The sequence below is a fragment of the Streptomyces sp. CoH27 genome, from assembly GCF_020181035.1.
GTDB lineage: Bacteria > Actinomycetota > Actinomycetes > Streptomycetales > Streptomycetaceae > Streptomyces > Streptomyces camelliae.
In genome coordinates this window covers 5,335-48,669 of record NZ_JAIQYY010000028.1, presented here as the reverse complement: position 1 = coordinate 48,669, position 43,335 = coordinate 5,335, and the positions used below count along the sequence as shown (strand labels likewise).

The following is a 43,335-nucleotide window of genomic DNA, read 5'->3' as shown; positions in this document are numbered from 1 at the left end:
TGGGAGCGGGCGGGAGCGGGCTTCCCACCGGACCTGCTGCACGCGCCGCGCGGCGCGCAGGCTCCGCCGGCCGGCCCCGCCACCGATCCCACACCCCTCCTCCCACCCTGCGTCCGCCTGACCGCCCTCACCCCCGACGAGGCCCAGCGGGTCCGTGCCCGGTACGGCATCCCGGAGTATGCCCTGGCCGAGCGTGACGCCCGGCATCCGCTCGCGCTCCGGCTGCTGTCCGAGGTCCGCGCCGCCACTCCGGACGCCCCGGCCGCCGCCGGGCCCGTCGACCGGCACGAGGTGTTCGCGGCCCACCTGGACCTGATGTGTCTGCGCATCGCGGTGCGCCTCGCCGCCGAGAGCGGACTGCGGGGTACGGCCGTACGCCGGCTCGCCGCGCGGGTCGCCGGGCAGGTGCACGAGGCCGCGCGGCGCAGCCTCGGGCCCGGACAGGGCGAGCTGGACCGGGAGTCGTTCGAGGCGGTGTTCCCGTGGGGGCCCGCCCCGGCGCGGCTCGGCGGGGGCACCGGCTGGGCGTCCGCCGTCCTCGCCGAGGGCCTGCTCGTCCCGGCCGGCACCGGCTACCGCTTCGCGCACGAGGAGCTCGCCGACTGGATCCAGGGCATGCACCTCGACCTGGACGAGGCCCTGCACGCCCTGGTCCACCGCCCCCACACGCCCCGGCAGCCGGCCCCCGTCCCCGTCCCGCACCATCGCGTCGGCCCCGTCGTCCAGGCCCTGCTGCTCCTCGCGAGGCAGCACGGCTCCCGCCAACTCGCCGCGCGGCTACGCGACCTGACCGACGCCCTGGATCAGGATCCCGGCTCCTGGTGGGCCGCCCGGCTGATCGCCCGCACGCTCCTGCAGGTCCCTGACGCGACGCCGTACACCGAGGTGCTGCGGCTGCTCGCCGACCGGATCGTGGCCTGGAGCCGGGCGCGGCGGCCCGTACCGGCCGAGTTCGCGCCCGTCTTCTGGACCGAGCTGCCCCTCCCGGACGCCGAACGGCTGGACCTGCTGCGCCGGCTCGTGCTGGCCGACCAGGCGGCCCCGGGGCCCGGCGGACGCCACCTGGACGCCGTGGCCGGGCTGCTCGCCGCCGCACCCGCCGTCGTACAGCCGGAGCTGATCCGCTGGTTCGACGACGAACGGCCCCTGCCCGCGACCCCGCACGCCACCGTCGCGACCGCCGCGCAGGCGCTGCTGCACACCCACCGGCACGGCGCGCCGGACACCCTCACCGACCTCCTGGTGGCGGCCGCCCACCGGCGCGCCGACGAACTGCTCGCCACGCTCGCCGAGGACGAGCCGGCGGCCGTGTGCCGGGCCGTCGACCGCTGGGCGCACGACGAGCGCCCAGCGCGCCGGGCGGCGGCCGTGGCGTTCGGACTGCGCGCGGCCCCGCACGCGCGCACGGAGGCCGACCGCGAGCACGTGCGCCACTGCGCCCTCGCCGTGCTCGCCCGCCCCGCCGACCGCACCCTGCACGGCGGCGCCCTCGCCCTGCTGGTCCACGACCCGCACACCCGGGAGCAGCACCTGGCAGCGGCCCTGCGGCACTTCACCGACGGCGACCCGCACCTCCCGCCCGGCGCCCTGGCCCCCGCCCTCGCCACCCACCCCGAATCGGTCCTGGAGGCGTTCGCCGCCCGCCTGCACGCCCCGGACCCGGCGGAGGCCCTGCACACCCTCGTCGACGCCACGCCCCCGGCCCTCGCCCGCAGGGTCGCCGCCCTCGCCCGGGAGGCCGTACGGCAGCGCCCGGAGACCGCGGGACTCCTCGCCGGCCGGCTCGCCGCCCACCTCGACCGCCGGCTGGAGCAGGGCCCCACCGCCCGCCCCGTCCTGCTGCCGCTCGTCACCGGCCTCCTCGACGACGGCCACGGCCCGGAACCGCTCCGCGCCGCCCTCGCCTCCGTCCTGGCCGCCCCGGGCACCCCCGCCTCCCGCCCGCTGCGCCGCGAGCTGCTGGAGATCCTGCTGGCCCGCGAACAGGAGCCGTCCGTCCTGGACGCCGTCCTGCACGCGGCGGCCGCGCACGGCGAGCGCCGGGAGGAGGAGATCCGCGGGCTCGTCCACCGCACCGGCCTGCTCCTGGTCCGCACCCCCGAGGGCGCCACCCGCTTCGACCGCGGCCTGGTCGACCTGGGCCGGCACGTGCCCGGCTTCGCCACGCTGATGGCCCGCTGGCTCACCGACACCCCGGACGACTGGGCCGCCGTGGTGGGCCCGAGCACCCGCCGCACCCTGGAGAACCTGGCTGGTGTGCGCGTACCGGCGTGACCGGTGCGTGCCAGAGATGCCGTGAACGTGCGCCCGGTCACAGCCCCGACACCGATGCGGGGCGGAGGCACCCGGCATGGCACCCTTAGACCTGCACAAGTCTTGAGAATCAATACGGACACGGGTTCGAGGAGCGGTCACAGTGCAGCGCTGGCGTGGCTTGGAGGACATCCCCCAGGACTGGGGGCGCAGCGTCGTCACCATCGGTTCCTACGACGGCGTCCACCGCGGCCACCAGCTGATCATCAAGCACGCCGTGGACCGCGCCCGCGAGCTGGGCGTGCCGGCCGTCGTCGTCACGTTCGACCCGCACCCCAGCGAGGTCGTCCGCCCCGGCAGCCACCCGCCGCTGCTCGCCCCGCACCACCGCCGGGCCGAACTGATGGCGGAGCTGGGCGTGGACGCGGTCCTCATCCTCCCCTTCACCACCGAGTTCTCGAAGCTGTCGCCCGCCGACTTCGTGGTGAAGGTCCTGGTGGACAAGCTGCACGCCAAGGCGGTCGTGGAGGGCCCGAACTTCCGCTTCGGCCACAAGGCCGCCGGCAACGTCGAGTTCCTCGCCGAGCAGGGCAAGACGTACGACTTCGAGGTCGAGGTCGTCGACCTGTACGTCACCGGTGAGGCGGGCGGCGGCAAGCCGTTCTCCTCGACCCTGACCCGCTGCCTGGTCGCCGAGGGCGACGTCGAGGGTGCCCGCGAGATCCTGGGCCGCCCGCACCGCGTCGAGGGCGTGGTCGTACGCGGCGCCCAGCGGGGGCGGGAGCTCGGCTTCCCCACCGCCAACGTGGAGACCCTGCCTCACACCGCCATCCCCGCCGACGGCGTCTACGCCGGCTTTCTGCACGCGCAGGGCGAGGTCATGCCGGCCGCGATCTCGGTCGGCACGAACCCGCAGTTCGACGGCACCGAGCGCACGGTGGAGGCGTACGCCATCGACCGCGTCGGCCTCGACCTGTACGGCCTGCACGTCGCCGTCGACTTCCTCGCGTACGTGCGCGGCCAGGCGAAGTTCGACTCGCTGGAGGCCCTGCTGGAGCAGATGGCCGCGGATGTGAAGCGGTGCCGGGAGATCGTGGCGGCGGAGGAGTAGCACTCCTCGTAGGACACGAAAGGGCGGCCGGTGCGACGAGCACCGGCCGCCCTTTGCGCTTGTGGCTACTGCTGCGGCTGCTGCTGCCCCTGCGGGGGCTGGGGGTAGCCGTACGGCTGCTGGCCGGGCTGCTGCGGGTACGGCTGCTGCTGTCCCGGAGCCGGGGCCGGAGCCTGCGGCGGGTACGGCTGACCGGGCTGTGCCTGCTGGGGCGGGTAGGGCTGTCCCGGGACCTGCGGCGGGTACGGCTGGCCCGGCATGGGCTGCCCGGGCATCGGCTGGCCGGGAGCCGGCCAGTCCGGCATCGGCTGGCCCGGCATCGGCGGGGCGGCCACCGGCGGCGGGTTCCCGTCGCTGGTCCACAGCCCGTGCGACTGCTGATGGCGTACGAAGTCCTCGGCGACCAGCGCGGCGAGGTTGAAGTACGCCTCGCGCGTCCGGGGCCGCATCATGTCGAGGTCGACCTCGGCGCCGGCGGCCAGATGCTCGTCGAACGGCACGACCACGACCGCGCGGGTCCGCGTCTCGAAGTGCGCCACGATGTCCTCGACCTTGATCATCTTTCCGGTCTCGCGGACTCCGGAGATGACCGTGAGGGACCGGGAGACCAGGTCGGCGTACCCGTGCGCGGACAGCCAGTCCAACGTCGTACTGGCGCTGCTCGCACCGTCCACGGACGGCGTCGAGATGATGATCAACTGGTCGGCGAGGTCGAGCACGCCACGCATGGCGCTGTAGAGCAGACCGGTGCCGGAGTCGGTCAGGATGATCGGGTACTGGCGGCCGAGCACGTCGATCGCGCGCCGGTAGTCCTCGTCGTTGAACGTGGTGGACACGGCCGGGTCGACGTCGTTGGCGATGATTTCGAGCCCGGACGGCGCCTGGGACGTGAACCGGCGGATGTCCATGTACGAGTTCAGATACGGGATCGCCTGGACGAGGTCACGGATGGTGGCCCCGGTCTCGCGCCGCACGCGCCGCCCGAGCGTACCGGCGTCCGGGTTGGCGTCGATCGCGAGGATCTTGTCCTGCCGCTCGGTGGCGAGCGTGGAGCCGAGCGCGGTGGTCGTCGTGGTCTTGCCCACGCCGCCCTTGAGGCTGATGACCGCGATCCGGTAGCAGGACAGCACCGGCGTACGGATCAGCTCCAGCTTGCGCAGCCGCTCGGCCTCCTCCTTCTTGCCGCCGAGCTTGAACCGACTCGACGCCGCCGTGGGTCGCCCGCTCTTCGCCTTCTGCTTCTTGTTGTTGAGCAGCCGGTCGGCGGACAGCTCCACCGCCGCGGTGTAACCGAGCGGCGCCGCACCGGGGTTGGTCGGCTGCCGCTGGTCGTGCTGGATCGGCTGCGGCCACGCGGCACCGGTCCGCGGATCGACCGGCGCCTGCGGGGGCTGAGGAGCCTGCGGTGCCTGCGGTGCCGACGGCACCTGGCCCTGCGGCGGCGGGAAGCCGTAACCACCCGGAACCGTCGGACCGTTGGGGTTCGGCTGCGGTGCGGGCGGCTGGGGGAATCCGTAACCGCCGGGCTGTGCTTGAGTGTTGGCGTTCGGCTGGGCGGTGGGCGGCTGGGGGAATCCGTAACCTCCCGGCTGCGCCTGAGCGTTGGGGTTCGGCTGCGGTGCGGGCGGTTGCGGGAATCCGTGACCTCCCGGCTGCGCCTGGGAGTCGGCGCCCGGCTGCGGTGCGGGCGGCGGGGGGAAGCCGTAACCGCCGCGTGCGGCGGAGCCCTGCGGCTGCGGCAGGGGCTGCGGTCCCGGTGCTGCCAGGGGTGCGGCCGGCTGTCCGGGCTGCGGTGCGTTGGGCTGGCCCGGCTGGCCGGGCTGATTCCAGGCGGCGGGCGCGGGCTGCGGGGCTTGCGGCTGGAACGGCGGCTGCTGACCCGGCAGGGGACCGGGCTGCTGCGGCACGGGCTGGCCGGGCTGCACGGGCCACTGGGCCGCCGGAGCCGGGGCAGCGGGCTGGTAGGAGGGCGGCAGCGGCGGCACGCCCTGCGGTGCGGGCGGCGGCGTCCAAGCGGGCTGCGCGTCCTGGGGGGCCGGGGGAGCAGGCGGCACGGCGTCCTGGGGGGCCGGAGCGGCCGGCGGTACGGCGTCCTGGGGGGCGTCGGCCGGGGCGGCGGTGCTCGACGCCTCGGCGCCCTGGGCGGCGGCGTCCGTGGGCTCCGAGGCGCTGGCGTCGGAGCCATCGGCAGAGCCTTCCGGCCGCGACACGGCGTCCGCTTCCCCGGCCTCGCCCGCGCTCTCGCTCGCGCCCTCGTCCTCGTCCTCGGATGCGGGGCCGGACACATCAGCGGCGTCCTCGGCCTGACGGAGGCTGCTGCCGTCCTCGTCCTCGTCCTGACCCTGCTCCGAATCGTCACCGACCGCGGAGCCGTCCGAAGCGGCGTCCCCGGCCACGGCGTCGTCCCGCGCGGCGGCACCGCTCCCGGCCTCCCCGGCCCCCGAACCCTCGGCGCTCTCCACGCCCTCGGCGGAAGCCTCCGCCTCCGCAGCCGCAGCCGAAGCCGCAGTCGGCTCAGCCTCCGCCGGGCCCTCGGCACCGGTGCTTTCGTCGGCATCCGTACCGCTGGTCTCGACGGCCTCGGCCTCCTTCTTGACGGCCGCGGCGCGCTCGGCGATCTCGGCCATCTCACGCTTCAGCGCCACGGCGGAGAACCGCATGGTGGCCCCGCTCTCCAGATCCCCGTTGCTGGTCTCCGGCTCAGGTACGACGACAGGCGCCGGCGCCGGGACCTCGGGCTGGACCGGCGGCACGGCCGGCTGCTGCTGCGGCTCGAACCCGTGCGGCAACTGCGGCATCGGCACCGGACTCCCCACCGGCGGCGCGGGCTGCACAGGCGGCACCGGCGGCGCGAAGGGCGCCCCCTGCACCGCCCCCTGCACCGGCGCGGGCGGAGGCGGCGGCGGGGCGTACGAGGTGCCCTGCGGCGGCGCGTACGGAGTGCCCTGCGGCGGGGCGTAAGGGGTGCCCTGCGGCGGGGTGCCGACGGGCTGCGGGTGCGGGACGGGAGGCGGCGGAGTCGGCCCGGCAACCGGTGTGTTCGCCGGGAACGGCGGAACCGCGGGCGGGGCCGCAGCACCCGCAGCCCCCGCGTCATCGGAGCCGGCCGGGCTGGTGAATCCGCCCGCGCCCCCCGCGCCGCCTGCCGTGCCGGTGGAGCCGGACGCGTTCTGGGTGTACCAGGCGGGCGGCGCGTAGTCGATGGTGAACTCGCCCGTCATCTCGATGGCGGACTCCGCGTCGGTCTGGTCGTCGTCGGGTGTGTCCCAGCCCCCGCGGATCCCGTCCCGATCGCTGTTCACAGTTCCTCCTGGTGTGGTCGAGCACCCTCATGCCGTGCCGGGGCGACCATGTCGTGTCGTTCCGAGTCGTCCGTAGTCGTTTTCGGGGCAGACCGATCCGCCGGCCCTCCCCCTGGACACCGACGCCCGTTGCACGGGTCCTGCCATCGCGCCCGCTCCCAGCCTAATCACCACGAGCCGTACCTCGGCAGGCCCGCTTGTCTCTCGGCCGGCGCGCACCGGGTGCCGGCGTGCCCCGAAGTACCCCGCCGGCCTTGCGGCTTGCCGGAGGAAACAGGGAACAAACGGCAGACATGTGACGAACAGGAAACGCGAGGATCGCGAACAAAAGGGACGGACAGGGGTAGTTCAGTCCATCCGGCGTGGTGTGCCCAACAATCCGATCTCGGCGTCGGTCGGTTGGGTCAGGACGTACTGCCGGTCACGGTCGGTGCACCACAGAGTGACGCCGTCGGGCAGCGCCGGCAGCGACTCCACCTCGGTGCGCGTGAGCCCCATGGTGCGCCCCAGTTCGGCGGCCTCGTCCGGCGAGACCCGCTGGATGCCGGCGAGCCGCGCCTGCCGCAGCAGCCGGGGCGCGACCGGGCTGAGGTAGGGCAGCAGCGTGAGCACCGACTGCCAGGGCCCGGCCACCACGCGCCCGCGCGGCGGCCGCATACCGCAGTCCCGCACCACCAGGACGGGCGTGCCGGCCGAGGCGCCCTGCGGCGGCACCCGCCCGACGTCGTACACGGACAGGCCGTTCTGCCCGCCGCCCATGGCGTGCACCATCTGCATCCACGCCTGCGGGCGGCCGGTCTCCACCGCGACCCGGGCACCGGTGGCCGCCGAGCGCAGCGCCAGCACCTGGGCCGTCCACAGGCCGCCGATCAGTACGACGTCGTACGGCGTGGGCCGGTTGATGCCCAGGACGGCGGGCTGGCCCTCGGCGTCGACCCCGGCCACCACGCCGTCGTCCCCGATCGGCAGGGCGAGCGCGTCCAGTTGCTGCACCGGCAGTCCGTGCCGGCCGTGCCGGGGGCCGATCAGACCCAGGCCGTGCCGCAGCAGCTCGACCGCCCGGCGCGGACCGGACGCCGCCGTCGCACCGGCGCTCGTGCCGCCCGGCCTCGCGGACATCGTCGGAATCGTCGTCACCGCGCACCTCCGAGGGGCAGCGTGGCCAGCATGCCGGGCAGTTGCTCACGGTCGAGGCGGGTGAGGCCGGCCCCGGACTGCCGGGCCGCGGCCTCCAGGGCGCGCCGCGCCGCCACGAGTTCGTCGTCGCTGCGCCCGGTCACCCGCAGATGCCCGGACAGGGACACCTCCTGCCGCTCCCCGTGCGCGAGGGTGAGACTGAAGGTGGTCGCCAGGGCCGGTATCGCCGTGACCCGGGCGACGAAGTGCGGCAGCGACTCGCTGCTGCCGCCGCCCAGTTGGGGCCAGCGCCGGACCCAGTACGTGGTGTGCCGCCGGTTGTCGCAGCGCCAGCTGCGCCCGGACTCCTCCGTGCGCCGCTCCCGGGTCTCGCTGCGCCCCGCCTCGGCGGTGACCAGCGGGTTGGCGCAGGCCGACGTGGCGAGCGCGGCGACCAGCTCCTCCTCGTCGAGCACCCGAGCCCGGAAACCGGCGCCGGTCAGGCGGCTCGCCAGATGGTCCGCGGCGCGCACGACGCACTTCTGCGCGCCGACAAGCCCGCCGCCCCGCGCCGCCACGGCCTCCGCGCACCTCTCGGGATCGAGCTTCAGCGCGATCCAGGTGATGCGGACGGCCGGGGCGCCCGTCTGCTCCTGCAACGGCAGGTAGTTGGCGACGGCGACGGACTGCTGGGGCAGATGCAGCGCCGGCGCGGGCTGGGTGTGCAGCACGATCTGGGCCGACTCCAGCCGGATCCCGTCCACCTCCAGCGCGTCCCGGACCAGCGCGACCGGCAGCGGCTGCCGGCTGCGCTCGGCCCGCAGCGCGGTCGCGTCGGCCTCCACCTGGAGCACGGCCGTGACGAACGTGCCGTCCCCGACGACGCCGACCGGCCGCCGGTCACGCGCGCCGTAGGAGTAGGTGCGCAGGGCCGGCTCGCACTCCACGGCGGGCACCAGTCCCGGCTCCGTGCCCGGCGGTATCGGGGTGCTCGCCGCCCGCTTCTGACGGGCCCGCAGCTCCCGTGCCGTGGCGAGCCACTCGGGCAGGGAGCGGCCCCGCCGCCGTACGAAGGCCAGCAGGACCAGCACCAGGGCCACGACGGCGGCCGGCACCAGCGCCACCATCCCGATGGCCAGGCCGACGACCAGAGCCGCCGCAGCCAGCTCCACCAGCACGAGCCGTTGCAAACGGAACGCACCGGCCTGGCCCGGCCGGGGCCTGAGGCTGAGCGTGACCGCCTGCCGGTCCGCCCCGCGCCGGTCGGACGCCCCGCGCGGCGGCGTCGCCGCCCCGGCCGCGCGACCTCGTGCCGCCGACCGGCCGCGCGCTCGCGTCCGCGTTCCGGAAGCCATCACTCCATCCCCCCGATTTGCTCACAACTCGCTGGAACCAGGCCGCTCAACAAGGGCCTTGAGGGCCCAGGTACCCTACCCGCTCCACCAGACCCGCTCCGTACCAGGCATAGTAGGGGCCGGGTCCGACTACGGAGGGCGGGGGAGCGTGGTCCCCGGGCGCGCTCCGCGTGAGACACGGGGAGAAACAGGCACAGATGGCATCTCGGCGGGACCAACTCAACGCCTACACCTTCGCGAAGCGCCGCATGCTCGCGTCGTTCGTGCAGTCGTCACCGGAGCCTTCCGACGAGGGGGCGCCGCGGCCGCTGCGCGCCATCCTGCCGGGTGCTGTCGTCGGTGCCGTCGTCCTCGCCGCCTTCGGCGCCTGGGGCATGTTCAAGCCGACGGCTCCGCAGGGCTGGGACACACCGGGACAGAAGGTGATCATCGCCAGCAAGTCCACGACCCGGTACGTCGTGCTGAAGACCGACGGCAAGGTCCAGCTCCACCCCGTCCTCAACATGGCCTCCGCCAAGCTCGTCCTCGACACCCAGGACAACGTGGACATCGTCACCGTCGACGAGTCGATCCTCGACAACGGCAAGATCCCGCACGGCGTCACCATCGGCATCCCCTACGCCCCCGACCGGCTGCCCTCCGACCAGGAGGCCGGCGCGGCGAAGGAATGGGCCGTCTGCGAACGCCCGAGCGGCAGCGGCAGCTCCATCCAGAAGGCCGCGTTCGTCCTCGCCAAGCGCGATCTGAAGCTGACCGAGGGGCCGGAGAAGCTGGGCGGCGGCGAACTCCTCTACGTCACCACCCCGACGGACAAGAAGCAGTACGTGGTCGACGCACAGGGCACGGCGTACCCGGTGGACGCCACCGACCCCCTCCTGGTGGAGACCCTCGTGGGGGCGGACCGTCAGCCGCAGCAGGTGACCAAGGAGTGGATCGCGACCCTGCACCAGGGCGACCCGATCAGCTTCCCGTCGGTTCCCAACGCGGGCGTCCCGGCGAACGCACCCGGCCAGCTGGGGCAGGCCAACAAGGTCGGCATGGTCCTCAGGGCGCCGGTCAACGGACAGGAGCAGTACTTCGTGGTGCTGCCCGGCCGGGTCGCGCCCGTCTCCGACTTCGTCGCCCAGCTCCTGCTGGCCAGCAAGGACCTCGTGAAGCTCGGCCAGGCCGGGCACCCCGAGGAGGTCAGCGCGGGCGCCATCACCCGGGACAAGCCGTTCGCCGCCGACCACAAGTGGCCCACCGAGCGGCCCACCGCGGTCAACGACGCCTCCACCACCGACGGCAGCCGCAACACGGTCTGCACGGTCCTGAACCACGTCGACCCCGACAACGGCGCCACCACCCTGAGCACCTGGGCGGGCAAGGACTTCCCGGCGGCCCTGCCCACCGGCTCCTCCAGCGCGTACGTCACCGCGGGCTCCGGCCAGCTCTACCGCCAGTTCCAGGGCAGCGAGACCGGCGCGGGCTCGGTCTTCCTGGTCACCGACACCGGCCTGCGGTACGCCCTGCAGTCCAATGACGACAGCGCCACCGACGACAAGGGCATCGGCATCACACCCAAGCAGCGCCAGCAGCTCCAGCAGGAGGCCAAGCTGGCGCAGACCCGCCTCGGCTACGCCGGTGTGAACCCGGCCCCCGTCCCCGCGGCCTGGTCGGAGTTCCTGCCCACGGGCCCGCGCCTGTCGACGGCGGCGGCACGCCAGCCGCAGGGATCGTGAGAGGCCGCCCGATGCCCAGCAGCGCCCTGCGCACCCGTACGCCCCTGGCGGCAGCACTCGCCCTCACCGCGACCCTCCTGGCGGCCCCGCCCGCTACGGCGGACGACTCGGGCTCCGACCAGTGCACCTTCTCCAGCACCAACCACAAGTACACCGGCACGCCCTGGGCCCTGCAGCGCGTCAACCTCGACGAACTGTGGAGCCAGTCCAAGGGCAAGGGCGTGAAGGTGGCCGTGATCGACACCGGCGTCGACACGAGCAATCCGCAGCTCACCCACGCGGTGGACGCGTCGCTGGGCGCGAACTACCTCCCCACGAAGGACGACAAGGGCAACAAGCTCGACGTCGGCAAGCCCGACGGCACGACCGACACGGTCGGCCACGGCACCCGCGTGGCCGGCATCATCGCCGCCCGCCCCATGAAGGGCACGGGCTTCGTCGGCCTCGCCCCCGAGGCCACGATCATCCCGATCAAGCAGAACGACGCCGAGGGCCACGGCACGGCGGGCACCCTGGCCACCGCCATTCGCCACGCGATCGGGGTCAAGGCCGACGTCATCAACATCTCGCAGGACACGACGAAGGCCATCTCGGAGGACAACGACCTGCACCGGGCGATCAACGAGGCGCTGACCGCCGGGATCGTCGTGGTCGCCTCGGCGGGCAACGACGGCCTGGGCGGCAACGTCAAGAAGACGTACCCCGCCTCCTACGACGGAGTCCTGGCCGTCGCGGCCTCCGACCGCAACAACGAACGGGCGGCCTTCTCCCAGTCGGGTGATTTCGTCGGAGTCGCCGCCCCCGGCGTCGACATGATCTCGACGGTCCCGAAGGGCGGCCACTGCTCGGACAACGGCACAAGTTTCTCCGCCCCGTACGTGGCCGGTGTGGCCGCCCTGATCAAGGCCAAGCACCGCAACTGGACACCGGGCGAGATCGTGGCCCAGATCGAGCAGACGGCAGAGCGCTCCATCGCCGGCCACGACCGCCTGGTCGGCTGGGGCGTGGTGGACCCGGTCCGCGCGCTGACGGAGGACGACCACCCGATCGAGTCCCCCCACCCCGACTCCGGCCTCACCCAAGTGCAGGCCCCTACCCCCGCCAAACTCACCCTCGGCGAAACCCCGCAGCAACGCACCGCCCGCTACGCCACGTACGTCGCCGTGGGCGCGGCCGTCCTCGTGGCGGGCCTGAGCGGAGGAGCAGTGGCCCTGCGCGACGCCCGCCGCAGGCGTCGTGCGCTGGAAGGCAGGGTGTGAGGACGCTGCCGGTCCTGCTCCTGCCCAGCCCGTCGGGGATGTGGACTTCGTCATCGCCCGAGCGGTGTTGCTCGGTATGGCGGCACTGGGCATCTACTACGGCTTCCAGAGCCTGTCCATGTCCGAGGACGCGCATCGAACACACCGGCAACCGTGCTCCCCGGCACTCCGCGACAAGTCCGGCGACCAGCGTGGAGGGGGAGTGCTGAGCAGTCACTTCCGAGGGGCCCCGCTCGGAAGTTGCCATACCGGCCGTCGTCACATCGCCTTGCACGGCCTCTTTTCTTTCAGTGAAGCCGTATATCCCTGGATCAACTCTTCCATGGCCGATTCATCTGGGCGCGCGGGTTTCAGAACCTTGATGAGGATGCTGATGTCTTCTTCTTCAACGTTGGCTCCCCGACACTTGATCAGTGACACGGCAGCATTATCGGCATACGCGATGGAGTTGCTGTCAGCGGACTTCTGGTCTTGAATCGAGAGTCGGCTGCGCAGGATGTTCCGTGCCGAGTCACCGGCGGTGATGCGTTCTCCGCTGACATCCAGCACGGTGTCTCCATCGACCGTGAGGGTGCACACCTCGGAGCCGTCATCCAGACTTCCGTTCCGTTCGAGAGCAAGACGCTTGCCAGAGGCAAGGAGGAGCCGGGAAAGAGCGTCGACCGGGACGGATACGCCGCACAGTGCCTTCGGGACCGTGAACTCCTGCTTCGGTTTCTCGGAGGAGCAACCGACTGCCGTCAGCACGACAACGCAGAGCGACATGCCGCGGAGGGCGTGAGACGCGTATCTCAATTCTTGCCACTCTCCGATTTCCACCGCTGCCTTGCACCCGTTGGCACACTCCTTGCCGACCTATGTCTCGAAGGCAGTAATGCCGAAGATGTGGGCCAACCTGGCGAGCAGAACCAGTGCGAGTACCACTCCGCCAACGAACGAAAGCCGGCTAGTTCTCAACCAGACCTGCCGACGGCGTTGTGCCTCGCTGCGCCTCTTCGGCCCGCTTGGCGAAAGCATCCGCGAACCGATCAAGGTACGAATCCGTCATGCCGACCTGCGGGCCGGCTTCAGCCATGGACAACATGATGACGCTGCCGACACGCACCTGGATCAATAGCCCCTTTGATCCTTCCACCATCGACCTGGTCGAACCGACCACCGCATCGCTCTGTTCGCCGACCTTGCCGTTCCACAGGGCTCGTGCCTCCGGAACCGTCTGCTTCCAGGACTTCCACACGGTCCCGTACGCCGATTTCGCCGAATCCTCGTCCTGATACGTCTGCACGAGGAAGTAGATGAGCGGCTGCCCTTGCCGAGAGAAGGCCGATGTCCCGGTGTTCTGCACGCCCATACAGGAATTCTGCGCCGCCTGCCCTTCACAGTGGGCAGCCCCCAGTGACCGAGCCTCCTTCAGGGTGTAGGCGACCGGCTCGATCGAGACTTTCCAGCCGGGGAGGGCCTGAGCATGAGGAAGCACCGTCCTGACCTGACTTGGGGTGAAGGGCGCGGGTTCTTTCGCTTGCCCGCCGCATCCGGTAACGAGGGCTGTGGCGGCACATATGGCCGCAGCCGTCCTATGAGCATTCATCGTAGGTTCCGAAACTAGACAGCTCAGCCAAGCTTGGGAGCGCTGTTCGGTAGGGCGTCCGCACCGTCACAGGCCCACAGCTTTCGGGCTTCGAGCCGAAGTGTATCTGCTGCGAGGTTTGCCATTCTCTGGATCGCCGTCCGGGCCGTCGTTTTCTGATACGTGACGTCGACTTCCAGCAGCGACTCGGTACCGCTCTGTTTTGGCGAGCAGTTGGTGAAAAGGTAGACGGTGTCTTCCTTGTGGTACCCCTGTGCCTCACCGAGAACGATCCGAGTAGCACCCGTGGCACTCGCGTTGTGAGCCACGTCCTTCATCGTGTAGCTCTCCCCGGCGTAGAGACTGTGCTTGATCGTCACTGACTCACCCCCGCCGTACACCTTGCACGTTCCGGGTTCTCCCTTGGTGTAAGGCTCCTCTGGATTGAAGACACCGGTATGCCACTGCGAGAATTGCTTGCCCTTCTCCGGCAGCAGAGCTTTCACATCCGTTCCTGGAAGAGCGTCGTCGCACACGCGCGACGGCACCGCGACGGCGGCCTCCTCAGACGGCCACATCTGCCAGGCCACCACTCCAGCTATGGCGAGAGCACTTACAACGGCCAGAGCGATCCACATGGTGAATCGCCTCCGCCTCTTCTCCATGACATTCACGATCGGCTACTTTCCTGCTCTCTGGCGACCCAGACCGTAGGAATTTTCGATCTCACGCTTTGCGGCTGTGGCCTGGCTCTGGGCATTCGCGTCGTCATAGCCGGCTTCCTCGGCGGCCGTGTACGTGGCGTCGTAGATCGCCTGCGCCGAGCTTGCCTGTTGCTGCTCCAGAAAGACGTCCCGGTCTTTCAAGGCTTCTGGGCTGGAATCTCTGGTGAAGTTTTCCACGACAGACGCCTGGATGTCCTCCACGACCCAGCCGGCCACCTCGCCACCCACGGGGATCTTTCCAATACCCATGCCGATGATGCGTCCGGCCCACTTGTCGGCTGTAGCGACGCCTTCGTTGAACTTCGCGTCCTCGGCGATCTTCTCATCAACAACTGCTTGGGTGCGGGACTCCGCCATGATGCCGGCGATCTCACCTCCCGCGTGGACCCGGTTGGCGATCTCCGGAGCCAGCTCCTTGTATTTATCTGCATCATGGAAACCATCATTGACGAGATCGGTGGTCACCGACTCTTGAGAAGTGATAATGGCCCCGTAAGCATCCGGATCCTTCCCGACCGCGCCCAGGAAATTCTTGAGCGTGCCCGGGGAAAGCCCCTCAGGATTGGTCTCCACGTCGAGGTTTCCAAGGTGAGCGCTGGGTCCATGGGTTCCCACCACCGTGCCCCCGTCGCCCATGAACGCGCCTTGCACATCCCGCATGTAGTCGGCGGTGATGTTTCCCAGGCTGTCACGCAAGGGTGAATCGTCCAGGTCCTCGGGCTTGCCGCCGTAACGTTCGACGAGCTTGTGGAAGATGTCGGCCGCCTCCTTGGAATGCGGAGGTGACACGGCGTCGCTCCCATAGGGCAGGCCGGTGGTTGCGGCCTCCAGAGCATGGCCGAGGGCGTCAGGGCCGTAGCCCATGACCGTCTTGGCCTTGTCCTCGTCGGCAAGGACGTTCGCGCTGTTCGTATCCATCGTCCACTCGAAGTTCTTGTCAGTGAGCAGGTCGAGGTACGAGTCGAAGCCTGGTTTGCCGTCCTTCTTAATCGTGCCGTCCTCGTTGTACGCGGTCGGCGGCTGGCTGAAGAACTTCTCTGCGGCCTCCGGGCTGTGTCCCAGGGCCTCCAGGACGCTGTTGAGTGGTTCGTTTCCGCTGCCGAGCTGGCCCGAGGGGTTGAAACCGTAGGTGTCCGGGCTTCCTGTCGGCTTGTTCGACAGGAAGAAATACGGGTCCTTTCTGTGGAGCTGCGTGATGTGCTCTGCGATGGGATTGAGAAACCGTGAGTCGTAGTTGCCGTAGCGCAGCAGGCCCCCCAGCACCTGGTAGCCGTACGGCTTGTTCCACTGTCCCTTCTCCCAGCCGATCTGCTGGGTGCCGAGGCGCCGGAACTCGGCGCCCCAGCTGGGGTCCAGATGGTTCCTGTGGTCCGGGTCCGTGGCGTTGGCCAGCGTGTACCCCATGACCCTCTGCAGGTCCTGTACGGCGTTGAGCCGGGTCTTGGTCGCGTCGCCGCCGGTTCCGTCGATCGACATCTCCGCGTAGAACTGCAGCGCCTTCTCCGGGCCGCCGAGGCCCTGGTAGAACTCGGTGGCGAACTCGCCGTCCTTCTCGGCGGAGTTGTACCGCAACAGCTCATTGAGCTCGCGCAGCTCGGCGTCGGACATCTTCTTGCCCTTGTGCGCCAGCTCCAGGGCGTGCTCGACCTCGGCGTCGTTCAGGGACTCGTACCTGCTGTGGCCGGCGTTGTTCGGGTCGTTGCCGTGGCTCTTCGCCAGCGCCCGGGCGACCGAGGCGTCGATCTCGGCGGCGTGAGCGAGGATTCCGTTGATCCGGTCCTCCAACGCCTGCCTCTGGTCGAGCTGTTCCTGAGTGCGCTCGTCGCTGTCACCGCGGATGTGCGGGAAGAAGCAGCGGACCCTTCCCTCGCCGATGTCCTCGACTCGGACACCGAGATTCGAGGCGTCCACCTGGACGGCGGTCTTGATCTGCTTCTGCAGTGACTCAAGCTCGGTGTGCCCGTCCTCAAGCACCCGGTAGATGCTGTTGGCCTCAATGTGGAGGTCCGAGACCTCCTTGGCGGTCTTGGCCACGAACTCACGCGTCACCGTCGCGTTCACGCCGGCCCACCGCGCCGAGTCCGACTTGGCCTGCATCCCCGTACGGGCACTCTCCGCCGACTTCTTCAGACCGTCGACGGCCTTCTTCCAGTCCGACACAGCAGTGGCGAGCTTGCCGAGATCGACCTCGACGAGGTCGGTGAAGCTGAACGTCATCGCGGGTGCCCCTACTTGAAGTAGTGGTTGAGTTGTGACACCGACACGGCTGAGCCGTCACGCCCACGGAGCACGGCACCGATCTTGGCGTCTTCCTCGGAGTGCAGCTTCTGGGTGTAGTCCAGGTGGTCGGAGATGTGTGCGCATGCCTGCAACACGGACTTCACCTGCGAGGTCCACATCTCCACGGTGGTCTCCAGCGCGCCGCCGGTCTGGAACCCGTGCGACTTCAACGTGGCCGCGGCCTGCATCGTCGAGCCGGTCGCCCCGCTGCCCGCTCCGGCGGCGGCGATGTCGGCCTGACTCTTCACGTCGTCGTAAAGGACGTTGGCCTCGTGCCCGACGGCGCCCAGGTCGTCCTGGTGAACGACCAGGTCGCCGCCCCCTCCACCGCCGTCGGCCGCAGCCAGCTGATTGAGCCGCATATGAGGCGATTTACCTTCGGCTGCCCGAGCCTTGAGCTGCTCCCACTCGTCCCATGCCACGGAAGGGCTCCCTCCCCCGCGCGAAAACTCCGATGCCGGGTCAAGTTAGCAACCCTTGCCAAGGAAAGACTTGGCCATGTCCGCTATCTATGGATTGTCGCTTGTGAAGATTCACGGCGGGCGTGTGCGGCGCGGCAGGCTTGGCGCCCGGTGCGCGGCCTTGACCTGCAACGACTGGGGCCTCGCGGCGACTTCCGCAGTCATGGCCACCCATCGTCGGTCGAACTGTTCGGCAACCTGGGGATCGCTCGCCCTATGAGTTGCTCTTGTGGTGGCAAAAATCGTGCCTCGATGGCGCATGAGCGTCGAGCTGTTGGCTGGATGTGAAGCTTCTGCGCAGAAGCGGAGGCTCCCCTGTCGCGTTTGACCGTCATGTCGGTCTTGGGTGCTCAGGAGTCGGTCACTTCGGGACACCATTGCAACTGAACCGTCGCAGAGTTCAGTTGGCCGCGATTTGCACAGTGACTACAGTGGTCAGCGATGGATCCGGGGGTCGGGGCGGTGCCCGGACCGTCGGTGGCTGTACCAACGGGGAAACGGGGAAGGGGTCGCGGTGAGTGACGGTGGCGGCTCGGGCATGAGGCGCGGCATCGACGCGCTGAAGGAGTTCCAGGGCAAGATCAATGACGCACTGGAAGAATTTGAGCGTGGTCACGGCGGCCCGTCCAAGATCGCGCAGCACTCGCTCGATCGTTCCTCGTTCGGCGGCTCGCATGCCAAGTTCGGTGAGGCTGACGATCTGCACAAGGCGTACGGGACCGTGCACGAGCGCCTTCACAACCTTTCCAGGACTTTGGGTCTGCACATCCAGGCTCTGCAGCTGGCAACGCAGTCGGCCGACGCCACGTACGACGGGACCGAGGAAGAGGTCTGGCGTCGCTTCTGGCAGATCAGGGGGCAGATCGACGCGGAGTACCAGCAGGCAGTCAAGGAGGCCGGTACCGCTCACAAGCCGGGGTCGGGACACAACGACAAGCCGGTGACACCGCCCCCGGCGCGCAGCAGCAACAAGACGATGGGGACGGGCCTCTCGTGAGCGACGACTGGAAGCAGCAGCCGAAGTACAAGCCCGATGTGCAGCAGGTCGACAAGGAGATCGACAAGCAGGTCGCCCCTGTCACGACCGCGCAGGACCTGCTGGCGAACATGCCGTTTTTCGGCGGTGTCCGGGTCAACTTGCTCGGCGAGACGAACTTCGAGAACCACCGCCTCAACGACATGATCGACCTGGTCGAGCATGGCAACCCCGAACACCTGGAGATGACCGGCAAGGCTCTGTGGGACGCCGGCGCTGCCATCCGTAAGGCCGCGACGGAGTTGAATCTGCACCTCACGGTCGACTGGAAGGGTGAGGGAGCCCAGAGCTTCCGTACGTGGACCGGGCTGCTCGTCAAGTACACCCAAGACCTTGCGGGTTACGCCGACGAGGCTGCGACGCACATTTCGGTGGCCGCGACAGGCCTGGCTTCCGCGCGCATCTCCATGCCGCCCAGGGACACCCGGCCGGCAGACCAGCAGAAGCTGCCCACCGAACTACCCAAGGCCAAGCAGGTCGACAGCAACCCGGACTACGCGGCCGCGGTGAAGGTCGAGCAGCACCGGCAAGAGGCCATCAATCAGATGAACCGGTTGGCCTCGTACTACAAGGTTTCGGCGGCGGACCTGAACAAGCAGAAGGAGCCGGATCCGCTGGAGCCGATTCCGAATGTCGGAGTGCCGCAGCCGCAGGGTGTCTCCGACGGCGGCCATCGAGACTATGGTTCCGCGTCATCGACACCGACGGCAACGGTTCGAGGTGTTGCTGGCGGAGGTCACCACTCGACAGTTGAACCGAATGGAACGAGTGCTGGAGGGCATGTCGGTCCTGTCAGGGAGGTGCGCGACCCGGCCGCGAGCCCCAGCCGCGATATCGGTACGCATATCGACACGGTCGGTACGCTGCCTCCCGCCCCTGCACCGCACGACACGCCGACGCCGACGCTTCCTACGACGAGCGGCGGTGGAGGGCCTACACCTCCGCCGTTCACTGGCCCGACGACGCCTCCCATCGGGCCGGCCGTCGGGCGTGCCACCAACTATGGCCAAGCATCCCGACTGCCTCTGTCCGCGCAGGGTCGTACGGGTCCCTCAGGTTCCGCAAGCGGCCGGGTTCCGCAAGGTTCTGGACGAGTGGCCGAGGGGCCTGAGGAGCAGCCTGGCCGTGCCACCGCAGGCGGCCGAGTGCCGCAGGGGCCATTGGGGCAGGCTGCCCGTGCCGCGGGCCGCGCGACTCCGGCCGGCCAGCCAGGTGTGAGGGGCGGTACGACGCAGGCGGGGCGGTCACCGCTTGGGCGCGGCGTGACCGGTGGCACCCCGAGACCGGTCAATGCACCGACCGAACGTATGGGAGCCAGCGGACCCGCGCGCAATGGAGTTGTGGGGGGCAAGCCGGTCACCGAACGTTCGATCAGCTCCGGCTCCACCTCGCGTATGCCGCGCGGTACGGTCATCGGTGCCGAGGAACCGGGCTCCTCCACGCCAGTGAAGGGCGCCCTTGGTCAACGAGGGGTCGTGGGAGCGCCCGCTGCCAAGGCGGAACGCGCTACAGCGCAGGAGGTCCTGCGCTCTGCAGGCAGCCCTAACGGCGCGATCGGCGCACCTCGCAACTCTGCCTCGCCCCCCAAGGGCTCCGGGCCCAGCAATGGTGGCTCGGGGCTCGGAAGGGGCGCGGTCGGCGACCGATCGGCATCGGACGGTGGGGCCGGTCGGGCTGGTCAGGCGACCGAGAAGAAGCAGCGCCGCGCGTCCGAGAAGCAGCGACGCGACGCGTCACAGAACAGCGACTGAACTCGAACGAGGACGTACACGGGCATGAAGCCAGCAACCCACCGGCGGAGCATGAGAACTGCCGTCCTGACGAGGCGTAATGCGGGGCGTTTCTCTGCCCTGTGTGCGGCACTGGGCACGTTGGCCATCACGTCGGCGACGCTTGCTCCAGGAGCGGCTGCCGTGGACGTTCAGTCGAAGGAGTGGTACCTGGACGCGATGAGCGCCCAGGATATGTGGAAGATCAGCACCGGCAAGGGGGTGAAGGTAGCCGTGATTGACAGCGGGGTCAATCCAACGACTTCATCTCTCAAGGGTCAGGTGCTTGTCGATGAGGTCCCCAAGTCCGTGGCATATCACGTCACCCAGGACTACACGGGCCACGGCACTTCCATGGCCGAGATCATCGCTGGCACCGGCGCGGGCGGTGGCATCAAAGGCCTGGCTCCAGGGGCGAAGATCATTCCTTTTCGCGTCGCCCTGTCTGGGCTGAAGGGCGCGCAGGAAGTGAGCAACACGCCCGATAATGCTGCAGCGATACGGGCAGCCGCGGACAGTGACGCGAAGATCATCAACATGTCCTTCGGTGGTCCGTACGCCGATGACGAAACCAAAGCCGCAATGAAGTACGCGGCGTCCAAAGGCAAGTTGTTGTTCGCAGCCATCGGTAACAATGGAGACAAGGGAAACGCGCCTGACTATCCGGCTAGTTATCCCTATGCCATTGGTGTAGCCGCTCTCGACAAGTCCGGAACGGTGGGTAAATTTTCCACGCACGGGGACTACGTGGATCTCGCGGCTCCGGGACTGGGTATCCCCTCGTGGTGCGACAGCACGTTCACCAAGTATTGCGACAGTTGGGGCACAAGCCCCGCCTCCGCCATCGCCTCCGCGTCCGCCGCCCTGATCTGGTCCGCTCACCCGAACTGGACGGGCAACCAGGTCCTGCGGACCATCATCGACACCGCCGGCCGTTCCTGGCCGGAGGACAAGCCCAGCACATATCTGGGCTACGGCGGTGTCCGCCCTCGGCGCGTGCTCATCAACAAGGACATCAACCCAGGGCCGGCCAACGTCGACCCCCTTGCCGACGAGAACGGCACCCCTGCCACCCCCGCGCCCTCGGCCACAGCCACCTCCGGCAAGTCGTCGAAGGACTCCGGCTCCGCCAGTGGCCCCACCTCCGCCGCAGCAAAAGACTCAAACTCCGGCAGCAACACGACCACCTGGGTGATCGTCGGCGCCGTAGCAGCCGTACTAGTCATCGGAGGCGCCGGTTTCGCCGTGCTGCGTGCGCGTCGTAACGCCTGAGCGGTCTCCCTTATACCTGCTCATTCGCCGAGTGAGCAGCAGTCCGCTTGCCATAAGTGCTGATGCCTGACTCAGCGCCTGGCAAGGTCAGTTCACAGAGAGAAAGGCCATCGACATGGCTTCAGGGCGTCAGAAGGTAAGTGACAAGGACATTCTCGCCCTCGAAAAGGAGCTGGCGCATCGCTTCGAGGGCATCAAGGGTCAGCTCAAGCAGCTGCAGGGGATCATCGACAGCATGGAAGGGCACTGGAAGGGCATCGGTGCCGGCGCGTTCAACGCCAAGCAGACCGAGATCAACGAGCGCATGGTCCGGATCGGCAACATCCTCGCCAAGTTCATCGAGGCCATGAGCCAGACCCGGAAGATCAAGGACGGCACCGAAGACGAGGTCCGTTCGCAGGTCCAGAGCATCGACGTCAACTACGGCGGCTCGCACTCGGCCCTGTCCAGCTACTGATCCCCGCCAGGTCACCACTTCTCACCAACGGAGCAATCATGGCAAACAACAGCGGCGAGCTTGAGGTAACTTACGGCAGCCTCGACGACACGGCGACCCAGCTCGCCAACCACGCGCGGCAGCTTGAGGAGAGCCTCGAAGCCATCAAGCAGAAGGTCGCCGGCGTTGCGAGCATGTGGGAGGGCGAGGCCCACACCGCGTACACCGAGCATCAGGCCGCCTGGGACCGCGAGGCCCAGGGCATCCACGAGGCCCTGCAGCAGATCGGCAAGGTCGTGCACGCGGCCGGCGGCGACTACCAGGGCGGCGACCGGAAGGCCGCCGGCTACTTCATGTAAGACCCTGCGCGCAGTGCATGCAGCTGACATGCACTGCCCAACGGGCAGGACGCAGCAGCGGGGTGGGCACGCACGGGAGGTGCCCACCCCCTGTCTTGCCCGGTGCGATGATGAACGACGAGTCGGGACGAGGAATGCACGGCACAGGTGGGGCGGCAGGCATTGCCGGCGGTGAGAAACCGGGCAGAGCCGCCAAGCCGCGGCGCCGGGTGGGCCCGTACACCCTGATCACCGCGCTGGACGATCCCCACACCAAGGTCCCCGTCCCCGAGCGGCGCTACATCGCCCGCACCTCCGACGGACAGCACACCGTACTCCTCTCCCTCCCGCAGCCCGGCCGCGATCCTCAGAGCTTCTTGGCGGAGGCCGAAGCCTCTCGTTATCTCCTCGGTCCCTGCGCCGTCCCGGCCACCGCAATCGCCGGTCCGGGCGAGCCCGCCTGGTACGCCGTGCCGTACATCCCCGTCCTGCCTCTTCCCACCGCCCTCGCCGTACACGGCGGCCCGCTGCCCGAGCATTCCGTACGTGCGCTGGGCGCGGCCCTCGCCGAGACGCTGGTCGTCCTCCACGGGCAGGGGCTGACCTTCGCCGGTGTGTCACCGGCGGCCGTACTCCTCGCCGCGGACGGGCCCAGGCTCTCCTGCTACGGTGCGGTGCGCGCGGCTGCGCCGGACGGTACGGAGCGTTCCGGGCTGCCGGGGCTGGAGGCGGGAAGTCTGCCGCCGGAGCAGGCGTCCGGCGGGTGTCCGCGGCCCCTCGGGGATGTGTACGCCCTCGGGGCTACGCTCGCCTACGCCGCCACCGGCTACACGATGCCGGAGCGGGAAGAGATCCCGGCCGCGCTCCGTGCGCTCATCGGCCGGTGCCTGTCGCGTGATCCCGGAGTTCGGCCTCAACTCGCTGGAATCATCGCCAAGTTGGGGTCAGGTGCCGTCTCGGCCGGGGCACCCGGCCGGCTTCCCGGCCGGGTGATTGCCGCCCTCGCCCATCAGTCGGCTGCCGTCCTCACCGCAGAGATCCCCGTCGAGGGGCCGCCGACATCGCCCCCACTCCCAGTACCCCACCCGAACTGACGACATTCATGCCCTTCCCCCTCAACCACGACGACCCCCAGACCTTCGGCCCGTACCGCCCGGTCGCCCGACTCGGCAGCGGTGGCATGGGCACCGTCTATCTCGCCCGCACGGCAGGCGGCCGTACTGTGGCGCTGAAGGCGATGCACGCCCACATCGCCTCCGATCCCGCCTTCCGCACCCGGTTCCGGCTGGAGGCCGACGCGGCGCGGGTCGTGGGGGAGCGGTTCGGGGCCGGGGTCGTGGACGCGGATCCGCGAGCCGAGTCGCCCTGGCTGGCCACGGAGTATGTGCTCGGGCCGCCCCTCGACGAGGCTGTGGAGCTGTGCGGTCCGCTGCCCGAGGCGTCCGTACGGGCCCTGGGGGCGGCGTTGTGCGGGGCCCTGGAACAGTTGCACGCGTCCGACGTCGTCCATCGCGACCTCAAACCGTCCAACATTCTTGTCACGGCGTATGGGCCGAAAGTCATCGACTTCGGCATCGCCCGTGCGGCAGGGGATGACCGCCTCACGCGGGTCGGGGTCGCCGTCGGCACACCTGCCTTCATGTCGCCGGAACAGGCGAGCGGGCAGGAGCACACGCCTGCCGGTGACGTCTTCGCGCTCGCCGGTCTGCTCGTCTTCGCCGCAACCGGACGTCCGCCCTTCGGGCACGGCCAGGCGGCCGATCTGCTGTACCGGGTGCAGTACGCCGAGCCCGACCTGAGCGGTGTACCCGGTGGTCTTGTGCCGATGCTCGTGCAGTGTCTGGACAAGAATCCCTTCCGGCGGCCGACCACCTCCCAACTTGCTGCTGAATTCCATGACGGGTCGGGTGAGTTCGCGGATCACCTGCCCGACGCGCTCCTTGCGGACATCGCCCGCCGGGCGACCGAGGTCTGGCAGCTCACACCGCAGCGTTTGCCAGCTCCGCTCGACGAGGAGGCGGAGACTGCGGCGCCGACGGCCGCCGCACGCATCTCCCGTCGACGGCTGCTGTTCACCGGCGGGGGCGCGGCTCTGGCAGTCGCGGGCGCCGGGGCGGCGGCTTGGTCCTGGAACGAGTGGTCAGGTACGGGTCCCGGACCGCAGCCCACTGCTGGGCCGAGCAACAGCTTGCTGCCGAAGAAGAAACTGGACTCTAGCTGGCAGATCCAGGTCGCCGACCCGCCTGACGACACCATTCCGGCGCAGCTGCACGTCGTCGCCAACCTGGTGACTCTGGTGGCGGGCAAGGGCTTGGGTGGCATTGTCGCGCAGAACGGGCACGTCCAGTTCGCGTCGGACCAGATGGAGAACACCTGGCAGGTAGCCACCGACGGAGAACGCCTCATCAGGGTGGTGCAGGCGGACGGTTCCGAGAACAACGCGGGCAAGCCCGGCGGATTCCCGCTGCTCCTTGCCTCCGTCGACCTTCTCACAGGCAGAGCGTCAAAGCCCTTTGCGGAGTTCACCGACTTCAACGGGGTTCTCCCCGAAACCCAACTGGTGTGCACCGCGGACGGCGTCGCCTATGTGGCGGCTGGCCGAGGCAAGTTCTCTGACGAGGGTTTTCTCGCCTCCCAGTCGTGGTACCTGTTCGCCGTCGACATCACCTCGGGCAAGCGGGTATGGACGACGCCGTTGCCTGCACGGCGGCAGGGGTCCGAGCGGCTCTACTTCCTCAGCGCCGCGGTCACCGGACGTCACCTCGTGACCCTTCAGGAGGCAGACGACGGCACCGTACGGGCCGTCGTGCGCGACACCCGCACGGGTGCCGTCCGCTGGGACCGTCCACTCGACGGAATCAAACCCGACCGCGTGCGGCAGCCACTGGCCGTCGACGGACAGCAAATGTATGTGGGTAACGGGCCGCTGCGGGCTCTGCGGCTCAGTGACGGCGCAGTCGCCTGGAACACAACGTCGGGGCGACGGGGCACGACGTACGGTCCCCCGCTGGTCAGCAACGGCACCGTGTTCGCGGCCGAGAAGGGGCGCGGGCTCGTCGCCTTCACCAGCGACGATGGGACTGTCATGTGGGAGGAGCGGGGCGGCCAGGGGGCCGATGCCGATGTCACCGCCCCGCCGGTGATCGGCCCCAACTACGTCTACAACAAGCGTGGATCGGAGCTGGTGGGCGTGGCCTGGCATGCCAACTTCGCGCCGGCCCGCTCGTTCAAGACCACTGGCGACCAGTTCGTCGCCCATGAGAAGTCCAGCCGGGTCATCGCGCTGGGCGGAAGGTTCCTGGCGGCCTTCCCTCTGCAGTGAGTCGTCCCCGCGTGGAGCGAGCTACCTGCGGAAAAGAAGAGAACCGGTGGGAAGAAAGAAGAGAGAGCGATCCGCGATGAGACCCCTGGGCACCGGCGACCCGATCCGCCTCGGACCGTACCGGCTGCTCGGTGTGCTGGGCGAGGGCGGCATGGGCAAGGTGTACATCGGCCAGGACCACGCGGGAACCATCGCAGCCGTGAAGGTGCTCCGACCGGAACTCACCCACGACACCAACCTCGCCCAGAGGTTCGTCCGCGAGGCGTTGGCCGCCCAGGCCGTACGGAGTCCCGGTGTGGCCGCTGTCCTGGGTGCCCAGACCGAGGGCGGACGGCCGTGGATCGCCACTGAGTTCCTGGCGGGGCCGACGCTCGATCAGATCGTGGAGAGATTCGGCCCGCTGGGCGACGGCACGGTCCGTGCCCTGGCCGCATCCGTCGCCCGTACCCTGCGCGACATCCATGCCGCCGGCTTCGTCCACCGTGACCTCAAGCCGCCGAACATCGTGCTCACGTCGGACGGCCCGCGGGTCATCGACTTCGGCATCGCACGCCCTGAGCACGGTCTGACGCTCACTACGACCGGGCAGATCCCGGTCACCCCAGGGTACGGCGCTCCCGAGCAGGTGCTCGGACATCGGGTCACTGCAGCAGCTGACGTCTTCTCCCTGGGCGCTGTACTCATCTACGCGGCCACCGGGCACCGGGCGTTCGAGGGAACGCACGTGGCCGCCGTCCAATACGAGGTGGTTCACGGCGAGCCCCGCTGGCACGGCCTTTCACCGGAGCAGCACGCCCTGATGGCTCCGTGTCTGGCGAAGGAGGCGGCCCGGCGGCCCACGCCCGAGCAGATCGCCGGCGCCTTCGCCCAGCCCAAGAAGTCGGATGTGGTGTGGAAGCGCGGCCCCGTGGCGGAGGCGATCAAGGAGCGGGAGCGAGAGGTACGTAACCTCACTGCCCCGCTGCTGTCGACCGGTGAGATGGGGACTGGGCCGAGCAGGCGACGCCTGCTCGCAGGGTTCGCGGCCGGCGGTTCCGTACTGGCCGCCGGGGGCACCGCGACGGGCTGGTGGCTGCTGCGTGGCAGCAAGAGTGACCAGCGCCGGAAAGACCCGTTCACCTACCCGCCCGCCGTGAAGACACCGGCGGCACGACTGCTCTCCGCCGACCAGGGTGACTTCATCGTCGGGAAATCCCCGAAACCGTTGTGGAAGGCGCTCGGCGTGACCGACGCCAAGTCACCGGCCCCGTTGCCGATACGAGACGTCGTCATCGTTGGCAACCCCGTAACCGGTATAGCGGCTCTCAACGTCGTCGACGGCAAGCGCCGCTGGAGCGCTCCAGAGATGCAGAAGTCACGCCGTTACCTTTCGTTGTCGGACCGGCTGCTCGTGGCCGCTGACGACCACGGCACACTGCACACCTTCGTCCCGTCCACCGGGGAGCCCAGGTGGACGGCGGCGGCCGACGCCGACATGCTGCTAGCCGCGGACGAGGAAGCGGTCTACCTCCTGACGAAGGACCACCGGCTGCGCGCCGTGGGCCGCTCCGACGCCAAGATCCGCTGGACGGCACAGCTGCCAGACGACTTCCGCAAGACACTCCTGCCCAGGTCGGCCGTTGATCAGGGACGGCTCGTCGTCACTACCAGTACCGGGCATGCCATGGTGGTGAATACGAAGAACGGTCGTATGGTGTGGACGGCCCGCAACCTGGCGAAGGATCGCTACCTCTTTTCGGTTGCGAGGAACGGCATCGTCTGCCTCAACGGCAATGCCCTCTCCGCACACAGGATCTCGGACGGCAAAAAACTGTGGACATACACGGAGAAAGCCTACTACGACGACAGTAACGAAGAGTGGTCTCGCCCCAGCATCTATGGCGATGTGGTGTACTCGGCCGCCTGTAACAGCGAGGGGTACGGCACCCCCATGGGTATCGACCTGCACAGCGGAAAAAAGCGGTGGGAAGCCGAGCTGGCGGTGAACAACAACGATTACCCGATCCTTCTGCAGGGCACTGGGGTCTGGATCATGGATCCCGATGGCAGCGTCGGCAGCACGCTGAGGACAACGGGTACGGACAACAAATCAGAGGAGATCTGGTCCTACGACCTCGCCAGGGACGGCGATGCGGTGTCCTTCGCCGCCGACGGCAACCGCGTCTTCGCGGTGAGTCATGGCACTGTGTACGCGCTGCCGGTGTTCTGAAGATGAGCACTGCGGCCGCTGGCCCTCAGAGGCGGGAGCCTCGTCGAGCCGGCGGCGCCCGTTCCCCTCTGTGCTTCACATCCGCCAACCTGTCTGAACCAACGGTTCCCCCTCTTCCGTGGGTGCGAAGTAGGGCGTGGCGGCGCCCGCGGTGGAGTGGGCGATACTGACTGGTGTTGAGACCGGCGAGGTCCGGACCCAGGCCGGCGAAGCGGCACCGTGTCAGTCGTCCATCATCAGCGGCTCTCGTAACGAGGCAGTTCCTTCGGAAAATTGCGAGGAGCCTTGCACTCGGCCAATGCGTAGGCGTGCTGCGCGAGCTGATAGGCGAAGTCGCTCAGCACCTGCCGCAGTGGCACCCCCTTGACCTTGGCAGGTCCTTGGAGCCGGGCCTCGCCGACCACCGCGTAGGGGCGGGACGCGTTGTACCCGGGGACGCCGGGCGGTGTACAAGGCACGTATACCGAGGAGGTGGCCGCACTGGAATTGACCTGAGCCAGAGCTTCTATATCGCCCACGGACACCCGAATGATCTGGGTTTGCCCCCCGGACTCCCGATAGTATTCGAGCCAATCTCCGCGGGAGGTGGGCTGGACCCTCGCTTCCCCGGAGAGGGATGAGTCGTTGCTGGTGGAGACGTGGCACCAGAAATCAAGGTCAGCTCCCGCTCCCTGGGCGTCGGAGCCGCTTTCAGCTGATTGTGCCCTGGGCAGCACTCGCTGGACCGTATCGCGTTTGAGAGTGCCTTCACACATTTTGCCTGGGAGAAGGTAGAGGCCTTTGTTCAGGAAAATCCATCCAGCGCCACAGAAGATTCCGAGAGCCACAAAGAACAAAAGGATGACCCTCCAGTTCTTCCAGGAAGCACGTGGGCTTCGGCTCCTCTGTGACGTATCCATTAGGGACGCTCCTTCGTGTTACTCAGGTACTGACTACTGGCGTCCCATCCCAAATTAACGGCGTTGCGGACGAGATCGTCGGTGCCGTCCTTGGGTGAGTTCAGATGATGCCGGGCGAGCGCGTCGTCCGTCGACCATTGCGTTTGCTGATTGACAGAATCCCGCATCGCGTACAGGTCCTTGGCGCTGGAGTACAGTCCCTCGTCCTTTGCGCCCTGCATCTGCTGGCCTTCGATCAGACGGTCGACGGCCGCACCGGCAACGGCTCCGGCTCCTCCTCCGATCACGGACCCCATCATCGCGCCGCCCAGATGCTCGGGGACCTTGAGGCCGGAGAAAGCGATGTTAACCCAGCTCTTGGCGGCATCCCCCTTTGCCTTCAGGGCGTCATTGTAGTCATTCTGTGTACCGATGGCGGCCTCTACTTTGCCATCGGCCACGGAATGTCCGACGATGCCCTCGATGATGCCCGCATTCCTGCCGATATCCGTAAGGACCTGCTCACGGGGACCGTCGAACAAGGACGGGTCGGAGAGATGTGATTCAAGGAGGCTGCCGGTGTAAATGCTTTCACCGTAGACTATCCCGGCCCTACCCGCAGGGTCTGCGGATGTCGCGGAAAGGAATCTCACTACATCGCGGATGCGTTCACCCTGAAAGAAGTCGGGCATTTCACTGTTCGTAAGGAAAACGGCCTTCGAGTTGGGTCCGGCTAGGGCTTCGCTGATCTCCGGCATATAAGCCGCCGCCATGTCCCCGAAGCTCCCGCCCAGCCCCCTGGACACGAGGTCCGCGCCCCCGTCAGGATTGGCGACCGCCTGCATGATGTTGGCCATGATCTTGACCTGCGCCGCGCTGTGGGGCGGGGCCATGGAAGAGTGTCGCCGTTGGCTACTCCAGTGACAGCGCTCTCCAAGGCACGCCCGAGGGATGCTCCTCGGTCCGTGTACTCGGTGGTGCCGAGCATATGCTCCAGGTCCGACTTGGACTCGAAGGCGTGAGTCGCCGCCTCGGGATTATGGGAAAGGGCGTCGAAGAGCCCCTCCAACGGGTCGCGGCCGTTCCCGTCACCGAAGACCAGGTCGATGTGGTCATAGCCCTTCACCCAGAGCGAGTCGGTGTTGGAGTCGCTGGCGCCCTTGTCCTGCTGGAACAGCCTGGTCCGGTAGTCGTCGAGGAACTCGGTGTCGAACTCGCCCTGCCGCATCAGGCTGCTCAGCACCTGGGAACCGAGCGCACCAACGGGATTCTGCCACGGGACCTTGGACTCGGAATGGAAACTTGTGTTCATCTCCTTGAGGACGTCTGTCTTCCACGCCCTCATGTTGTCCGAATCCGAGAACGACGCCGTGGCCAGGGTCAAGCTCAGGTTCTGTTGCAGCTCCTCCATGCTCTTGAGTTCCGAACCCCTGGCGCCGGCATGGGCGTTCACCATGTCCGTCCAGAACTGAAGCGTGCCCTTGCCGCCCAGCCCCTCTGCGAACCGCTCGGAGAAGAGAGGGTCGTTGTGGTACTTCTCCAAGTACCGGTTGAATTCGGCGATGTCCTTGGCGGACATCTTGTCGGGGTGCTTGGCCATCTTCGCCAGCTTGTCGGCGGCCTCGACGGCGTCGGCAGCGGTGTCGCGATCCTTGTAGTGGGCGTCGGAGAACCCGTACTTGGCCTGGTCCACGAGAAGCCTCAGAACCTTGGCGGCACTGTTGTCGCTCTCCGTGGCCTTGCTGAGGATGCGCTGGATCTCGTCGCGGAGATCGTCGGCGTCCTTCTGACTGTTGGCGCTTGTCTTTCCGCTGGGATCGGAGGCCCAGTCCGGGCGAGTGTTCCCCATGACGGAGAACGTGCCGTGACCGGTGTCGACGACGGTGAGGTTCTTCTGCTCGCCCCGCGTGATGGCCTCGTTCAACTGAGTTCGGTAGTCGACCAGTTCGCCACGGGTGTCCTTCAGGATGTTGGTGATCGAGTCCGCCTGGGTGTGGGCGTCCGCGAACTCCTGCGCTGTCTTGTCGATGAACTCACGGCTCACCTGGGCGTTGACGCCAGCCCAGTTGGCCTTGTCCGCCTTGGCCTTGAGGTTGTTCTGGGCGTCCTGTTTCAGAGACGCGAGCTTTTTCGTCATCTCCTCCCAGTCAGTGATGGCCTCACCGAGCTGCGAGAAGTTGCCGTGGCGCAGTGCGTTGAGATCCATCGCCGTCAGCTGTCCTTCCGCTCGTCGAAGCCCTTGTCCAGCTAGGAGATGCTGCTGAGCGTGCCGGCGATGTAGGTGTCGTCCGCGGCGTGCTGGTTCTTGGTGTAGCGCATGTGATTGGAGATGTGGGCGCAGGCATCGAGCAGGGTCTGGACCTGGTCGATCCAGTGCTCGGCGACGTGATCGAGGGCGGAGCCGAGGGCGAAGCCCTCGCTCTGCAACCCTCCCGCCGCCTTCATGGAGGAGATTCGGGCGTGATCGCTGTACCGACCGAATTCCTGAAACAACTCATGTGCCGCAGAGCCGATCGCGGCGAGGTCCGACTGGTGGACGGTGAGGTCACCGCGGGTGCTCTCACCGCCCCCGCCGCCTCCCGCCGGCGCCAGCTGGTTGAGTTACATGTGCGTCGATTGCGTCTCGGCTGCCTTGGCCTTCAGCTGTTCCCACTCATCCCACGCCATGCGTGGTTCCTCCCCGATTCCCCGTTGACCCGCCCGGTGGGCGGTCACCCGTCAAGCCGTCAGCCGAGTGATGCCGCCTCAGTACTCCACATCCACCAACCCCGTCTGCACCAACGGCCTCCCCCTCTTCCGCGACACGAACACACCCCGCCCCGCCGGCATCGGCCGCGGCCGGACTCCGTTGAGGATGTCGCCCTCGGCCGGGTCGCCGGCGAGGACGATGCCCTGGGCGCCGAGTTCCTTCATGCGCTGCATGAACGGCTCGTAGGAGGCGCGGCCCGCGCCCGCGGAGGAGCGGGCGATGATGAAGCGGACGCCGACGTCGCGGGCGAAGGGCAGCATCTCCGTCAGGCCGGCGAGCGGGTTGCCGCTGGAGGTGGAGACGAGGTCGTAGTCGTCGATCACCACGAAGACCTGCGGGCCCCGCCACCAGCTGCGGTCCCGCAGTTGCTGCGGGGTCACGTCGGCCGTCGGCGTGCGGCGCTGCATGAGGTCGGCCAGGGCCGCCATGTGGTGGTCCATCTGGCTGGACATCGGGATGTACTCGGCCAGGTGCGAGGCCGGGGTGATGTCCAGCAGCGAGCGGCGGTTGTCGACCACGAAGAACTTCGCCTCGTCGCCGCCGTACCGCAGGGACAGCTGCTTGATGATGAGCCGCAGCAGGTTCGACTTGCCGGACTCGCTCTCGCCGAAGATGAGGAAGAACGGGTCCTGTTCGAAGTCCAGGAACACCGGCTCCAGGGCGTCCTCGTCCAGCGCGAAGGCGATGCCCCGCTGCGGGAGCCGGTCGCCCGGAGGCAGCTGCACGGCCTCCAGCTGGCGCGGCAGCAGGCGGACCTGCGGCGCGCCCGGTGCCTGCCAGTGGCGGCCGACCTCGGTGGTCAGCGCCGCCGTGGCCTCGGCCAGGTCGGTGTCGGAGGTCAGGCCGTCGATGCGCGGGACCGCCGCCATGAAGTGCAGCTTCTGGGGGGAGAGGCCGCGGCCGGGGACGCCTGCCGGGACGTTCACCGCCACCTTGCGGTCGATCTCCGAGTCCATGACGTCACCCAGGCGCAGCTCCAGGCGGTTCATCAGGTGGTCCTTGAGGTTCGCCCGGACCTCCATCGAGCGCGACGCCGTGATGATCACGTGGATGCCGTAGCCGAGACCGCGGGCGGCGATGTCCAGGACCGCCGGCTCCAAGGCCTCGTAGTCCGTGCGGAAGTTGCCCCAGCCGTCGACGACCAGGAAGACGTCGCCCCAGGGTTCGTCCGTCACCGAGATGTCGCCGCGGGCCCGGCGGGCGCGGTAGTCGGCGATCGAGGCGATGCCCGCCGAGCGGAAGTACTCCTCGCGGCGGGTCAGGACGCCGTACACCTCGGAGACCGTGCGGCGCACGCGTTCGGGGTCGAGGCGGGAGGCGATGCCGCCCACGTGCGGCAGGCCGGAGACGGCGGCCATGCCGCCACCACCGAAGTCCAGGCCGTAGAACTGCACCTCGTACGGCGTGTGTGTCAGGGCGAAGGAGCAGATCAGGGACCGCAGGAGCGTCGACTTGCCGGACTGCGGGCCGCCGATGATCTGCATATGGCCCTGCGCGCCCGAGAAGTCGAGCATGAGCCGGTCGCGGCGCTGCTCGTACGGCTTGTCGACGAGGCCGACGGGGACGATGAGGCGGCCGGCGCCCTCGTAGTTCGGCTGGGTCAGGCCACGGCCCTGTACCGCCGCGAGGCCGGGCAGCAGCGAGTCCAGCGCCGGCGGGCTCTCCAGCGGCGGCAGCCACACCTGGTGGGCGGCCGGGCCCTGGGCCTCCAGCCGGCGCACGATCACGTCGAGGACGGTGTCGGCCAGTGCCTCGTCCACCTCGGGGGCCTGCTCGGTGCGCTGTTTGGGGATGGCCGTGTACTGCACCGGCACCTCGGTGGCCGTGAACAGCACCGGGCGCCGGTCCACCGGCAGCGGGCCGCCGCCCAGCGCCGCGCGCTGCGAGCCCGAGCGGTACGTGCCGGAGACGTACGCCGCCTTGAAGCGGACCATCTCGTCCGTGCCGAACTTCAGGAAGCCGGAGCCGGGGACGTTCGGGAGTTCGTAGGCGTCCGGGACGCCCAGCGCGGCGCGGGATTCCGCCGCGGAGAACGTGCGCAGACCGATGCGGTACGACAGGTACGTCTCCAGGCCGCGCAGCCGGCCCTCCTCCAGGCGCTGCGAGGCCAGCAGCAGGTGCACGCCCAGCGAACGGCCGATACGGCCGATCTGCACGAACATCTCGATGAAGTCCGGCTTCGCGGTCAGCAGCTCGCTGAACTCGTCGATCACCAGGACCAGGGAGGGGATCGGCTGGAGCGGGGCGCCCGCCGCGCGCGCCTTCTCGTAGTCGTGGATGTTGGCGTAGTTGCCCGCGTCGCGCAGCAGTTCCTGGCGGCGGTTGAGCTCACCGCGGATCGAGTCGCCCATGCGGTCGACCAGGGTGAGGTCGTCGGCCAGGTTGGTGATGACCGCCGCCACGTGCGGCATCTGGGCCATGCCGGCGAAGGTCGCACCACCCTTGAAGTCCGCGAGGACGAAGTTCAGGGTCTCGGAGGAGTGGGTGACCGCGAGGCCCAGCACCAGGGTGCGCAGCAGCTCCGACTTGCCGGAACCGGTCGCGCCGACGCACAGGCCGTGCGGGCCCATGCCCTCCTGCGCGGCCTCCTTGAGGTCCAGCATGACCGGGCGGCCGTCCTCACCGAGGCCGATCGGCACGCGCAGGCGCTCCGCGAGGGCGCGTGGGCGCCAGGTCCGCTTGGTGTCGACGGAGGCCGCGTCGCCGAGCCCGAGGAGGTCGGTGAACTCCAGGTTCGCGAGCAGCGGTTCGTCGTCGTCGCCGCCCGACGCCATGCGCAGGGGCGCCAGTTGCCGGGCCAGTGCCTCCGCGGACTCGTAGGACAGGGCGTCCGGGGTGCCGTCGTAGACCTCGCCGTGCCCGGACTCCAGGCGCAGCATGCCCGGCTGTACGACGATGGAGAGCTCGCCGCCCGCCGTCGTCAGCTCACCCGGCACCACCTCGACGATCGTGACGCCCTGCAGGCCCTCGGGGTTGGCGAGCACCGAGTCCGGCAGCAGGGAGATGTCGTCGAGGACGAGCACGATGTGCGGTTCGTCCAGCAGCGGCGAGGCGGCGGGGTGGAAGCGGGGGCGGCCGGTGAGCCCGGCGGACAGCAGGTCCTCCAGCTCGCGCGGGTCGGTGCCGATCAGCCGGCGGGAGCCCGCGCCGTCCACCGCACCGGGCGCCTGCACATGCGGCAGCCACTTCGCCCAGTCCCAGTGCGGCAGCGCCTCGCGCCCGGCGGCCACCGCGATGATCAGGTCCTCGGGGGAGTGCAGCGAGGCCAGCGAGCCGACCAGGGCGCGGGCGGAGGACCGTACGGACTGCGGCTCACCGCTGACCGTGACGTGGTAGAAGGCGCGCAGGGACACCGCCATCGGCAGATCGCCGACGGTGCCGTGCGTGGCGAGGAAGCGCTGCATGGCGCCCGCGGTCAGCGGCTCCAGCTGCTCGACCGGGCCGGTCTCCGGGGCGATGAGCGGGGTCGCCAGCGGCTGCGGGCCGAGTCCGACGCGCACGTGCGCGAAGTCCTCGTCACCGGGCCGCCGCTCCCACACCCGGCTGCCCTCGGCGACGAGCGCCCACAGCTGCTCGGGGGAGGGGTGCAGGTAGTACTGCGCGTCCCGCTGCGTCCGTGCCGTCGTCACGGCGGACTTGCGGGTCTGCGACAGATAGCTGAGGTAGTCGCGGCGCATGTCGGCCAGCTGGCCCTGGGAGCCCCGGCGGAAGCGGACCACCATCGCGATGGACATGGCCACCGTCGAGGCGATCATGATCATGCCCATGATCTTCATGAACGGCTGACCGTTCGTGAAGAAGAAGACCACCGAGCCGCCCATGCCCAGCGTGGGCAACAGCTGCATCAGCACGCTCTCCTGATGCCCCCGCGGCAATTCGGGCGGTGGCTGGACAACGACCTCTTCCGTGGGCACTTCGGACGGCAGCGCCCTAGCTGGGCGCTTGACGACAATCTGGCTCACTGCTCACCAATTCCCTTGCCCGACCCAGGCTTTCCGCCCGCCGCCCCGTGTCCGGCGTGCGCAGGCCGCCGCGTGATCCTACTGAGTTCACGGTGGTCGGGTGAGCGGTAGGGTGCCGGATGTTCGCGTGAGCACACGCCGAGCAGGCTGGACATACCGGGACGAGCCCCTCGATGTCGAGGCGGTACGGCCCCGGAATCCGGCCACAGGGCACCCGTTCCGGCGCGCACGGCGCCGACCGGCACGAGACCTTCACGAAGTAGACGCACCACCACCACTGAGGGGGAGCAGCAGGTGAGCATGACGGCCGCCGCCACCGGCGGACCCGGCACGGGAGCCCCCGCCGGGCCCGGCACCGGACTCGGCTTCTGCCGGGTCACCATCGTCGCGCCGGACAGCCGCATCGACGTGGCACTGCCCGACGACGTCCCGGTCGCCGACCTCTACCCGGAGATCCTCCGGCTGTCCCAGCAGAGCCCCGAGTCCGGCGCCCCGGTCGGCTACCACCTGGTCCGCACCGACGGCACCGTGCTGGACAGCGCCCGCTCCTTCGCCGCCCAGCGCATTCTCGACGGTGAACTGCTCACCCTGCGGCCGTTCGCCGACTCCCTGCCGCCGGCCGTCTTCGACGACGTCTCCGAGGCCGTCGCCTCCGCCGTCACCAAGCAGCACAAACTGTGGAGCGGCGACCTCACCCGGGCGGCGGGCCTCGTCGGCGGCGGCGTGCTGCCGACGCTGCTCGCGTTCGTCGCCTGGACCGCCGACCCGCGCCACGACATGCACGGCCTGGCCGGCATCCTCGCCGCCGTCGCCGGCGTCCTGCTGGTCGTCCTGTCCGCGATCCGCGCCCGCGTCTACGACGACCGCGGCTCGGCCGTCGCCCTCGGCCTCGGCGCCCTGCCCAACATCGGCGTCGCGGGCAGCGGGCTGCTGCCGCTGAGCGGCGGGGAGGGCATCGGCCGGCTCCAGTTCCTGCTGGCGTGCGCGGCCGTCCTCGTCGCGGCCCTGATTCTCGCCCTGTGCTCCCCGCACGGCGACGGCCCGTTCGTCGCCTTCGTCTTCGCCTCGGCGGTCGCCCTGGTCGTCGTCTTCGTCGCGACCCTCACCCACTGGTCCGCGACCGAGATGGCCGGCCTGTGCGCGCCCGTCGCCGTCGGCGCCCTCGCCTTCCTGCCCGGCATGTCGATGCGCTTCGCCCGGCTGCCGATCGGCTTCGAGAACCCCAGCAGCGGCCCCGCCCCCCGCTCCGCCTACGGCACCGAAGCCGCGCCCGAGCCCGTGGACACCGAGCGCATCGAGGCCCAGGCCCGGCGCGGCCACGAGCTGCTCGTCGGCCTCGTCGGCGGCTGCGCCCTCCTGGCCGTGGGCGCCGCCGCGGTGCTCGGCTTCTCCGACGGCATCTGGCCCCAGCTGCTCGCCCTCGCCACCGGCGTCGCGATGCTGATGCGCGCCGGCCTCTTCCGGTACACCGCCCAGGTCGCTCCCGTGCTCGCCGCCGGCCTCGCCTGCCTGGTCCTGCTCGGCCTCGGCCTCGCCCTCAACCCGCCGCGGCACGCGATGTTCGAGGCGCTGAGCGGCAACCGCACCGACCTGGACATCCGCACCATCTGGCTGATCGCGGCCATCGGCGCGGCCACCGCCCTGGTGACGGCGCTGGGCCTGATCCTGCCGCGCGGCGGACTGACCCCGTTCTGGGGCCGCTTCCTGGAGATCTGCGAAGGCTTCGTCCTGCTGACCCTGATCCCGCTGACCCTGGCGGTCTTCGACGTGTACGCGACGGCGCGGTCGATGACCAGCAAGTAACGGCTCCCGTGGACGGCATCGGGCCCGGGCTCACCCAAGAGCCCGGGCCCGATCCCGTGTCCGGCGGCGCGTGCTGCCGTGCCGTGTCCGAAGCGTGGCGCCACGGCATGTCCGACGCGTGGCGCCCACTGCGCGTGTCCGACGCGTGGCGCTACTGCGCCGAGAGCCCCCCGTTCCGCTCCGTGGGCTCCAGATCGAACTCCCCGTCCCGAGCCCCCAGCACGAACGCCCGCCACTCCGCCTCGGTGTAGCGCAGCACGGTGTCGTGGTCGAGGGAGGACCGCATCGCCACGGCGCCCTCGGGGAGGTACGCGATCTCGACGCGCTCCTCGTGCTCCTCGGTGCCCGGGGCGCAGTGCCACTCGACGCCCGAGATGTCGAGCGCGTACAGCTCGTCCCGCTCCCGCTCCTTGCGCGCCTTGATCTCCGCTTCCGTCTCCGCCATCGTCCAGCGACCCCTTCCCGGCGTTACGTTTCGATCCCGGCGCTCACCCTAGTGGCCGCGCGCGTCCCGCCCGGGTCGTTCGACGACCGCGGGAAAAGCGCCCGCCACCTCCTGGTACCCTGGCTGACGGCCGGTTGTGTACGCACCCCCGGACCCCCGTAGCCGACGCTGCAGGTTCTGGTGGCCGCGCCCAGCGGATCCCGCCTCCCGAGTAACGGAAGCTCCCCCGAGACGCAGACCGGGGGCACTCGGTGGCACTCGACAAGACTATGAGGAGTACGCGTGTCGCTCGACGCCGCTACGAAGAAGCAGATCATCTCCGAGTTCGGTACCAAGGAGGGTGACACCGGCTCCCCCGAGGTCCAGGTCGCTCTGCTCTCCCGTCGGATCTCCGACCTGACCGAGCACCTCAAGACCCACAAGCACGACCACCACTCCCGTCGTGGCCTGCTGATCCTCGTCGGTCAGCGCCGCCGCCTTCTCCAGTACCTGGCGAAGAAGGACATCCAGCGCTTCCGTACGCTGGTCGACCGCCTCGGCATCCGCCGTGGTGCGGCGGGCGCCAAGTAAGACGCCGTGAAGGGAGCGGTTCCCGAAGGACTCGGGGACCGCTCCCTTTGCCGTATGCGGGGAAACGTGCGCAGTGTCACACACGCTTTGTAGTGTGGTAGCACAACGCAATACGCACGACACGCAACGCAGGACGAAAAAGAACGAGGAGAAGCGCACCTCGCCGCCGCCGGTCCTCGGTAGTGGCCCCCGGGGGGAAGCGAGCCCCGGGTGCTTCGATCGAAGACCGGCCCGCACCAGACGGCGCGCTTCTCCGCCACAGTCCCCCTGCCACACGGGCAGCCAAGGGACGAAAGACGATACGTAACGGAGAAAACGCTAGTGGAGAACGAGACCCACTACGCCGAGGCCGTCATCGACAACGGCGCCTTCGGCACCCGCACCATCCGCTTCGAGACGGGCCGCCTGGCCAAGCAGGCCGCCGGCTCCGCCGTGGCGTACCTGGACGACGACACCATGGTGCTGTCGGCCACCACCGCCTCCAAGAACCCCAAGGACCAGCTCGACTTCTTCCCGCTGACGGTGGACGTCGAGGAGCGGATGTACGCCGCCGGCAAGATCCCCGGCAGCTTCTTCCGCCGTGAGGGCCGGCCGTCCGAGGACGCCATCCTCACCTGCCGCCTCATCGACCGCCCGCTGCGCCCGTCCTTCAAGAAGGGCCTGCGCAACGAGATCCAGGTCGTCGCCACGATCATGGCGCTCAACCCCGATCACCTGTACGACGTCGTGGCGATCAACGCCGCCTCCGCGTCCACGCAGCTGGCCGGTCTGCCCTTCTCCGGCCCGATCGGCGGCGTCCGCGTCGCGCTGATCCGCGGCCAGTGGGTCGCCTTCCCGACGCACACCGAGCTTGAGGACGCCGTCTTCGACATGGTCGTCGCGGGCCGCGTCCTGGAGGACGGCGACGTCGCGATCATGATGGTCGAGGCCGAGGCCACCGACGGCACCATCAAGCTCGTCGAGGGCGGTGCCGAGGCGCCGACCGAGGAGGTCGTCGCCGCCGGTCTGGAGGCCGCGAAGCCCTTCATCAAGGTGCTCTGCCGCGCCCAGGCCGACCTCGCCGCCAAGGCCGCGAAGCCGACCGCCGAGTTCCCGATCTTCCTGGACTACCAGGACGACGTCTTCGAGGCCCTGACGGCCGCCGTTCGCCCCGAGCTCGCCCAGGCGCTCACCATCGCCGGCAAGCAGGAGCGCGAGGCCGAGCTGGACCGCGTCAAGGGTCTCGCCGCCGAGAAGCTCCTGCCGGAGTTCGAGGGCCGCGAGAAGGAGATCTCCGCCGCGTACCGCTCGCTCACCAAGCAGCTGGTCCGCGAGCGCGTGATCAAGGAGAAGAAGCGCATCGACGGCCGTGGGGTGACGGACATCCGTACCCTCGCCGCCGAGGTCGAGGCCATCCCGCGGGTGCACGGTTCCGCGCTGTTCGAGCGTGGCGAGACCCAGATCCTGGGCGTCACCACCCTCAACATGCTCCGCATGGAGCAGCAGCTGGACACCCTCTCCCCGGTGACCCGCAAGCGCTACATGCACAACTACAACTTCCCGCCGTACTCCACCGGTGAGACCGGCCGCGTCGGCTCCCCGAAGCGCCGCGAGATCGGCCACGGCGCCCTCGCCGAGCGCGCCCTCGTGCCGGTGCTGCCGACGCGCGAGGAGTTCCCGTACGCGATCCGCCAGGTGTCCGAGGCCCTCGGCTCCAACGGCTCGACGTCCATGGGCTCGGTCTGCGCCTCCACCATGTCGCTGCTGAACGCCGGTGTGCCGCTGAAGGCCCCGGTCGCCGGTATCGCCATGGGCCTGATCTCCCAGGAGGTCGACGGCGAGACGCATTACGTCACCCTCACCGACATCCTCGGTGCGGAGGACGCCTTCGGTGACATGGACTTCAAGGTCGCCGGCACGAAGGACTTCGTGACCGCCCTCCAGCTCGACACCAAGCTGGACGGCATCCCGGCCTCCGTCCTCGCCGCGGCCCTCAAGCAGGCCCGCGACGCCCGCCTGCACATCCTCGACGTGATGATGGAGGCCATCGACCGGCCCGACGAGATGAGCCCGCACGCCCCGCGGATCATCACCGTCAAGATCCCGGTCGACAAGATCGGCGAGGTCATCGGCCCCAAGGGCAAGATGATCAACCAGATCCAGGAGGACACGGGCGCCGAGATCACCATCGAGGACGACGGCACGATCTACATCGGCGCCGCCGACGGCCCCTCCGCCGAGGCCGCCCGCGCCACGATCAACGGCATCGCCAACCCGACGATGCCCGAGGTCGGCGAGCGCTACCTCGGTACGGTCGTCAAGACGACCACCTTCGGTGCGTTCGTCTCCCTGCTGCCCGGCAAGGACGGTCTGCTGCACATCTCGCAGATCCGCAAGCTCGCCGGCGGCAAGCGCGTGGAGAACGTCGAGGACGTCCTCGGCGTGGGCCAGAAGGTCCAGGTCGAGATCGCCGAGATCGACTCCCGCGGCAAGCTCTCCCTCGTTCCGGTGATCGAGGGCGAAGAAGGCAACGACACGGACAAGGACGACGCCGAGCAGTGACGTCCCGTAGCTCCAAGGTGACGGCCCGCCCCTCTTCGGAGGCGCGGGCCGTCGCCCGTACCCAAACCCTCATCAAGGGCACGGGCGGCATCGGCACGGTCCGCAAGACGACCCTCCCGGGCGGCCTGCGCATCGTCACCGAGACCCTGCCCTCGGTCCGCTCCGCGACCTTCGGTATCTGGGCGCACGTCGGCTCCCGCGACGAGACCCCGGCCCTGAACGGCGCCACGCACTACCTGGAGCACCTGCTCTTCAAGGGCACCGAGCGGCGCAGCGCGCTGGACATCTCCGCCGCCCTCGACGCCGTCGGCGGCGAGATGAACGCATTCACGGCGAAGGAGTACACGTGCTACTACGCGCGCGTGCTCGACACCGACCTGCCGCTCGCCATCGACGTCGTCTGCGACATGCTGACCGGCTCGCTGATCCTGGAGGAGGACGTCGACGTCGAGCGCGGCGCGATCCTCGAAGAGATCGCGATGACAGAGGACGACCCCGGCGACTGTGTGCACGACCTTTTCGCGCACACCATGTTCGGCGACAACGCCCTCGGCCGCCCGGTCCTCGGCACGGTCGACACGGTCAACGCCCTCAGCGCCGACCGCATCCGCCGCTTCTACAAGAGGCACTACGACCCGACCCACCTCGTGGTCGCCTGCGCGGGCAACATCGACCACAACAAGGTCGTACGACAGGTCCGCGCGGCCTTCGAGAAGGCGGGCGCCTTCAAGAACACGGCCGCGCAGCCCATCGGCCCGCGCGAGGGCCGCCGTACGATCCGCACGTCCGGCAAGGTCGAGCTGCTCGCCCGCAAGACCGAGCAGGCGCACGTCGTCCTCGGCATGCCGGGCCTCGCCCGCACCGACGACCGCCGCTGGGCCATGGGCGTGCTCAACACCGCCCTCGGCGGCGGCATGTCCTCCCGCCTCTTCCAGGAGGTCCGGGAGAAGCGCGGCCTCGCCTACAGCGTGTACTCGTACACCTCCGGCTTCGCCGACTGCGGCCTGTTCGGCGTGTACGCCGGCTGCCGGCCGAGCCAGGTGCACGACGTGCTGAAGATCTGCCGCGACGAACTCGACCATGTCGCCGCCAACGGCCTCACCGACGACGAGATCGCCCGCGCCGTCGGCCAGCTCCGCGGCTCCACCGTCCTCGGCCTGGAGGACACCGGCGCACTGATGAACCGTATCGGCAAGAGCGAGCTGTGCTGGGGCGAGCAGATGTCCGTCGACGACATGCTGGACCGGATAGCGGCGGTCACCCCGGACGAGGTCCGCTCGGTCGCCCGCGACATCCTGGGACAGCGCCCGTCGCTGTCGGTCATCGGCCCGCTCAAGGACAAGCAGGCCGCACGGCTGCACGACGCCGTCGCCTAACCCCTCCTGACAAGGAAGCACAAGAGATGAGCAAGCTGCGCGTGGCGGTCCTCGGTGCCAAGGGCCGCATCGGGTCCGAGGCGGTCCGGGCGGTCCAGGCCGCTGAGGACATGGAGCTGGTCGCCGCCCTCGGCCGGGGCGACAAGCTGGAGACCCTGGCGGAGACCGGCGCCCAGGTCGCCGTCGAGCTGACCACCCCCGACTCCGTCATGGACAACCTCGACTACTGCGTGCGCCACGGCATCCACGCGGTCGTCGGTACGACGGGCTGGACCGAGGAACGCCTCGCGCAGCTGAACGGCTGGCTCGCCGCCTCCCCGGAGACCGGCGTGCTCATCGCGCCGAACTTCTCCATCGGCGCCGTGCTGACCATGAAGTTCGCGCAGATCGCCGCGCCGTACTTCGAGTCGGTCGAGGTCGTCGAGCTGCACCACCCGAAGAAGGTGGACGCGCCGAGCGGTACGGCCACCCGCACCGCCCAGCTCATCGCCGAGGCCCGCAGGGCGGCCGGTACGGCCCCGGCGCCGGACGCCACGGCCACCGCGCTGGAGGGCGCTCGCGGTGCGAACGTCGACGGGATCCCGGTCCACGCCGTACGCCTGCGCGGCCTGCTGGCCCACCAGGAGGTGCTGCTCGGCGGCGAGGGCGAGACCCTCACCATCCGCCACGACTCCCTGCACCACAGCAGCTTCATGCCGGGCATCCTGCTCGGCGCCCGCCGCGTGGTGACGACTCCGGGCCTGACCTTCGGCCTGGAGCACTTCCTGGACCTGAGCTGAGACCGTTTCTGCGATGCGCGCGAAGATCACCTACCTCGTCACGGCCGCCGTCCTGGTCTTCTACTTCGTCCTGGTCGGCAGCCGAGGCGTGATGCTCATCCAGTCCGGCACGCTCCTGACCGTCACCTTCGGGGTCGCGGTCCTGATCCTGCCGGTCATCGGCCTGTGGTTCCTGTGGCAGAACACCCAGTTCGTCCGCAAGGCCAACGCTCTCGCCGCCGAACTCGACGCCGAGGGCGCCCTGCCGGTCGACGAGCTGCGGCGCCTGCCCTCCGGCCGTATCGACCGTGACTCCGCCGACGAGGTGTTCGCCAAGCGCAAGGCCGAGACGGAGGCGTCCCCCGACGACTGGCGCTGCTGGTTCCGCCTGGCCGTCGCCTACCACGACGCCCGCGACACCCCACGCGCCCGCAAGGCGATGCAACGGGCGATCGCCCTGCACGAGGGCAGGTCGGCCGAGGCCTGACCCGAACCCACGCAGCTGCGGGCAGCCGTGCGGCGGGGACGGCGCCCCACCCGGCAGCGGCCGTTGTACCCGCGTAGCTGCGGGCAGTCGTGCCGCTGGGGCGCTGGGGGGTGCCCCCGGTCGAGCGAAGCCGAGACTGGGGGAGGGTGGGCGCGGGGGTACCCCCTGCTCGAAGAGCTTGGGGGAGGCACCCGGCCGGCGCCGGCATGTGACCCGGCTTGCTGTTCAGCGGCA

The 43,335-nt window shown here is 69.3% G+C and carries 30 protein-coding genes and 2 pseudogenes; 18 read left to right on the top strand and 14 right to left on the bottom strand.

What is annotated here, in order from left to right; translation table 11 throughout:
* Both LE548_RS36435 and LE548_RS36430 read left to right on the top strand, forming a co-directional pair.
* Positions 1–2,274: pseudogene (locus LE548_RS36435) on the top strand (hypothetical protein); the annotation flags it as partial.
* Positions 2,275–2,416: 142 nt separating this feature from the next.
* On the top strand, positions 2,417–3,364 hold the full coding sequence (locus LE548_RS36430) for a bifunctional riboflavin kinase/FAD synthetase (protein WP_225101312.1): 948 nt from the start codon (positions 2,417–2,419) through the stop codon (positions 3,362–3,364).
* A gap of 65 nt (positions 3,365–3,429) precedes the next feature.
* Here LE548_RS36430 and LE548_RS36425 read toward each other — a convergent pair whose 3' ends face one another.
* From LE548_RS36425 to eccE, 3 genes are all read right to left on the bottom strand, one after another.
* Positions 3,430–6,666, bottom strand: a complete 3,237-nt coding sequence (locus tag LE548_RS36425; RefSeq protein WP_225101311.1) for an SCO5717 family growth-regulating ATPase — start codon at positions 6,664–6,666, stop codon at positions 3,430–3,432.
* A 348-nt stretch (positions 6,667–7,014) separates the two neighbouring features.
* A complete protein-coding gene (locus tag LE548_RS36420) occupies positions 7,015–7,785 on the bottom strand; it encodes a hypothetical protein (protein ID WP_225101310.1) in 771 nt (256 codons plus the stop codon).
* Between the two features lie 14 nt (positions 7,786–7,799).
* Positions 7,800–9,137, bottom strand: a complete 1,338-nt coding sequence (gene eccE, locus LE548_RS36415) for a type VII secretion protein EccE (protein WP_225101309.1) — start codon at positions 9,135–9,137, stop codon at positions 7,800–7,802.
* A gap of 197 nt (positions 9,138–9,334) precedes the next feature.
* Between eccE and eccB the strand changes: the two genes are divergently transcribed.
* Entirely contained in the window at positions 9,335–10,858 is a 1,524-nt protein-coding gene (gene eccB, locus LE548_RS36410; protein ID WP_225101308.1) for a type VII secretion protein EccB, read from the top strand.
* Positions 10,859–10,869: 11 nt separating this feature from the next.
* Complete coding sequence (gene mycP, locus LE548_RS36405) at positions 10,870–12,117, top strand: type VII secretion-associated serine protease mycosin (protein ID WP_225101307.1); 1,248 nt, start codon at positions 10,870–10,872, stop codon at positions 12,115–12,117.
* A 258-nt stretch (positions 12,118–12,375) separates the two neighbouring features.
* On the opposite strand, the gene LE548_RS36400 is transcribed toward mycP, so the two are convergent.
* From LE548_RS36400 to LE548_RS36380, 5 genes are all read right to left on the bottom strand, one after another.
* Positions 12,376–12,936: a hypothetical protein gene (locus LE548_RS36400; RefSeq protein ID WP_225101306.1), complete on the bottom strand. Its 561-nt coding sequence runs from the start codon at positions 12,934–12,936 to the stop codon at positions 12,376–12,378.
* A 127-nt stretch (positions 12,937–13,063) separates the two neighbouring features.
* Complete coding sequence (locus LE548_RS36395; protein WP_225101305.1) at positions 13,064–13,468, bottom strand: hypothetical protein; 405 nt, start codon at positions 13,466–13,468, stop codon at positions 13,064–13,066.
* Between the two features lie 260 nt (positions 13,469–13,728).
* A complete protein-coding gene (locus LE548_RS36390; protein WP_225101304.1) occupies positions 13,729–14,349 on the bottom strand; it encodes a hypothetical protein in 621 nt (206 codons plus the stop codon).
* Positions 14,350–14,364: 15 nt separating this feature from the next.
* On the bottom strand, positions 14,365–16,626 hold the full coding sequence (locus LE548_RS36385) for a DUF6571 family protein (RefSeq protein WP_225101303.1): 2,262 nt from the start codon (positions 16,624–16,626) through the stop codon (positions 14,365–14,367).
* An 11-nt stretch (positions 16,627–16,637) separates the two neighbouring features.
* Positions 16,638–17,051, bottom strand: a complete 414-nt coding sequence (locus LE548_RS36380; protein ID WP_225101302.1) for a hypothetical protein — start codon at positions 17,049–17,051, stop codon at positions 16,638–16,640.
* A 613-nt stretch (positions 17,052–17,664) separates the two neighbouring features.
* Between LE548_RS36380 and LE548_RS36375 the strand changes: the two genes are divergently transcribed.
* The 8 genes from LE548_RS36375 to LE548_RS36340 all read left to right on the top strand — a co-directional run bounded on the left by LE548_RS36375 (position 17,665) and on the right by LE548_RS36340 (position 27,532).
* Positions 17,665–18,147, top strand: coding sequence for a hypothetical protein (locus tag LE548_RS36375; RefSeq protein WP_225101301.1), 483 nt, complete (start codon positions 17,665–17,667; stop codon positions 18,145–18,147).
* Positions 18,144–19,937 (top strand): hypothetical protein, encoded by a 1,794-nt coding sequence (locus LE548_RS36370; protein ID WP_225101300.1) that lies wholly within the window; start codon positions 18,144–18,146, stop codon positions 19,935–19,937. The genes LE548_RS36375 and LE548_RS36370 overlap by 4 nt, the downstream gene beginning before the upstream one ends.
* 198 nt (positions 19,938–20,135) lie before the next feature.
* Positions 20,136–21,227 carry a S8 family serine peptidase gene (locus LE548_RS36365; protein WP_225101351.1) on the top strand — a complete coding sequence of 364 codons (1,092 nt, stop codon included), beginning with the start codon at positions 20,136–20,138 and terminating at the stop codon, positions 21,225–21,227.
* Between the two features lie 115 nt (positions 21,228–21,342).
* Positions 21,343–21,684, top strand: a complete 342-nt coding sequence (locus tag LE548_RS36360; RefSeq protein ID WP_225101299.1) for a WXG100 family type VII secretion target — start codon at positions 21,343–21,345, stop codon at positions 21,682–21,684.
* Between the two features lie 38 nt (positions 21,685–21,722).
* A complete protein-coding gene (locus LE548_RS36355; RefSeq protein ID WP_263636988.1) occupies positions 21,723–22,022 on the top strand; it encodes a WXG100 family type VII secretion target in 300 nt (99 codons plus the stop codon).
* Between the two features lie 134 nt (positions 22,023–22,156).
* The gene (locus LE548_RS36350) at positions 22,157–23,095 is read left to right on the top strand and encodes a serine/threonine protein kinase (RefSeq protein ID WP_225101298.1); all 939 of its coding nucleotides are present in this window, start codon (positions 22,157–22,159) and stop codon (positions 23,093–23,095) included.
* 8 nt (positions 23,096–23,103) lie between these two features.
* On the top strand, positions 23,104–25,323 hold the full coding sequence (locus LE548_RS36345) for a protein kinase (protein WP_225101297.1): 2,220 nt from the start codon (positions 23,104–23,106) through the stop codon (positions 25,321–25,323).
* Between the two features lie 76 nt (positions 25,324–25,399).
* A complete protein-coding gene (locus tag LE548_RS36340; RefSeq protein WP_225101349.1) occupies positions 25,400–27,532 on the top strand; it encodes a protein kinase in 2,133 nt (710 codons plus the stop codon).
* A gap of 236 nt (positions 27,533–27,768) precedes the next feature.
* Here LE548_RS36340 and LE548_RS36335 read toward each other — a convergent pair whose 3' ends face one another.
* From LE548_RS36335 to eccCa, 5 genes and pseudogenes are all read right to left on the bottom strand, one after another.
* On the bottom strand, positions 27,769–27,990 hold the full coding sequence (locus LE548_RS36335) for a hypothetical protein (protein WP_225101296.1): 222 nt from the start codon (positions 27,988–27,990) through the stop codon (positions 27,769–27,771).
* A gap of 440 nt (positions 27,991–28,430) precedes the next feature.
* The gene (locus LE548_RS36330; RefSeq protein WP_225101295.1) at positions 28,431–29,102 is read right to left on the bottom strand and encodes a hypothetical protein; all 672 of its coding nucleotides are present in this window, start codon (positions 29,100–29,102) and stop codon (positions 28,431–28,433) included.
* A 41-nt stretch (positions 29,103–29,143) separates the two neighbouring features.
* On the bottom strand, positions 29,144–30,616 hold the full coding sequence (locus LE548_RS36325) for a hypothetical protein (protein ID WP_225101294.1): 1,473 nt from the start codon (positions 30,614–30,616) through the stop codon (positions 29,144–29,146).
* 41 nt (positions 30,617–30,657) lie between these two features.
* A pseudogene (locus LE548_RS36320) lies at positions 30,658–31,077 on the bottom strand (hypothetical protein).
* A gap of 78 nt (positions 31,078–31,155) precedes the next feature.
* Positions 31,156–35,121, bottom strand: coding sequence for a type VII secretion protein EccCa (gene eccCa / locus LE548_RS36315; protein ID WP_225101293.1), 3,966 nt, complete (start codon positions 35,119–35,121; stop codon positions 31,156–31,158).
* Positions 35,122–35,421: 300 nt separating this feature from the next.
* Here eccCa and eccD point away from each other — a divergent pair, with 300 nt between their 5' ends.
* On the top strand, positions 35,422–36,924 hold the full coding sequence (eccD, locus tag LE548_RS36310; protein ID WP_225101347.1) for a type VII secretion integral membrane protein EccD: 1,503 nt from the start codon (positions 35,422–35,424) through the stop codon (positions 36,922–36,924).
* Between the two features lie 151 nt (positions 36,925–37,075).
* Here the strand turns inward: eccD and LE548_RS36305 are convergent, their stop codons facing one another.
* Positions 37,076–37,369: a DUF397 domain-containing protein gene (locus LE548_RS36305; protein WP_225101292.1), complete on the bottom strand. Its 294-nt coding sequence runs from the start codon at positions 37,367–37,369 to the stop codon at positions 37,076–37,078.
* 282 nt (positions 37,370–37,651) lie between these two features.
* Here LE548_RS36305 and rpsO point away from each other — a divergent pair, with 282 nt between their 5' ends.
* The 5 genes from rpsO (at position 37,652) to LE548_RS36280 (ending at position 43,101) form a co-directional block, all read left to right on the top strand.
* Positions 37,652–37,939, top strand: a complete 288-nt coding sequence (gene rpsO, locus LE548_RS36300; RefSeq protein WP_023546329.1) for a 30S ribosomal protein S15 — start codon at positions 37,652–37,654, stop codon at positions 37,937–37,939.
* Between the two features lie 321 nt (positions 37,940–38,260).
* Positions 38,261–40,480, top strand: a complete 2,220-nt coding sequence (locus LE548_RS36295; RefSeq protein WP_225101291.1) for a polyribonucleotide nucleotidyltransferase — start codon at positions 38,261–38,263, stop codon at positions 40,478–40,480.
* A complete protein-coding gene (locus LE548_RS36290; protein ID WP_225101290.1) occupies positions 40,477–41,856 on the top strand; it encodes a pitrilysin family protein in 1,380 nt (459 codons plus the stop codon). The genes LE548_RS36295 and LE548_RS36290 overlap by 4 nt, the downstream gene beginning before the upstream one ends.
* A 26-nt stretch (positions 41,857–41,882) precedes the next feature.
* Positions 41,883–42,635 (top strand): 4-hydroxy-tetrahydrodipicolinate reductase, encoded by a 753-nt coding sequence (gene dapB, locus LE548_RS36285; RefSeq protein ID WP_225101289.1) that lies wholly within the window; start codon positions 41,883–41,885, stop codon positions 42,633–42,635.
* A 13-nt stretch (positions 42,636–42,648) separates the two neighbouring features.
* Complete coding sequence (locus tag LE548_RS36280; protein WP_225101288.1) at positions 42,649–43,101, top strand: hypothetical protein; 453 nt, start codon at positions 42,649–42,651, stop codon at positions 43,099–43,101.
* The last annotated feature ends 234 nt before the right edge of the window (positions 43,102–43,335 follow it).

Coding starts and splice junctions, on each gene's coding strand:
- LE548_RS36350 (WP_225101298.1), top strand. CDS start 22,157: ATGCACGGCACAGGTGGGGCGGCAGGCATTGCCGGCGGTGAGAAACCG.
- LE548_RS36340 (WP_225101349.1), top strand. CDS start 25,400: ATGAGACCCCTGGGCACCGGCGACCCGATCCGCCTCGGACCGTACCGG.
- LE548_RS36365 (WP_225101351.1), top strand. CDS start 20,136: ATGAGCGCCCAGGATATGTGGAAGATCAGCACCGGCAAGGGGGTGAAG.
- LE548_RS36385 (WP_225101303.1), bottom strand. CDS start 16,626: ATGACGTTCAGCTTCACCGACCTCGTCGAGGTCGATCTCGGCAAGCTC.
- LE548_RS36395 (WP_225101305.1), bottom strand. CDS start 13,468: ATGGGCGTGCAGAACACCGGGACATCGGCCTTCTCTCGGCAAGGGCAG.
- LE548_RS36380 (WP_225101302.1), bottom strand. CDS start 17,051: ATGCGGCTCAATCAGCTGGCTGCGGCCGACGGCGGTGGAGGGGGCGGC.
- LE548_RS36305 (WP_225101292.1), bottom strand. CDS start 37,369: ATGGCGGAGACGGAAGCGGAGATCAAGGCGCGCAAGGAGCGGGAGCGG.
- LE548_RS36360 (WP_225101299.1), top strand. CDS start 21,343: ATGGCTTCAGGGCGTCAGAAGGTAAGTGACAAGGACATTCTCGCCCTC.
- LE548_RS36280 (WP_225101288.1), top strand. CDS start 42,649: ATGCGCGCGAAGATCACCTACCTCGTCACGGCCGCCGTCCTGGTCTTC.
- LE548_RS36345 (WP_225101297.1), top strand. CDS start 23,104: ATGCCCTTCCCCCTCAACCACGACGACCCCCAGACCTTCGGCCCGTAC.
- LE548_RS36420 (WP_225101310.1), bottom strand. CDS start 7,785: ATGTCCGCGAGGCCGGGCGGCACGAGCGCCGGTGCGACGGCGGCGTCC.
- mycP (WP_225101307.1), top strand. CDS start 10,870: ATGCCCAGCAGCGCCCTGCGCACCCGTACGCCCCTGGCGGCAGCACTC.
- eccD (WP_225101347.1), top strand. CDS start 35,422: ATGACGGCCGCCGCCACCGGCGGACCCGGCACGGGAGCCCCCGCCGGG.
- dapB (WP_225101289.1), top strand. CDS start 41,883: ATGAGCAAGCTGCGCGTGGCGGTCCTCGGTGCCAAGGGCCGCATCGGG.
- LE548_RS36325 (WP_225101294.1), bottom strand. CDS start 30,616: ATGGATCTCAACGCACTGCGCCACGGCAACTTCTCGCAGCTCGGTGAG.
- LE548_RS36330 (WP_225101295.1), bottom strand. CDS start 29,102: ATGCCCGACTTCTTTCAGGGTGAACGCATCCGCGATGTAGTGAGATTC.
- LE548_RS36390 (WP_225101304.1), bottom strand. CDS start 14,349: ATGGAGAAGAGGCGGAGGCGATTCACCATGTGGATCGCTCTGGCCGTT.
- eccB (WP_225101308.1), top strand. CDS start 9,335: ATGGCATCTCGGCGGGACCAACTCAACGCCTACACCTTCGCGAAGCGC.
- eccE (WP_225101309.1), bottom strand. CDS start 9,137: ATGGCTTCCGGAACGCGGACGCGAGCGCGCGGCCGGTCGGCGGCACGA.
- LE548_RS36355 (WP_263636988.1), top strand. CDS start 21,723: ATGGCAAACAACAGCGGCGAGCTTGAGGTAACTTACGGCAGCCTCGAC.